The 54442-nt window shown below is 61.0% G+C and carries 61 protein-coding genes, 1 tRNA gene and 1 pseudogene (2 of these 63 only partly in view); 26 read left to right on the plus strand and 37 right to left on the minus strand.

Annotated features, from left to right (window positions below; genetic code table 11):
• Together FZZ85_RS03500 and FZZ85_RS03505 are read left to right on the plus strand one after the other, a co-directional pair.
• Positions 1-422 carry the final stretch of an AI-2E family transporter gene (locus tag FZZ85_RS03500; protein ID WP_226412273.1) on the plus strand. The gene continues 658 nt to the left of window position 1, outside the view, so the window shows 422 of its 1080 coding nt (coding positions 659-1080); its start codon lies beyond the left edge, outside the window; its stop codon occupies positions 420-422.
• A complete protein-coding gene (locus FZZ85_RS03505; RefSeq protein WP_226412275.1) occupies positions 419-1408 on the plus strand; it encodes an AI-2E family transporter in 990 nt (329 codons plus the stop codon). Before FZZ85_RS03500 ends, FZZ85_RS03505 begins: the two co-directional genes overlap by 4 nt.
• A 148-nt stretch (positions 1409-1556) precedes the next feature.
• On the opposite strand, the gene FZZ85_RS03510 is transcribed toward FZZ85_RS03505, so the two are convergent.
• Positions 1557-1736, minus strand: coding sequence for a hypothetical protein (locus FZZ85_RS03510; RefSeq protein ID WP_226400051.1), 180 nt, complete (start codon positions 1734-1736; stop codon positions 1557-1559).
• Positions 1737-1865: 129 nt separating this feature from the next.
• Between FZZ85_RS03510 and FZZ85_RS03515 the strand changes: the two genes are divergently transcribed.
• Positions 1866-2087 carry a hypothetical protein gene (locus FZZ85_RS03515; protein WP_226412277.1) on the plus strand — a complete coding sequence of 74 codons (222 nt, stop codon included), beginning with the start codon at positions 1866-1868 and terminating at the stop codon, positions 2085-2087.
• Here the strand turns inward: FZZ85_RS03515 and FZZ85_RS03520 are convergent.
• From FZZ85_RS03520 to FZZ85_RS03555, 8 genes are all read right to left on the minus strand, one after another.
• Entirely contained in the window at positions 2084-2305 is a 222-nt protein-coding gene (locus FZZ85_RS03520; RefSeq protein WP_226412279.1) for a hypothetical protein, read from the minus strand. The genes FZZ85_RS03515 and FZZ85_RS03520 overlap by 4 nt on opposite strands.
• Positions 2298-3287 (minus strand): protein translocase subunit SecF, encoded by a 990-nt coding sequence (gene secF / locus FZZ85_RS03525; protein WP_226412281.1) that lies wholly within the window; start codon positions 3285-3287, stop codon positions 2298-2300. The genes FZZ85_RS03520 and secF overlap by 8 nt, the downstream gene beginning before the upstream one ends.
• A 3-nt stretch (positions 3288-3290) precedes the next feature.
• A complete protein-coding gene (secD, locus tag FZZ85_RS03530; protein WP_226412283.1) occupies positions 3291-4772 on the minus strand; it encodes a protein translocase subunit SecD in 1482 nt (493 codons plus the stop codon).
• Positions 4773-4777: 5 nt separating this feature from the next.
• Positions 4778-5761, minus strand: coding sequence for a pyruvate dehydrogenase complex E1 component subunit beta (locus FZZ85_RS03535; protein WP_226412285.1), 984 nt, complete (start codon positions 5759-5761; stop codon positions 4778-4780).
• A gap of 182 nt (positions 5762-5943) precedes the next feature.
• Positions 5944-6261, minus strand: a complete 318-nt coding sequence (locus tag FZZ85_RS03540; RefSeq protein ID WP_226412287.1) for a DUF3082 domain-containing protein — start codon at positions 6259-6261, stop codon at positions 5944-5946.
• A complete protein-coding gene (ispE, locus tag FZZ85_RS03545; RefSeq protein WP_226412289.1) occupies positions 6258-7181 on the minus strand; it encodes a 4-(cytidine 5'-diphospho)-2-C-methyl-D-erythritol kinase in 924 nt (307 codons plus the stop codon). Before ispE ends, FZZ85_RS03540 begins: the two co-directional genes overlap by 4 nt.
• Positions 7182-7190: 9 nt before the next feature.
• Entirely contained in the window at positions 7191-8015 is an 825-nt protein-coding gene (rsmA, locus tag FZZ85_RS03550) for a 16S rRNA (adenine(1518)-N(6)/adenine(1519)-N(6))-dimethyltransferase RsmA (RefSeq protein WP_226412291.1), read from the minus strand.
• A 37-nt stretch (positions 8016-8052) separates the two neighbouring features.
• The gene (locus FZZ85_RS03555; RefSeq protein ID WP_255615961.1) at positions 8053-8325 is read right to left on the minus strand and encodes a YraN family protein; all 273 of its coding nucleotides are present in this window, start codon (positions 8323-8325) and stop codon (positions 8053-8055) included.
• 143 nt (positions 8326-8468) lie between these two features.
• On the opposite strand from FZZ85_RS03555, the gene FZZ85_RS03560 reads away from it, so the two are divergent.
• From FZZ85_RS03560 to FZZ85_RS03575, 4 genes are all read left to right on the plus strand, one after another.
• Positions 8469-8954, plus strand: coding sequence for a pentapeptide repeat-containing protein (locus tag FZZ85_RS03560; RefSeq protein ID WP_226400064.1), 486 nt, complete (start codon positions 8469-8471; stop codon positions 8952-8954).
• Positions 8955-8957: 3 nt separating this feature from the next.
• Positions 8958-9386, plus strand: a complete 429-nt coding sequence (locus tag FZZ85_RS03565) for a hypothetical protein (protein ID WP_226412295.1) — start codon at positions 8958-8960, stop codon at positions 9384-9386.
• Positions 9383-9817, plus strand: a complete 435-nt coding sequence (locus FZZ85_RS03570; protein WP_226412297.1) for a 23S rRNA (pseudouridine(1915)-N(3))-methyltransferase RlmH — start codon at positions 9383-9385, stop codon at positions 9815-9817. The genes FZZ85_RS03565 and FZZ85_RS03570 overlap by 4 nt, the downstream gene beginning before the upstream one ends.
• 392 nt (positions 9818-10209) lie before the next feature.
• Positions 10210-10452, plus strand: coding sequence for a 2OG-Fe(II) oxygenase (locus FZZ85_RS03575; protein WP_226412299.1), 243 nt, complete (start codon positions 10210-10212; stop codon positions 10450-10452).
• Here FZZ85_RS03575 and FZZ85_RS03580 read toward each other — a convergent pair.
• Positions 10421-10810 carry a hypothetical protein gene (locus tag FZZ85_RS03580; RefSeq protein ID WP_226412301.1) on the minus strand — a complete coding sequence of 130 codons (390 nt, stop codon included), beginning with the start codon at positions 10808-10810 and terminating at the stop codon, positions 10421-10423. The genes FZZ85_RS03575 and FZZ85_RS03580 overlap by 32 nt on opposite strands.
• A gap of 88 nt (positions 10811-10898) precedes the next feature.
• On the opposite strand from FZZ85_RS03580, the gene FZZ85_RS03585 reads away from it, so the two are divergent.
• The gene (locus FZZ85_RS03585; RefSeq protein WP_226412303.1) at positions 10899-11330 is read left to right on the plus strand and encodes a translesion error-prone DNA polymerase V autoproteolytic subunit; all 432 of its coding nucleotides are present in this window, start codon (positions 10899-10901) and stop codon (positions 11328-11330) included.
• A gap of 12 nt (positions 11331-11342) precedes the next feature.
• Complete coding sequence (locus FZZ85_RS03590; RefSeq protein ID WP_226412305.1) at positions 11343-12617, plus strand: Y-family DNA polymerase; 1275 nt, start codon at positions 11343-11345, stop codon at positions 12615-12617.
• Between the two features lie 21 nt (positions 12618-12638).
• Here FZZ85_RS03590 and FZZ85_RS03595 read toward each other — a convergent pair whose 3' ends face one another.
• From FZZ85_RS03595 to dnaG, 3 genes are read right to left on the minus strand one after another with little or no spacing between them, the layout of a single operon-like run.
• Positions 12639-12935, minus strand: a complete 297-nt coding sequence (locus FZZ85_RS03595; RefSeq protein ID WP_226412307.1) for a hypothetical protein — start codon at positions 12933-12935, stop codon at positions 12639-12641.
• Entirely contained in the window at positions 12935-13192 is a 258-nt protein-coding gene (locus FZZ85_RS03600) for a hypothetical protein (RefSeq protein ID WP_226412309.1), read from the minus strand. The genes FZZ85_RS03595 and FZZ85_RS03600 overlap by 1 nt, the downstream gene beginning before the upstream one ends.
• 55 nt (positions 13193-13247) lie before the next feature.
• A complete protein-coding gene (dnaG, locus tag FZZ85_RS03605) occupies positions 13248-15296 on the minus strand; it encodes a DNA primase (protein ID WP_226412311.1) in 2049 nt (682 codons plus the stop codon).
• Between the two features lie 53 nt (positions 15297-15349).
• On the opposite strand from dnaG, the gene FZZ85_RS03610 reads away from it, so the two are divergent.
• On the plus strand, positions 15350-16240 hold the full coding sequence (locus tag FZZ85_RS03610) for a DMT family transporter (RefSeq protein WP_226412313.1): 891 nt from the start codon (positions 15350-15352) through the stop codon (positions 16238-16240).
• Positions 16241-16243: 3 nt separating this feature from the next.
• Here the strand turns inward: FZZ85_RS03610 and FZZ85_RS03615 are convergent, their stop codons facing one another.
• Complete coding sequence (locus FZZ85_RS03615; RefSeq protein WP_226412315.1) at positions 16244-16705, minus strand: hypothetical protein; 462 nt, start codon at positions 16703-16705, stop codon at positions 16244-16246.
• Positions 16706-16727: 22 nt separating this feature from the next.
• On the opposite strand from FZZ85_RS03615, the gene ruvA reads away from it, so the two are divergent.
• The 3 genes from ruvA to FZZ85_RS03630 are packed head-to-tail and all read left to right on the plus strand — an operon-like array spanning position 16728 to position 18124.
• Positions 16728-17372: a Holliday junction branch migration protein RuvA gene (gene ruvA, locus FZZ85_RS03620; RefSeq protein ID WP_226412491.1), complete on the plus strand. Its 645-nt coding sequence runs from the start codon at positions 16728-16730 to the stop codon at positions 17370-17372.
• Between the two features lie 56 nt (positions 17373-17428).
• Positions 17429-17698, plus strand: coding sequence for a 30S ribosomal protein S15 (gene rpsO / locus FZZ85_RS03625; RefSeq protein ID WP_006851408.1), 270 nt, complete (start codon positions 17429-17431; stop codon positions 17696-17698).
• 12 nt (positions 17699-17710) lie between these two features.
• Positions 17711-18124 (plus strand): PAM68 family protein, encoded by a 414-nt coding sequence (locus tag FZZ85_RS03630; protein ID WP_226412317.1) that lies wholly within the window; start codon positions 17711-17713, stop codon positions 18122-18124.
• Between the two features lie 30 nt (positions 18125-18154).
• Here FZZ85_RS03630 and FZZ85_RS03635 read toward each other — a convergent pair whose 3' ends face one another.
• The 8 genes from FZZ85_RS03635 to trpD form a co-directional block, all read right to left on the minus strand.
• Entirely contained in the window at positions 18155-21673 is a 3519-nt protein-coding gene (locus FZZ85_RS03635) for a DNA polymerase III subunit alpha (RefSeq protein ID WP_226412319.1), read from the minus strand.
• A gap of 70 nt (positions 21674-21743) precedes the next feature.
• Entirely contained in the window at positions 21744-23219 is a 1476-nt protein-coding gene (gene gatA / locus FZZ85_RS03640) for an Asp-tRNA(Asn)/Glu-tRNA(Gln) amidotransferase subunit GatA (protein ID WP_226412321.1), read from the minus strand.
• 28 nt (positions 23220-23247) lie between these two features.
• Positions 23248-23493, minus strand: coding sequence for a DUF1816 domain-containing protein (locus tag FZZ85_RS03645; protein WP_226412323.1), 246 nt, complete (start codon positions 23491-23493; stop codon positions 23248-23250).
• A gap of 57 nt (positions 23494-23550) precedes the next feature.
• A complete protein-coding gene (gene rlmB / locus FZZ85_RS03650) occupies positions 23551-25221 on the minus strand; it encodes a 23S rRNA (guanosine(2251)-2'-O)-methyltransferase RlmB (RefSeq protein ID WP_226412325.1) in 1671 nt (556 codons plus the stop codon).
• A 16-nt stretch (positions 25222-25237) separates the two neighbouring features.
• A complete protein-coding gene (locus tag FZZ85_RS03655) occupies positions 25238-25648 on the minus strand; it encodes a Mini-ribonuclease 3 (protein WP_226412327.1) in 411 nt (136 codons plus the stop codon).
• Complete coding sequence (locus FZZ85_RS03660) at positions 25645-26031, minus strand: STAS domain-containing protein (RefSeq protein ID WP_226412493.1); 387 nt, start codon at positions 26029-26031, stop codon at positions 25645-25647. The genes FZZ85_RS03655 and FZZ85_RS03660 overlap by 4 nt, the downstream gene beginning before the upstream one ends.
• Before the next feature lie 45 nt (positions 26032-26076).
• Entirely contained in the window at positions 26077-27237 is a 1161-nt protein-coding gene (gene carA / locus FZZ85_RS03665) for a glutamine-hydrolyzing carbamoyl-phosphate synthase small subunit (protein WP_226412329.1), read from the minus strand.
• A 7-nt stretch (positions 27238-27244) separates the two neighbouring features.
• Entirely contained in the window at positions 27245-28291 is a 1047-nt protein-coding gene (gene trpD / locus FZZ85_RS03670; protein ID WP_226412331.1) for an anthranilate phosphoribosyltransferase, read from the minus strand.
• A 151-nt stretch (positions 28292-28442) separates the two neighbouring features.
• Between trpD and FZZ85_RS03675 the strand changes: the two genes are divergently transcribed.
• From FZZ85_RS03675 to FZZ85_RS03700, 6 genes are all read left to right on the plus strand, one after another.
• Positions 28443-30206, plus strand: coding sequence for an ABC transporter ATP-binding protein (locus tag FZZ85_RS03675; protein WP_226412333.1), 1764 nt, complete (start codon positions 28443-28445; stop codon positions 30204-30206).
• Between the two features lie 67 nt (positions 30207-30273).
• Entirely contained in the window at positions 30274-30537 is a 264-nt protein-coding gene (locus FZZ85_RS03680; protein ID WP_226400109.1) for a hypothetical protein, read from the plus strand.
• Between the two features lie 548 nt (positions 30538-31085).
• Positions 31086-31799 (plus strand): peptide-methionine (S)-S-oxide reductase MsrA, encoded by a 714-nt coding sequence (msrA, locus tag FZZ85_RS03685; RefSeq protein ID WP_226412335.1) that lies wholly within the window; start codon positions 31086-31088, stop codon positions 31797-31799.
• Positions 31800-31832: 33 nt separating this feature from the next.
• Positions 31833-31997 carry a hypothetical protein gene (locus FZZ85_RS03690; protein ID WP_226412337.1) on the plus strand — a complete coding sequence of 55 codons (165 nt, stop codon included), beginning with the start codon at positions 31833-31835 and terminating at the stop codon, positions 31995-31997.
• Positions 31998-32064: 67 nt separating this feature from the next.
• Entirely contained in the window at positions 32065-32400 is a 336-nt protein-coding gene (locus tag FZZ85_RS03695) for a hypothetical protein (RefSeq protein WP_226412339.1), read from the plus strand.
• Between the two features lie 14 nt (positions 32401-32414).
• A tRNA-Pro gene (locus tag FZZ85_RS03700) sits at positions 32415-32488 on the plus strand.
• An 81-nt stretch (positions 32489-32569) separates the two neighbouring features.
• On the opposite strand, the gene FZZ85_RS03705 is transcribed toward FZZ85_RS03700, so the two are convergent.
• The 5 genes and pseudogenes from FZZ85_RS03705 to FZZ85_RS03725 form a co-directional block, all read right to left on the minus strand.
• Positions 32570-33205, minus strand: a complete 636-nt coding sequence (locus FZZ85_RS03705) for a Crp/Fnr family transcriptional regulator (RefSeq protein WP_226412341.1) — start codon at positions 33203-33205, stop codon at positions 32570-32572.
• A gap of 194 nt (positions 33206-33399) precedes the next feature.
• Positions 33400-34373: pseudogene (gene pstS / locus FZZ85_RS03710) on the minus strand (phosphate ABC transporter substrate-binding protein PstS).
• A 182-nt stretch (positions 34374-34555) separates the two neighbouring features.
• On the minus strand, positions 34556-35560 hold the full coding sequence (gene pstS, locus FZZ85_RS03715) for a phosphate ABC transporter substrate-binding protein PstS (protein ID WP_226412343.1): 1005 nt from the start codon (positions 35558-35560) through the stop codon (positions 34556-34558).
• A 23-nt stretch (positions 35561-35583) separates the two neighbouring features.
• The gene (locus tag FZZ85_RS03720) at positions 35584-35841 is read right to left on the minus strand and encodes a hypothetical protein (protein WP_226412345.1); all 258 of its coding nucleotides are present in this window, start codon (positions 35839-35841) and stop codon (positions 35584-35586) included.
• Between the two features lie 79 nt (positions 35842-35920).
• Complete coding sequence (locus FZZ85_RS03725; RefSeq protein ID WP_226412347.1) at positions 35921-36751, minus strand: 3'-5' exonuclease; 831 nt, start codon at positions 36749-36751, stop codon at positions 35921-35923.
• Positions 36752-36836: 85 nt separating this feature from the next.
• Between FZZ85_RS03725 and FZZ85_RS03730 the strand changes: the two genes are divergently transcribed.
• Positions 36837-37292 carry a peroxiredoxin gene (locus FZZ85_RS03730; RefSeq protein WP_226412349.1) on the plus strand — a complete coding sequence of 152 codons (456 nt, stop codon included), beginning with the start codon at positions 36837-36839 and terminating at the stop codon, positions 37290-37292.
• A gap of 2 nt (positions 37293-37294) precedes the next feature.
• On the plus strand, positions 37295-38023 hold the full coding sequence (locus FZZ85_RS03735; RefSeq protein ID WP_226412495.1) for a DUF1350 family protein: 729 nt from the start codon (positions 37295-37297) through the stop codon (positions 38021-38023).
• On the opposite strand, the gene acs is transcribed toward FZZ85_RS03735, so the two are convergent.
• Complete coding sequence (acs, locus tag FZZ85_RS03740) at positions 38013-39986, minus strand: acetate--CoA ligase (protein WP_226412351.1); 1974 nt, start codon at positions 39984-39986, stop codon at positions 38013-38015. The genes FZZ85_RS03735 and acs overlap by 11 nt on opposite strands.
• 129 nt (positions 39987-40115) lie before the next feature.
• On the opposite strand from acs, the gene FZZ85_RS03745 reads away from it, so the two are divergent.
• On the plus strand, positions 40116-40766 hold the full coding sequence (locus FZZ85_RS03745) for an HAD family phosphatase (RefSeq protein ID WP_226412353.1): 651 nt from the start codon (positions 40116-40118) through the stop codon (positions 40764-40766).
• Positions 40767-40775: 9 nt separating this feature from the next.
• On the opposite strand, the gene sds is transcribed toward FZZ85_RS03745, so the two are convergent.
• Genes sds through FZZ85_RS03770 form a run of 5 tightly spaced genes read right to left on the minus strand, consistent with a single transcriptional unit; the run spans position 40776 to position 45266 of the window.
• Entirely contained in the window at positions 40776-41747 is a 972-nt protein-coding gene (gene sds / locus FZZ85_RS03750) for a solanesyl diphosphate synthase (protein WP_226412355.1), read from the minus strand.
• 37 nt (positions 41748-41784) lie between these two features.
• A complete protein-coding gene (murI, locus tag FZZ85_RS03755; RefSeq protein WP_226412357.1) occupies positions 41785-42582 on the minus strand; it encodes a glutamate racemase in 798 nt (265 codons plus the stop codon).
• Positions 42579-43673: an N-acetylmuramoyl-L-alanine amidase gene (locus FZZ85_RS03760; RefSeq protein WP_226412359.1), complete on the minus strand. Its 1095-nt coding sequence runs from the start codon at positions 43671-43673 to the stop codon at positions 42579-42581. Before FZZ85_RS03760 ends, murI begins: the two co-directional genes overlap by 4 nt.
• 5 nt (positions 43674-43678) lie before the next feature.
• A complete protein-coding gene (locus FZZ85_RS03765; protein WP_226412361.1) occupies positions 43679-44500 on the minus strand; it encodes a carbon-nitrogen hydrolase family protein in 822 nt (273 codons plus the stop codon).
• Between the two features lie 34 nt (positions 44501-44534).
• Positions 44535-45266: a 2-phosphosulfolactate phosphatase family protein gene (locus FZZ85_RS03770; RefSeq protein WP_226412497.1), complete on the minus strand. Its 732-nt coding sequence runs from the start codon at positions 45264-45266 to the stop codon at positions 44535-44537.
• 63 nt (positions 45267-45329) lie between these two features.
• Between FZZ85_RS03770 and FZZ85_RS03775 the strand changes: the two genes are divergently transcribed.
• Genes FZZ85_RS03775 through glmU form a run of 4 tightly spaced genes read left to right on the plus strand, consistent with a single transcriptional unit; the run spans position 45330 to position 50529 of the window.
• Positions 45330-46892 carry a UbiD family decarboxylase gene (locus FZZ85_RS03775; protein ID WP_226412363.1) on the plus strand — a complete coding sequence of 521 codons (1563 nt, stop codon included), beginning with the start codon at positions 45330-45332 and terminating at the stop codon, positions 46890-46892.
• Positions 46893-46916: 24 nt separating this feature from the next.
• Entirely contained in the window at positions 46917-48242 is a 1326-nt protein-coding gene (aroA, locus tag FZZ85_RS03780; protein WP_226412365.1) for a 3-phosphoshikimate 1-carboxyvinyltransferase, read from the plus strand.
• Positions 48223-49140: a tRNA (5-methylaminomethyl-2-thiouridine)(34)-methyltransferase MnmD gene (locus tag FZZ85_RS03785; RefSeq protein WP_226412367.1), complete on the plus strand. Its 918-nt coding sequence runs from the start codon at positions 48223-48225 to the stop codon at positions 49138-49140. The genes aroA and FZZ85_RS03785 overlap by 20 nt, the downstream gene beginning before the upstream one ends.
• A 36-nt stretch (positions 49141-49176) precedes the next feature.
• Positions 49177-50529: a bifunctional UDP-N-acetylglucosamine diphosphorylase/glucosamine-1-phosphate N-acetyltransferase GlmU gene (gene glmU, locus FZZ85_RS03790; RefSeq protein ID WP_226412369.1), complete on the plus strand. Its 1353-nt coding sequence runs from the start codon at positions 49177-49179 to the stop codon at positions 50527-50529.
• Positions 50530-50539: 10 nt separating this feature from the next.
• Here the strand turns inward: glmU and murF are convergent, their stop codons facing one another.
• The 4 genes in view from murF to FZZ85_RS12030 are tightly spaced (at most 59 nt apart) and all read right to left on the minus strand, a layout consistent with a single transcriptional unit that may run on beyond the window.
• Positions 50540-51919 carry a UDP-N-acetylmuramoyl-tripeptide--D-alanyl-D-alanine ligase gene (gene murF, locus FZZ85_RS03795; RefSeq protein WP_226412371.1) on the minus strand — a complete coding sequence of 460 codons (1380 nt, stop codon included), beginning with the start codon at positions 51917-51919 and terminating at the stop codon, positions 50540-50542.
• Positions 51916-52635 carry a hypothetical protein gene (locus FZZ85_RS03800; protein ID WP_226412373.1) on the minus strand — a complete coding sequence of 240 codons (720 nt, stop codon included), beginning with the start codon at positions 52633-52635 and terminating at the stop codon, positions 51916-51918. Before FZZ85_RS03800 ends, murF begins: the two co-directional genes overlap by 4 nt.
• 59 nt (positions 52636-52694) lie before the next feature.
• Entirely contained in the window at positions 52695-54230 is a 1536-nt protein-coding gene (glgA, locus tag FZZ85_RS03805; RefSeq protein ID WP_226412375.1) for a glycogen synthase GlgA, read from the minus strand.
• A gap of 55 nt (positions 54231-54285) precedes the next feature.
• On the minus strand, positions 54286-54442 hold the 3' portion of the coding sequence (locus FZZ85_RS12030) for a L,D-transpeptidase (protein ID WP_255615962.1). 26 nt of this gene lie beyond the right edge of the window; the window shows 157 of its 183 coding nt (coding positions 27-183); its start codon lies off the right edge, out of view; its stop codon occupies positions 54286-54288.

Genomic DNA, 54442 nt, shown 5'->3' on the forward strand with positions numbered 1-54442 from the left:
CCCTAGCCGTGTTTGTGCTGTGCAGCATTGCGTTGACACTTTTGGGCGTGAAGCTCGTTCTGGCCAATGCACTCCTAGCAGGCCTGTTGAACGTGGTTCCCAATCTGGGACCAACGATGAGCACAATCTTCCCGATGGCGGTGGCCCTGTTGGATGCACCCTGGAAAGCAGCTGCGGTGCTGGGTGCCTATGTAGTGATCCAGAACATCGAGAGTTATGTGATCACACCATCGGTGATGCACCACCAGGTGAAGCTGCTCCCAGGATTGACCTTGGCTGCTCAGTTCCTGTTCACACTTCTCTTTGGCCCCCTCGGCCTGCTTATGGCTCTGCCCTTGGCGGTGGTGCTTCAGGTAATCATCCGTGAAGTGCTGATCCACGATGTCTTGGATCGCTGGAAACGTCTGGAGCCGGTTCGATGACATCCGGCACGTTTCTTGTTGCACTCACCTTGGTTGTGCTGGTGCTTTTGCTCTGGCACCTGCGTTGGGTGCTGCTGGTGCTATTCGGCGCCGTGGTTTTAGCCGTCGCCCTGGATGTGCTGATTGTTCAGGCTCAAAAGCGATCCCCACTGGAGCGCCCCCAGGCCCTGGCGGTCGTGCTGGGGATTTTGATCTTGGCCGGAGGACTGATTGGGCAACTGCTGGTTCCGGAACTGTTCAGCCAGTTCCAGCAACTGGGGCAGGATCTGCCGCAGTTGGTCAGCAAGGTGTCCGACCTGCTGAGCAATGAGCCACGTCTGGCGCAACTGAATGACGCTTTGGGTGAGGGCCTCAATCTGAAAGGGCTTCAGCCCTTGCTGGGTTTCGCGGGAGGTGCGGCGAACTCGCTGATTCAACTGTTCCTGATGGTTCTGCTCGCGATCCTGCTGGCCTTGGATCCAAACGCCCATCGGCGCATGGTGGTGGCCATGACGCCCCGACTGGCACGTCAGCAGATGGAGCACCTGCTTGATGAATGCCGGCAAGCTTTGGGGGGTTGGCTCAGTGGCATGACCCTCTCCGCCACCACCGTATTTCTGCTCACCTGGGGTGGCCTATTGCTGCTGAAAGCCCCCCTGGCCCTGTTGAGTGCCCTGGTCTGTGGCCTGCTCACATTCGTACCGACCATCGGCCCTACGGCGGCAACGCTGCTGCCCACGGGATTGGCCCTACTGCAGTCGCCGCAATTGATGGTGTCGGTGCTGGTGTTCCGGCTAGTACTGCAGAACCTGGAGGCCTTTCTGCTAACACCACTGTTGCTGCGCAAAACCGTGAATCTGCTGCCCACCGTGGCCTTAACAGCTCAGCTCAGCCTTGGTGCCCTATTGGGGCTTCCTGGCGTATTGCTGGCCCTTCCCCTGGTGGTGGTACTTCAGGTGCTGATGCAGCGCGTGGTGGTACAGCAGATCATGGATCGCTGGGCGTGAGCCGAGAAGCCAGACATGTATCAAACCGAACACTTTGTAACAAGGGTCACACCTGAGACCAGCTCTGACTAAGTATTTTCACTGGGTCGTGAGAACGACGCGTCGAGCGTTGGGACTCTTGGGAGAGGGTCCCAATTTTTTGTCTCCTTCAGAGCAACTGACGTTTCTTTTTCTCGCTCGAATCGCGCTCTCGCTCAACCGCCTGCCAGTAAGCCGCGGAGACTGCAACCTCTTGCCCCCGCTCAATTTGGGTCAACCGCGCTTTCAGCGCTTCCACCTCGGCACGCAAGCCAAACACCACCTCACTAAGACCCGGATTCAACTCCATGGAACCTGAGCAACCAATCGAGTCGTAGCTCAGGCTTGAAAAACAATGACGTTCACCACGATACCGAAGGAGCCACCTCGACGCCCTTCAATCCAATAGTGTGTCCAATAGGTCTTGAGGCAAACCAGCTTGGACGTCATCTTCAATTTCTCCCGTTATGAGGAACTGAGGCAGGCCGTGATGCAGCTGGTTCGCGAGAATTTGGACCCTGAGTTGCTGCACGAGGAAGCCCACGATCTGTTCGAATCGTGGTGGGCCTCAACCCACAGCCAGGGGCAGTGGAATGCCGACGTGAAACAACGCACCTGGGATTCGATCTGGCGTGAATTTGGCAACAGCCCCAAGCGCTAACCGAAGCGACGCCATAAAGAGCCGGAACCCAGCAAGACCAGCACAGCAAGCTGATGATGCCGAATGGCATAACCAAGCCCCGTCATGGTGAACTGATCACTGAGCAGCAGGACTTCGGTGCGCAGATCACCGAGAGCCAGCAGGATCAACAAAATTGGGAACCAACGGGCTGGAACGGCACGGCGTCTGCATTCTGAATTGCAGTTGGAATTAGTCACGGGAGCGGTCCCAGAGGGTGAGCAGCGACGGTGCCAAGGCGATACTCGACCAGGAACCAACAACAACCCCGAGGGCGAGGGCGATCGCAAACCAATACAGCGTTGCCCCCCCAAAAAACACGAGAGCTAAGAGGGGCAGCAAGGTGGTTCCGCTGGTGTAAAGGGTGCGGGTTAATGTGGCAGAAACCGCTTGATCCACCTGCAGTGAAAGGGGCAAGTCGGCGGCGTCCTTGCTGCGTTCGCGGATGCGATCGAAGACCACCACCGTGTCGTTTACCGAGTAACCAGCAATCGTCAGCAGTGAAACCGCAAACAAGCTGTCCACCTCCAGCTGAAGCAAAACCCCGAGCCAAGCAAAGACACCACAAACGATCGCCACGTCGTGGGCCAGCGCCACAAGGGCAAGGAAGGCGTAGCGGCGGTCATAGCGAAAGCTGATGTAGGCCGCAATACCGCTGAAGGCCACCAGCAGAGAAATCAGGCTGCTGCGAAGCAGTTGCTTGCCCAGGCTGGGCCCGATGGTGTCGACCGATTGACCACCGGTGAGGAACGGCCCTGCGACGGGTTCAACGGCCTCAATGACCGCTTGGCCCTGGGCAGCCGACAACGTCGGCAGGCGCAACAACAACGACTGTCCCCCATCCAGAAGCTGAACCCGGGGTGCGCCCAGATTTGGGAGAGGTTGGCCCTCCTCTTGAGGCAGGTCCAGGTTGCGGATCACATCCGAGACCGCAATCGCCTTGAGCTCAGCGCATGCGTCATCACAACGGCGCTCCAGTTGAACCTGCGTGCCGCCGGTGAAATCCAAGCCCGGACGTAGGGGAGCACGAATCCCAGGATCCAACCAGCTGAGCAACAAGCCCAACAGGCTGATCAAAACCACCAGACCAGAAATCAGCCACACCCTGTGGCGCATGCTGCTGAGGGACCAGCGCAGGCTGAGGACCGTGCCCGCTTGTGCCGATGACGATTCTTCAGTCATGGTTCAGGCGGTGGGGGAAGGAAGTTGCCCAGTGGGCAGGAAATTGCTGGCACGACGCAGACCGGCGTAGCCCATCAGGAAACGAAGCAGGGTGCGGGTGCACGTCAGGGCCGTGAACAAACTCAGCAGAACACCGATGCCCAGGGTCGCTGCAAAGCCCTTGACAAGGCCGGTGCCGAGGAAGAAAAGAGCTGCGCAGCTGATCAACGTGGTTAGGTGACCATCAACGATCGATGAAAAGGCCTCGGAGAAGCCTGTATCAATCGACCGGATCAAGGTGTTACCCCGCCGCAATTCATCTTTGATGCGCTCAAAAATCAGCACATTGGCATCCACTGCCATGCCGATCGAGAGGATGAAACCAGCGATTCCCGGCAAGGTGAGGGTGACCGGAATCAAGGCGTACACAGCCAGGTTGAACAGGGCATAGAGGCTGAGGGCCATAACGGCCACCGCCCCAGGCAGGCGATAGGCCACCACCATGAACAGAGCCACCAAAGCCAGGCCCGAGAGAGCGGCCACCAGGCTGCGGCGGATGTTCTCTGCTCCGAGGGTGGGCCCGATGGTGCGGACCTCGATCACCTCAACGGGCAGGGGCAGGGAGCCGCCCCGGAGCTTCACCTCGAGCTCACGGGCCGTTTCCGCGCTGAAATTGCCGCTGATGGTGGCTGCTCCTCCTGAGATTCCAGCACTTTTGAACTGGGGGCCAACACTGGCAGCACTAATCAGCTGATCATCCAATGTGATGGCCAGCAACCGATCGGTACCGGCAATCGATTTGGTGAGGTCAGCGAAAGCCTCAGCACCCTCACCATCGAAATTCAGGGTCACCTCCCAGCTGTTGGGGTTGTTCTGGAGCGGTTGTCGGCCTGCTGTCACCAACTGCTTGCCCGTCAGCGCTGCCGGCTCGAGCATCATGAGCAGATCGGAATCAACCTTTTTCAGAAGCTCGCGGAGCTGCTCCTCCTCCGAGCTTGCCTGACCATCGAGACCCAGAGTCTCCTGGGTTGACTTCAGCTGATCAAGATCCAGAGGCTCAGGGATTTCACCGCGGCGGATCTGATCCTCACGCAACCTGAGGATCGCTTCCACCTGAGAACGGAGCTGCCTCAAACCACGGAACTCAGCTTCGGAATCGGGCTTTTGGGCACGAAATTCCAGCAGAGCCGTATCACCAAGAACCCGCGCGGCGGCGGTGGGATCCTGTTCGCCGGGTAGCTGCAACACAAGCTGCGACTCACCGACCGTCTGCAGGGTGGACTCGGCCACGCCAAGGCCATTGACCCGACGATCTAGAACGGCTTTCACGGCTTCCATCTCTTCGGCGCCGACCCGGGTAATGTCCCCAGCTGGCTTCACTTCAACCGTGAGCTGACTGCCGCCCCGTAGATCGAGGCCCAGTTCCAGCGGCGTACGAACTAAAAACATCCCGGCGGCGATAGCCAGGGCCAGAACAAGGGCAAACCAACCCTGATAACGCGCCATCAACTTCAGATGCCTTTGTTGACCAATGCCTGCGCTGCCTCAACGATCTGATGCGGCTGAATGATCGTGAGGTTCTCCAGGGAACCGTTGTAGGGGGTGGGGATGTCCTGACTGGAGAGACGCACAGGTCGAGCGTCCAGGTCGTCGAAACACTGCTCGGTGATCAGCGCAATCAACTCGGCTCCGATGCCGCCGGTCTTCATGCATTCCTCCACAACGATCACCTTGTTGGTCTTGCGGATGGAGCGACTGATCGTCTCCATGTCGAAGGGCTTGAGGCTGATGAGATCGATTAGTTCAACGCTTACCCCCTCAGCCTCCAGTTGCTCCACGGCCTTGAGGCAGTGATGACGCATCCGGGAGTAAGTGAGGATCGTCACATCGGTGCCTTCCTGCACCAGATCAGCCTGATCGAGGGCACAGGTGTAGTCGCCTTCGGGGAGCTCCTCAGTGAGGTTGTAGAGCAAAACGTGCTCGAAGAAGAGCACAGGATTGTTGTCGCGAATCGCGGCCTTCATCAGGCCTTTGGCATTGGTGGGCGTGCTGCAGGCCACGATCTTGATGCCGGGGACAGCATGGAAGTAGGCCTCAAGCCGTTGGCTGTGCTCGGCGCCAAGCTGACGACCCACACCACCAGGGCCGCGAACCACGGTGGGAATGGTGAAGTTGCCGCCGCTGGTGTAGCGGAGCATTCCCATGTTGTTAGAGATCTGGTTGAAGGCCAGGAGCAGGAAGCCCATGTTCATACCCTCAACAATCGGCCGGAGGCCGGTCATCGCGGCACCAACCGCCATTCCGGTGAAGCCGTTCTCAGCAATTGGAGTGTCGAGCACTCTGAGATCGCCGTACTTCTCGGCCAGATCCTTGGTGACCTTGTAACTGCCGCCGTAATGGCCGACGTCTTCCCCCATCACACAGACGTGGGGGTCTCTCCCCATCTCCTCGTCGATGGCTTCCCGGAGGGCGTTGAAGAGAAGTGTTCCTGCCACAGCGTCACAGTGATTCCGGCCAATCCGGGTGGTGAAGCCAAGCTATCTCAGTCAGCGCAGGGTCAACCGCCCGCCGCGAAGGTGAACAACAACAAAACGGAGAGCAGCATGGCCGGAGACAGCAGCAACGCCAGCTGGCCGAGGTCGTGGGGCGTCATCCAAACCCTGGCAATGAGCGGACGCTAGGCAGGGTTCTGATCGCGAGCCGTAAAGAGACTGCGAAGAAACACCAGGGTCAGGCCTAGGGCCACAAACCCTGAGCTAAAGGTGGCCAAGAAGGACAAACCCACCAGCAGGGTCTTGAGGGTGACGGCGATGTTTTGGGCAATCGGCGAGCTGTAATGCGGGGGGTGAACGGCGAAATACACCACCATCCGCCGACTCATGCCCAGGGCCAGCCAGGCCAAAAGCCCAGCCGTAAGCGCTCCGGAGAGAAAGCTCAGCGGACCTTTGCGCGGATCCCTTGGTTCGGGGCTCTCTGGTGTGGGGGCATCAGTCATTCCTCGATCCTCACGCCATCGCTGCGTAGGGCGCAAGACCAAGCCTTCAAGCCGGCGCGCTCCAGCTGGGGGGTGAGCTGATCCTGCGCCTGGCGGCATGACACCAGATCGGAGAACAGCGCGAAACAACTGGGCCCAGAACCGCTCATAGCCACTGCCAAGCTGTGCGGAACGCTCTTCAACAAATCGAGCGCCGAACGCACTGCAGCTGTTTCAGGAGCAACCACCTCCTGCAGGTCATTGCGCAAGGGAGGTGGCAGATCGCTGCGCAAAGGGTGGAGCCAATTAACGCTTCGCAAGGCTTGCCGGCGTTTTTCAAAAGCCGCCTCATCAGCGAGGTAGTGGGATTGATTGACCTCACGGCAACGCTTGTAGGCCCAGGGCGTTGAGACGCTCACCGTGGGGTCTTTGACCAAAAGCACTGCCAGGGGTTGGGGCGTTGGCGGCACGGCTTCCAGTTGTTCGCCTCGCCCGAAACAGAGCTGACATCCTCCGGCCACACAGAAGGGCATGTCTGAACCGAGCTCAGCGGCCATTCGCTCCAGCGCCGCCGGGCTATGGCCCAACCCCCACAGGGCATTCAGTCCCACCAATGCTGCGGCGCCGTCGCTGGAGCCACCAGCCAGGCCAGCTCCAATGGGGATGCGCTTCTCCAGATAAATCGACGCTCCCAGTTCCCTGAAACCGGAACGGTCCCGGAGCAGTTGGGCCGCCTTGATGATCAGGTTGTCGTCGCCGACACCGAGGGTGGCGTCATCGCAAGTGAGGCTGAGTTGAGCATCGGCGGTGTTCTGAAAGCTCAGGCGATCGGCCAAGTCGATGCTCTGCATCACCATGGCCAGCTCGTGGAAACCGTCCGACCGCAGCCCCAGGACCTCAAGGTGCAGATTGACTTTGGCCGGGGCCGTCACCGTGATCATGGTGGTTGTTCAGTCGCCCCGATTCAAACCCCTGGCCAGGGCGACCCAGGTGTCGGGAGCGAGTTCCTGAGGGCGTTGCTGCAGGCTGAAACCTGAAGAGGCAGCCAGATCCTGTAAGCGCTCTGGCTCAGCCACGCCCGCCAGGGTGTTGCGCAACATCTTTCGCCGCGCCAAAAACGCCTGCTTCAGCAGCGATTCCACTCGGACGGCCAAAGCTGGCTCCACCCGCTCCGAAGCCGGCAAGGGATCCAGGCAGATCACTTCTGATTGCACCTTTGGTGGAGGCTGGAAACATCGCGGTGGCACCGGACACACCGAACGGCACCGGGCCAGCAACTGCATGCGCACGCTCAGAGCGCTGAAACCGCTTTGGCCGGGCCGGGCGTGAATCCGCTCCGCCACTTCCTTCTGCACCAGCAACACAAGCCGTTGGTAGGACGGATCCACCGGCCGATCCAGTCGGCCCACCAACCGCTCCAGTAGCGGACCTGTGATGTTGTACGGGATGTTGGCCACCACCTTGTCAGCGATATGGCCATCGCTCAATTCAAGTGGAGCTTCGAGAACATCGCCTTGATGGAGGCTGAACCCAGGCTGAGCCCCAAAACGCTCCTGAAGACCGTCCACCAGATCGCGGTCGAGCTCAATCGCATGAACCGCCTTCACCCCCTCGGCCAGCAGACGCTCAGTTAACGCACCCCGACCTGGCCCCACCTCAAGCACCCGATCGGAGGACTGCAGATCAGCAGCCTCGATAATTCGTTGCAGTATGGAGTCATCCCGCAACCAGTGCTGACCGAAACGCTTGCGGGCGTGATGTCCGGAGAAACCCATGGGTCAACTGTGCATCAGCACAGCCGTTCCACATCATTCAGCGAATCGTTCGGCGGGATGTCATCAAGGGAACAAGGGCCAGCTTGACCCGGAGCAGCTGCTCAGCTGACGCCGGATACACAGCTCTCCAACAACTGATTGCGCGAGCCATGTGGCGCTGTTTGACGGGGTGAATGGCATCAAGGCCATGGCGGTCCCGACATCCAGTGCGACGGCCCTTCACCTCCACCACCAACAGCTGCTGCTGCCTCTCCAGCACCAAATCGATCTCACCCCAGCGGCAGTGCCAGTGCGGTCCAGCAACCGCCATCCCTGCGCTTCCAGCTGCTGCAAGACCTGCTGCTCTGCCCAGCCACCGCTGCCTTGAGACTCCACCTGCATGAACCATCACGTCTTGGTTCAAACCATTCCCCCCAGGAACGGTTCTAGGGTTTAGCGGTGATGGTTCCGATCATGCGAAGACGATTCACGGCCGTATTGATCTCTCTGGTGGTGTTCACATGCCAGTGGCTGTTGGCGGCTCCGGCCCACGCAGCGATGGATGTGGCCAAACAGGTGTTGATCGGTGCCGACTACTCAAACAAGGACCTGCGCGGGGCCACCTTCAACCTCAGCAACCTGCGCGAAGCCAATCTCTCCGGATCGGACCTGCGGGGAGCCAGCCTCTACGGCGCCAAGCTTCAGGACGCCGACCTCAGCGGCACCGATCTGCGTGAAGCCACCCTGGACGCCGCTGTGATGACAGGCACCAACCTTGAGGATGCCGTGCTGGAGGGGGCTTTTGCCTTCAACACCCGCTTTAGCGATGTGTTGATCACGGGAGCCGACTTCACCGACGTTCCCATGCGCGGTGACCAACTCAAAAGCCTCTGCGCCGTTGCCGACGGAACAAATTCCGTCACGGGCCGCAGCACCCGCGAGAGTCTCGGTTGCGCTTGAACCATGAGTTTTGATCCCCGCAGCCTCGAGCGCCTGCGTGAGTTGGGGCGTCAACTCCCCGCACGCCTGCCGGAACCGGAGAGGCCTTCAGCAGCTCCAAAAGCCAGCCAGGTGCGCCATCGCGTTGAAACCGAGAAGAACCCGGAGGAGCTCTTCCGAGAACTGATGAAGGCCAGCCAGGACGGCACCGTTCCTGAGCATCTGATGGCCCGCCTCAAACAGTTGGAGGCCCAAAGCAAACCATCGGCTCAACCGTCGCCGTTCAACAGCAACGACGACACACCAGCCCTTGGCCCACCAGCGCGCAGCCAGCCCGGACCAGGAAAAAACACCCAGCCGAAACGGCCGAAGGTTGACCCGGGCAGCGAGGAGGAAAGCCTGTATGTGGCTTTCGGGCAGCTGCTGCTCGAGGGCGAGGGAGACGACGTTTGAATCCGGCCCGTTGCCGGATTCTTGCGGTGGGCAAAATTCGTCGTGGCTGGATTCAAGACGGCATTGACCTGTACCTCAAACGACTGCCTGGATTAGCCATCAGCGAACTTCGCGACAGCAACCCAGACAAGGAAGCCGATGCCATCAGAGCGGCCCTACGACCTGATGAAACCCTGATTGCGCTGATGGAGCAGGGCGACACCTTGGCGTCGGTGCCTTTCGCGCAACGACTCGAACAATTCGGCAACCAGCGGCTGGCCTTTGTGATTGGTGGAGCCGACGGTCTCACAGCTGAGCTCAAGGCGCAGGCCCAATGGCGTCTGAGCCTCTCCCCGATGACCTTCCCCCACGAACTGGCACGGCTGATGCTTGTGGAACAACTGTTCCGGGCTCAGGCGATTGTCCAAGGCAGCCCTTATCACCGCGCCTAGGATTCAGCGATGGCCGCTGACCTCTCAGCCTCGACCATGCTGCACGTCATCGACAACCTTCTGCCCGACAGCGCCCTCCAGGACCTACGCGACCTCTGTGACATCCATGGGCGGCTTAAGTAGCAACACGACGGCGATGGCCAGTTCAGCTGGCGACCCGAGACGGGTGCCCCCCGGACCATCCACGCACCCGCTCAGCAAGCCCTCGTCGATCGCTACCTCGATCAGGCCCTCCTCCTGATAGCAACACCGTTCGCCCCCCAGCGGGCTGGAGTCGAGTGGTGGTTCAACACCAACAACGATTTCGACTGGCACATCGACAAGGACGAGTTCGAAGGCCAACGCAGCGGCCGTTTTGTGCTGCCGTTGCTGTCCACCGTCTTCTACCCCACGTGAGCTGCGCTGGCGGCGAACTGCTGGTGGCCGACAACCCTCCGATCGAGAACGGATACCAAGGGCCGTTGCCCACGTTCCGCTCGGTGATCTCGATCCCACCGGTGGTGAACCGCCTGGTGCTCTTCTCCCCCTGCATCCTGCATCGGATCAACCAGTTCGAAGGCGAGCGCTATTCCGTGGCCGTGAACATCTGGGAGCAAGCACCCCTCACCACAACGGCTGCAGAGCCGCCGGCTTGAATTTTTCGATCGAAACCGTCCAGGCCCGTGGGGAGAAAGCCTGCAATCCCGCTTTGAACGCGGCCGTATCTCCCGTGTTCAACCAGTCCGCCTTGAGCCTGGGCACGTCCTCCGGCAGCCGTTCCATCGGCAGCTCCACCAGCAGCAGGCTGTCAGCTCCAGCCGCACGCTGCAGAACACCCTGATCACTGCGCTGCCACACCCGCAGCAGCAGCTCCAGCACCAGGACATGGCCCAACACCTCCGGAGCCTCACCCTGGGGAGCCACATCTTTCTGAGACCGTCCCCCCAGGGGCAAAGCGCGCTGGCCCTGCTGATCGATCAGCGCCATGGCCACGAGGTAAGGGGAGTCAGCCAACACCAGATTTCGAAGGACACCATCCTCACCGAATCCCCCCCACAGCAATCAGTACATGCGTACTATTTAGCCAGCTGTTGCTGCTGCCGTGGAGTTCCAACACAGACCGCTGCCCCTACAGCCCAAGCGCAGTCGGCTCACCCTGCCCCTGGCTGGGGAACACATCGCCGCTGGTTTCCCATCCCCCGCTGATGACTACGTCGACGTGGGGATCGACCTCAATGAACAGCTGATCCGGCATCCCACCAGCACCTTTTTTCTGCATGTGAGCGGCGAATCGATGACCGACGCCGGCATCCACGATGGCGATCTTCTAGTGGTCGATCGCAGCCTCGACCCGCGCCCGGGCCAGGTGGTTGTGGCCGTGCTTGACGGTGCCTTCACCCTCAAACGCCTGATGCGCCATCGCGGCCGGTTGCGCCTGGAAGCCGCCCATACGGACTATCCGCCGCTGGAGCTTCACCGCTGCGGCGAGGTGCAGATCTGGGGCGTCGCCATCCACGTCATCCATCCGCTCTGAAGCGACATCGCCATGCCTCAGGCCACGGCCCTGATCGATGGAAACAATTTCTATGCCTCCTGCGAACAGAGCCTGGACCCGGCTCTGATCGGCCACCCCGTAGTGGTGCTGTCCAACAACGACGGCTGCATCGTGGCGCGCAGTGCCGAAGCGCGTGCCCTGGGCATCCGCATGGGGACGCCGTACTTCAAGGCGCGCCGGGAGCTAGAGCAGCACAACGTTGTGGTGCGCAGTTCGAACTACGCCCTCTATGCCGATATGAGCCAGCGCATGATGAGCCTGCTGGAGGCCCACTGTGAAGAGCTGGAGGTGTATTCAATTGACGAGGCCTTCGGAAGGGTTTGTCGTCCCCGCAATGGCGACCTGCAGGGTTGGGCCCGTCAGCTGCGGGCACGGGCACGGCAGAACCTCGGCCTTCCGATCGCCATCGGCTTAGGGGCCAGCAAGGCACAGGCCAAGCTGGCCAATCGCCTGGCCAAACAGACCCCAGACCATGCCGGGATGTTCGACCTCGGCCAGTGCGACAACCCCGATCGCTGGCTGGAAACCATTGCGATCGAAGATGTGTGGGGAATCGGTCGCCAATTGGCCCATTGGTGTCGCCTGCGGGGCATCAGCAACGCACGACACCTCCGGGACATGCCGAGCGGTGAACTACGCGCCAAATGCGGCGTGGTGGGTCTGCGGCTGCAATGGGAGCTGCGAGGCCATGCCTGCCTGCCGCTGGAGCTTGCACCGGCACCGAAGCAAGAAACCTGCGTGAGCCGCAGTTTCAGCCGACCCATCACCAGCCAGGAGGAGCTGCACCAGGCCATCGCCACCTATGTGGTGCGCGCCGCCGAGAAATTGCGCAAGCAACGGCAACGGGCAGCAGCGCTCACCATTTACACCCGCACCAGCCCGTTCGCTCCTGGGTTTTACAGCCAAGCCGCCAGCACGCAGCTGGACCTACCAAGCAATGACACAGCCGTGCTGCTGAAGGCGGCACGACCCTTGGTGGCACGGATCTTTCGCCCGCACCGTCCACTGGCCAAGGCCGGCGTGCTGATGCAGCACCTGCAGAGCCACGACATCCTGCAAACCCATCTGATGGTGCCGATGAGTGAGGAGCAGCAGCAGAAACGGGAGTGCCTGATGCAGACCATCGACCGGATCAATCGGCGTTACGGGAGTGGAACCCTGCAATGGGCCGGTTGCGGACTGCAGCCCAGCTGGTTGATGCGGCGTGAGCAACTCAGCCGCGCCGCCACCACTCGTCTGCAGGATCTGCCGGTGGTGAGGGCCTGATCAACGCAATCCAGGAACGCCTCAGACCTCCTGCAGCAACTGAATGACCTGTTCACGGGTGCTGAGCAGCAACACCATCCGCTCACCGTGGGCGTTGAGGCCCGTCTGCTCCCGCACCAGATCGGTGCTGGCCAAAGCCAATCCTCCGGTTTCGGTGAACAGCACCGGCAGGGTGCCCTGGTGCCCGCGCATGCCCTGCAGATCCAGCGCCTGACGAACAGCCCGCTGGGCTTTGTCGGACCCCAGACGCTCCACGAAGGCCGGCCAGAGGTGGTTGACCGGATCGAGCGCGGCGAAATCAAGCTGCGAATCAGTCATCAGGACGGCAACAACGCAAGGGCTTCGCTGATCATCTGCGGGGTGACGGCAATCCGCTCAAGCGGATCGGCATTGTCGAGATAGGCCTCAAACGACGCGAAGCGCTCGATCACAGGGTCGGCCCCCTGGGCGGCGCAAGCCTCGACCCAATCCCCCTCCTCCGGCTTTACCGCGACGTAGGCCTGCAGAGCTTCCTCCAGATCGCCGCCGTCGCCGACGCCCTCGCCGTGCCAGATCGCTTCGAAGAATTCAGACATCTTCAGCTCGAGGAACAGATCCTGATGCAGTTTGCCCAGACCACCTGCTCATGAATCAGGCGGCAGGAGGAACGGTGTAACTGGCGCAACGTTGCTGATCCAGATGGCCGATGTGTTTTCTCTCGGTGTAATAAAGCTCCTGGTAGCGCAGCGCATCACGGTTGAGGTCATCGAAAAGGGCCTGAATCCGCACCTCCATATCCACAGAGGCCTGATCTGACGAAGCCTCCTGATCAATCAATACAGCGATGCAGGATTCCAGGGTTTGCAGACGCTGGCCGCCCCAGGCCTCCAACAGGTGCCGGCAACGCTTCAAGCTTTTCTGCCGCTCCAGCAGGGCAGCAATACCCCGCAGCTGCTCCAGCGGCTCCGCCAGGGCGACACGCTGCAATTCACCAGGCTCCAGCAGAGGCGTCAAGCGGGACACCAGCGCACTGCTCTCTAAGAGGAGTTGATCGGTGAGCAATCGGGGCAGATCGATGAGATCCAGACCCTCGCCGTCGTCATCGCATCGGCTGATCGACTCCAAGCGCCCCTCACCCAGGTTGGTCTCCTCCAAATCCGTAATGGCCGCCCAAAGATGGCGGTGATGGGGGATGGCGAAATCCTCCAACTCGCGTTCGCGCAGCTCCTGGCGAATCGTGGCCCGATGCCGAGGGCAGTGCAGATACAGCCGCAGCAGATCGGCCTCACAGCGCTCCCGCTGACCAGATTCACCAGGCTGCTCGTGACGGCTGGAGCGCCCATGCCAACGCTGGCCCTTCACCTGTTGGCGCAGGTCGTCCTCGAGCTGAAGCGCTAGACGACCTTGGCCACCACTGAGGCGCTCTGCCACCCGTTGGAGGTAGTGAGTGCGCACGGCGGACTGGGGCAGTTTGCCCAGCAGCCCCACCAGGGCGGTCACCGCCTGTTGGAACTGGTCGGCCCTGCTGAGATCGCGCTCCTCCAGCACCTGCTCGATCTGCCAATCCAGCCAGAGGGGGGCCTGATCCAGCAGAGCGCGGTAATCGCCGGCTCCGTTCTGTTTGAGGAACTCATCGGGGTCCTTCCCGGACGGCAGGTGCAGAACCCGCAGCTCCAGCTGGCCCTGCATCGCTAGCTGTTCCACCTCGCCGATGGCCCGATTGGCCGCACGAACACCGGCGCCGTCGGCGTCAAAATTGAGAACGATCCGCTTGCTGTCGCTGACGCGGCACAACTGGGTGATCTGCTGACTGCTCAGGGCCGTGCCGAGGGAGGCCACAGCGTTGGTGATGCCAGCGGCATGCAGGGCAATCACATCGAAATAACCCTCCACCACCACGGCCCTATCGTCCTTGCGGATGGCATTGGAGGCCTTATCGAGGCCAAACAGATGCTTCCCCTTCTCGAACACTTCGGTCTCGGGAGAGTTGAGGTATTTCGGTTCGCTGCCATCAAGGCTGCGTCCCCCGAAACCGATCACCCGACCCTGACGGTCATGGATCGGCACTATGACCCGATGGCGGAAGCGGTCATAAAACCCGTTGCCGCCCTTGCGGGGAACCACCAGCCCAGCAGCCTCGAGAAGCTCCGGGGCCAGCCCTTCTACCTGTTGAAGATGCTTCAGCAGACCATCCCACTGGTCCGGCGCATAGCCAAGCTGGAAGATCTCCTGTGTGGCGGGGCTCAGCCCTCTGGCCTCACTGAGGTACTCGAGGGCCTGTGCGCCCGTGGGTGCCATCAACTGGCTGCGAAACCAACCGGCAGCCAGGGCCAGGGCCCGTTGCAGCTTTTCCCTGCGGGACAACTGTTGCCGCAGCCGTTCCTGCTGCGGACCATCGACCGTCTCGATCGGCAACTGATATCGCCGCGCAAGATCCAGCACCACATCGCTGAAACTCTGGCGCTGGAACTCCATTAGGAACTTGATGGAGTTGCCGCCGGCACCACAGGAGAAGCAGTAGTAGAACTGCTTGGCGGGCGACACCGTCATCGACGGTTTGCTGTCGTCATGGAAAGGACAGATCCCGACGAATTCCCGCCCCTTCTTCTTGAGCACCACGTGCTCGCCCACCACATCAACGATGTCGGCCCGTTCCTTCACGGCCTCGATCGTTCTTGGGTGCAGGCGGGCGTTCACCATCGGTCCATTCTGCGAAGTCGCAGGGTTCCGTGCACCCCGTCATCAGAACAGCCATGGCCGAACCGCAGAACCCACAACTCTGGTGGAACCAGGAATCGGTGCGGGGCAGCCGAGCCCTGATTCTCAGCTCCCTGGCCTTCAGCCTGATGACGGTCTGCGTCAAGCAACTGAACAGTCGGCTTCCAGTAGCGGAAATCGTGCTCTGCCGGGCCCTAATCAGCATCGTTCTGACGGCTGTGGGCCTGCGCCTGGCTGGGGTCTCCCCCTGGGGCCATCGACGGGGGCTGCTGGTGGCACGGGGGGTGCTGGGCAGCTTGGCCCTGATGTGCTTCTTCGAAGCAATTGACCAGCTGCCGCTCGCTTCAGCGACGGTGCTCCAGTACACCTACCCCACCTTTACGGCGGTGGCAGCGCTATTGCTTCTAGGGGAGCCCCTGCGCCGACGCATTAGTGCAGCGGTTCTGCTGGGCTGGATCGGCGTCACACTGGTGGTGCAACCGCAGTGGCTCACGGGCACAGCGCAACCTGCACAACTGATCCCTGCCCTGATCGGCATTGGTGGCGCTCTGATGACTGCCCTGGCCTACGTCAGTGTGCGGAGGCTGTCTCAAACCGAGCACCCGTTGGTGATCATCCTCTATTTCCCGATGATCTCTGTTCCCCTGACCCTGCCCTGGGTACTGCACCAAGGGGTCTGGCCCCAGGGGATCGAATGGTTTTGGCTCCTGGGGGTCGGGGTGATGACCCAGCTGGGCCAGATCTGGGTGACCGAGGGCCTGCGCTGTCTGCCCGCCGCCCGAGCAACATCGATTAATTACGTGCAGGTGGTCTTTGCCGCTGGCTGGGGCTGGCTTTGGTTTGCAGAATCGATCAATTCCTGGCAAGTGGGTGGCGGGATGCTGGTGCTGGCCGCCACCCTGATCAGCCTGTCGGCGCGACGTTAGAGCTCAGGCTTTCTCCAACCCCAAGGGGTAGGTGAGCCAAGCCTGTCGGTCGTCGGATCCGCCCTTGGGCCTGGCCAGGCGCCAACTCTGACCACGGGAGCCCCGCTGCAGAAACAGCTCAAACGGGCTATCCACCTGCACACGGTCTCCGGGCAGTTGCCAATCAAAGCGGCCTGAAATCCTCAGGCCCTGCTCGTCACCCAAGGCAAAGCTTTCCTGGTCCTCCACCCGCACACGGCTCACGCTGGGGGCGACGGGCATCGTAGTGAGATCCAGGGAGCTGGCAATGGCCGACTGGGTGAGCTGAATCTGCAGTGCCAGCGCTTCATTCAAAAGAGCGCGTGGCGGCTGAGATCCATTGCATGCCGTCAACGGAACCACGATCGATAGAACGCAAAGCGCCTGAAGCAAGCGGCGCAAAACGCGCTTGAAAGCAGAGACAGGCAATGACAGCTGCGGCAACATGACCTGGTTGAAACCTCTCCCCATGATCGGCTGGCTGCAGGGACGACCGATGGAGTGCTGGACCCAAGGCAACCGTAGCGGCGTCCTGCTGCTCTGCGGTGGAGTCGGTTATGAGGTGCACCTCACTGAGCGTCATCAGCACGACCTTCCGGCTGATGACGATTTGAACCTATGGATTCATCAAGTGCAGCGGGAGGACGGCAGCAGCCTCTATGGCTTTCCCTTACGCCAGGAGCGGGATTTGTTCCGGCTGTTGATCAGCGTCAGCGGTGTAGGTCCCCAGGCGGGTCTGGCGCTAATGCAGGAATGCAAGCCCCAGGACCTGGTGGAAGCGATCAGCAGTGGTGATCTACGCCGACTCTGCAAGGCGCAGGGCATCGGCAAACGCACCGCTGAGCGCCTGGCGGTGGAACTCAGGGCCTCGATTGCGGCTTTCGCGGGCGTGGATCCCGCCCCATCGCTAGCGGAAGGCGTCAGCTCGGAGCAGATGCCGGCAAGCGGTGCCGACGTCGAAGCCACCCTCTCGATGCTGGGTTACGACGATCTGGAAATCCGTCGCGCCATCCGTGCCATCGCCGAGGGGGCAGATGGCCAACCACCTGCTGGAGACGACCAGAACGCCTGGCTGCGGGGCTGCCTGCAATGGCTGAGCCGTGAATCGGCCTGAGCCGTCCCACGCGAAGGTAAGGTGGTTGTTTGCACTGACAGGGCCGCCCCCCGCGCATGTCGCTTGATACCACCGAAAAGCAGCAGCTGATCAACACCCACCAGACACACGGCACCGACACCGGTTCGGCCGAGGTCCAGGTGGCCATGCTGAGTGAGCGGATCAACCGTCTCAGCAGCCACCTGCAGAACAACATCCACGACTTCTCCTCACGCCAGGGGCTGCTCAAGATGATTGGCCGCCGCAAGCGCTTGCTGAGCTACATGCGGAGCAAGAGCGAGCAACGCTACGCCGACACGATCGCCAAACTGGGCATCCGCGGCTGATCGACCTGCCCCATGCCTGAGCAACGCAATGCCCTCCCCTTTGAGCCGAAAGGGTCTGGGAAGGTGAACAAGCCTGCTTCAGGTACGCCTCGGCAGGAAGCCATCCCTCGCTACGTGGCCGATCGGATGGCCCGTCGCGTTGCTGTTTATGCAGGGCTCCCGTCCCTAGCTGGGATGGGAGTTTTTGTTGGCAGCTATTTCTTGGTCACACGGGGCATTGCTGATATCGCTCCTGGACTAACGCTGACGGGCTCCGGTTTGTTTTTCCTCTTGGGCCTGGTGGGCCTCAGCGTTGGCGTGTTGACCTCCAGCTGGGACCCCGAACCGGGTTCTCTCCTCGGCTTCGAGAATTTCAAGCCGAACGTTCAGCGGATGAAAGAGTCGATTCGGGCCCAGAAGCAACAGCAAAAGCAAGAAAAGTCCTGACCGACTGATCAGAACCTCCTGATCAGACGGTCAGGAGAGCACCAGACGGTCGCTGCTACGGGCCTCAAACGATTGGGTGCGAAGCGATGCGATTGCTGCATCAACATCTTTCACGCAGAACTGCGAGCCAAGTCGCACATAGCGAACGCTGTCGCCATGGCACACCTCGGCGACAACAGGCACCTTCACGCCCAGCTCATCCCGCTCGGGGCGATGTTGGTTCAGGCATTCCCTCAACTTGTGCTGAATGGCGATGTCACTGGCCTGATCGGAGGGGAGGTGAACCAGCAACAGATTGAGCTCATCAACGGCGCGACAGTCATCAATGATCAGCTGCACTCGCTCGTCACGGCGATCAACTCCAGCCCACACCAAGAGGCGTGCTTCAGCCACTAGATGGTCCGCGAGGCGGGCGTAGCTCTTGGGGAACACCACGGCTTCGCAACTTCCCGTGAGATCCTCGAGTTGCAGGATCGCCATGCGATCACCCTTACGGGTGGTGACCTGGCGCATTTCAGCCACCATCGCAATGGCACTCACTTTGGCTTTATCCGGCTGCTCTTCCAGGGAGCCCAGACCGATGGGCGCCAACAACTTCGACGAGGGAGTGAGTTGTTTAAGCGGGTGATCTGAAAGGTAGAAGCCCACCAGATCTTTTTCGAGACGAAGCTTTTCAGTTGGGGGATAGTCCGGCACCGGTGAAGCCTTAGGTGCATGACTGAGATCCGCCGGCCCATCGGTATCGGCGACAGGAGCCATCAGATCAAAGAGGTTCCCCTGGCCGCTGTCTCGGTCTTTGGCCCGTGAGGAGGCCCAATCGAGCAGAAGATCAAGATCAGCCATCAACTGAGCACGGTTGGCCTCCGGATGCATTGCATCCAGGGCACCGCAGTGAATCAACGACTCCAGACCACGGCGGTTAAGCACCGAAGACGGGATTCTGTCGCACAGATCAGCCAGGGAACGGAAGGGTCCGTCGCTATCGCGGGCGGCGATCAATCGACGGATCGCACCATCACCAAGGTTGCGAACGGCGGAGAGTCCAAACAGGATCCGATCGCCGTTGGGGGTGAAATCAATGAGCGAGGCATTCACATCCGGAGGCATCACCTCAATCCCCATTGCATTGCAATTGGAGATGTAGCGCTGCACCTTGTCAGCGGCTCCGGCATTCACCGTGAGCAAGGCCGCCATGTAGGCGACCGGGTAGTGCGCTTTCAAGTAAGCCGTCTGATATGTGACGGCGCCATAGGCCGTGGAATGGCTCTTGTTGAAACAGTATTCAGCGAAGAGAACCATCTGATCGAACAATTCATCAGCGACCTTTTCATCAACGCCACGCTCTTCAGCACCCTGGACAAAGATGCCGCGGTGCTTCTGCATCTCGGACACTTTTTTCTTGCCCATCGCCCGCCTGAGCAGATCTGCCTGACCCAGGGAGTAACCAGCCAGATCCTGCGCGATGCGCATGATCTGTTCCTGATACACCATGATCCCGTAGGTCTCTGAAAGGATCGGCTCCAAAATCGCGTGAGCGAAATCGATCGCCTCCCGGCCGTGCTTGCGGTTGATGAATTTGGGAATCAACCCGGCGTCGAGGGGCCCCGGCCTGTAAAGGGCAAGGATTGAGGAGATGTCTTCCAGCGATGACGGCTTGAGATCACGCACGATCTGCCGCATTCCGCTGGATTCCAACTGGAAGATCCCCTCCAGATCACCTCTCGCCAGAAGGGCAAAAGTCTCTTCATCCTGAGGCGGCAGTTTGTCGGGGTCGACACGGGTGCCACTGCTCACCTCCACCAACTCGAGGGTCTTTTCGATCATCGTGAGGTTCTTCAACCCCAGGAAATCCATCTTCAACAGACCCATGGATTCCACGTCTTCCATGAAGTACTGCGTGATCACCTGACCGTCGTTGTTGCGCTGCAACGGCACCAGTTCATCGAGGGGGTCAGCGGCGATGACCACACCTGCTGCGTGAACACCGAAGGTTTTGTTGGTGCCTTCAATCCGCATCGCCATGTCCACCCAACGCTTCACCGTTGGATCCGCCTCGTACTTCTCGCGGAACTCGGGGTTGGGGGATTCCTCGCCGATCATTGCCTTGAGCTTGGCGGGCTTGCCGCGAACCACTGGGATCAACTTGGCCAGACGGTCGGCATCGCCGTAGGGAATGTCAAGCACACGGGCCACATCCTTTAAAACCGCCTTGGAAGTCATCCGGTTGAAGGTGATGATCTGCGCCACCTTGTCCTCGCCGTAGCGCTCGGTGACGTAGTCGATCACCTCACCACGACGCTCGATGCAGAAGTCGGTGTCGATATCAGGCATCGACTTGCGTTCCGGATTGAGGAAGCGCTCGAACAGGAGGCAGTTGGTGATTGGATCAATGTTGGTGATCCCGAGGCAGTACGCGACGAGCGATCCTGCGGCGGAGCCACGACCCGGACCGACAGGAATATGCTGTTCCCGGGCAAAACGGATGTAATCCCAGACCACCAGGAAGTAGGTGGGAAATCCCATCTGCTCCATGATCTTGAGCTCATGGACCATGCGCTCGGCGTAGTCAACGGGCAAGGCAGCATCCGGGCTGAGCTCGAGCCGATCCCGCAATCCCTGCTCCGTCACCTCCCTCAGGTAGCTGACGGGGGTATGGCCCTCAGGAATCGGGAAGCGGGGCATTTGATAGCGCCCGAGGATGTCGTAGGGCTCCACCTTCTCGGCCACCTTGACGGTATTGGTGATCGCTTCGGCAACCACCTCAGGCTCGAGGTGATCCCCAAAGAGAAGTCCCATCTCCTCTTCGGTTTTGATGTACTCAGTACCGGTGTAACGCAGCCGCTTCTCATCTGTGATCAGCTTGCCGGTGAGCACGCAGAGCAAGGCGTCGTGGGCTTCAACGTCCTGCTTGCTCAAGTAGTGGGCATCGTTGGTCGCAACGATCTGGATGCCGAGTTCCTTGGCAATTTTTACGATCTCAACGTTGACGATCCGATCCTCAGGGGATCCGTGGTCCTGGATCTCGAGGTAGTAGTCGTTGCCGAAGACCTCCTGGTACCAAGCTGCCACCTTGCGAGCCACATCGGGGCGACCACGCAAAATCGCCTGGGCGATCTCGCCACCGAGGCAGGCCGTCGCGATGATCAGGCCTTCGCTGTGTCGCTTCAGCAGCTCCTTGTCGATGCAGGCACGGGAAAAGATCCCGCGTCCACGCATCCCCCGCAAGTGACTAATGCTGGTGAGCTTCACCAGATTGCGGTAGCCGGTGGCGTTTTTTGCCAACACCACCAGGTGGTATCGCTTTTCCTTCTTGGGTTGCGGGTCGTCGATGGACCCGTTGATCACGTACATCTCATTGCCGATGATCGGCTTGAGATCTGAACCCTGACAGAGCTTCAGCAGCTCAATCGCGCCGTACATCACGCCGTGATCGGTCAAGGCGATGGCTGGCATGCCCAGCTGCTTCGCCCGCTCCACCATGGCCGGCAACTGCGACGCACCATCAAGAAGGCTGTAGTCGCTGTGGTTATGGAGAGGAACGAAAGCCATGAGGTCAGCCTAGGACCCTACGCAAGATCCAGCGTTTAGGGGGCAGAGCCTCCCCCACATGTGGCGCAACTCAGGGGACCAGCGCGGCTTCCGGACGTGACGCAAACACCTGCGCAGCCTGCTCGTACTGGTGAGCCACCTGGAGAAGACGCGGTTCATCCAACACATTGCCGATTAGTTGCATCCCGATCGGCAGACCCGCAGCGCTGAATCCACATGGAACACTGATGGCTGGAAGTCCAGCCAAGTTGACAGGAATCGTCAGCAGGTCTGCCAAATACATCGCTAGAGGGTCATCAGCGTGAGCGCCAGCCTTGAAGGCCGTTGACGGCGCTGTTGGCGTGAGCAAGACATCCACGCTCTGGAAGGCCGCATCAAAGTCTCGCCGGATCAGGGTGCGCACCTGCTGCGCTTTTTTGTAGTAAGCGTCGACATACCCAGCAGAAAGTGCATAGGTGCCGATCAGGATTCTCCGTTGCACCTCAGCGCCAAAACCTTCAGCACGGCTTCGCGCCGTCATCGCAGCAAGACTCTCGGCGTCTTCTGCACGGAAGCCGTATTTGACCCCGTCATATCGCGCCAAATTGGCCGAGGCCTCCGATGGTGCGATCACGTAGTAAGTGGCGATGCCGTCGTTGAACCGGGGGCAGCTCACCTCCACCAGTTCAGCACCAAGAGCCTCCAGTTGAGCAGCAGAGGCCTGAACCGATGCCTTCACTTCTGCATCGAGGCCTTCGGCGTCGAAGCACTCCTTGATCACCCCCACCTTGAGGCCCTTGATGGGCTGGTTGAGGCCGGCGCTGAAGTCTGGAACCGACGCATCAAGACAGGTGGAATCGCGAGGGTCGGGCCCGGCGATCACCTGAAGCAGTTCAGCCACATCAGCAACGCTGCCGGCGAAAGGACCCACTTGATCCAGAGAACTGGCGAAGGCCACCAGGCCCCAACGGCTGACGCGACCGTAGGTGGGTTTGAGGCCCACCACGCCACAGAACGACGCCGGTTGGCGGATAGATCCACCGGTGTCAGAACCAAGCGAAGCGACGCAACTGCCGGCAGCGACGGCCGCTGCACTGCCACCGGAGCTCCCACCCGGCACATAGGCGGTGTTCCAGGGATTCTGTGTGGCACCAAACGCGGACGTTTCGGTTGAGCCGCCCATGGCGAACTCATCCAGGTTTGTCTTGCCAACCAACACACCTCCGGCCTGCCAAAGCCGCTCGGTGACCGTGGATTCGTAGGGGGGTACAAACTGCTCGAGCATGCGGCTGGAGCAGGTGGTGCGAACACCCTTGGTGCAGAGGTTGTCCTTGATCGCCAGTGGCACTCCCCCCAGGGGGCCAAGCTCCTTGCCGGCGGCCCTGGCCTCATCGATGCGCAGAGCCTCAGCACGGGCCTTCTCAGCCGTGACTTCAACAAAAGCGTTCAACGAAGGCTCGGAACTTTCGAGCCGTTTGAGGTGCTGATCAACGAGCTCGCGGGAGGAAACCTCGCCGCTCTGCAGTTGCTGACGCCACGCGCTGATCGTCATGTCCCTGCGATCCATTGCAGGGAGGACGCTATCAGCCGCAGGATCAGCCCTCAGCGGTGATGGTGAGGGGCTCAGAGCGCCGAGTCCGCAGCAGGGAGTGACTGATCGACTGGGGTTGCTCCGACTTGACGTCGGCTAGGAAGGAACTGAGCTCGCTCTCCAGCCCCTTGCGCGTGATGAAGGGACCGAACCAATAGGTCACATCAGGGCCTGAGGTCTGAACACGAGCCCACCAAGCGACTCCAAAGCCATTGGCAAGGCTGCGCAGCGGCCGAATCAGGGGACTCATGGAAGAAAAGGGACCTTGGAGCATTGTGCCCCGAGATCTTGGAAAACCATGCTGTTTTCAGGGAGATAGCTGGATGTTCTGATCGAACGGCAAGACAGCATCCGACTGAGATGGATTCAGATCCAGATCAATCCGCTGTTCCGGTGCTTTATCCGCAGGAGCTTCAGGCTGCTCAGGCAGAGCAGCCGTCTCAGAGGCCTCTGCCATCTCAACGGGCGATTCAGAACCAGCAAGCTTGGGCCGTCGAATCGGCGGGGACGGCGCTTGGCCGTGAATATCCTTCATCCAGTTGCGCCGTGCCACTTCGTACACGCAAAGGGCTGTGGCGACGGAGGCATTGAGACTTGGTGTGATGCCCCGCAGCGGAATGCGAACCAACTGATCGCAATGACGCCGGGTCATCAGCGACAAGCCTTGGTCCTCGGATCCGGTGACCAGCACCATCGGCCCAGTGAGGTCGACATCGGTGAGGGTCACATCCCCTTCAGCGGCAAGGCCCACCACCCTGTAGCCGGCGTCTTTGAGCTTTTCCAGGGAGCGGTTGAGGTTCACCACGCGCGCCACCGGAAGGTGTTCCAGGGCTCCTGCGGCCACCTTGGCGGCGGAACCGGTCAAGCCAGCGCTGCGGCGCTGGGGGATCACCACTCCGTGGGCTCCCATGGCCTCAGCGGAGCGAACAACCGCCCCGAGGTTGTGGGGGTCGGTGACACTGTCCAAGGCAACCAACAAAGGGGGTTCCCCCAGATCAGAGCAGCCCTCGATAAGGGTCTCGAGATCGAGGGTTTCCGCCGCCGCCGTCTGCAGGGCAATGCCCTGATGAACGGACCCACCTGTGATCTGTCCCAGCCGAGCCCAGGTCACCTCTTCCACGAGAACGCCCGAAGCCTTGGCGTCTCGCAGCAGCTGGAGAAATTTGGAGGCGCTGCGCATCTCGGCAGTGCACCAGATGCGATGGATGGGTCGTCCGGCCTCCAACGCGGCCTGGGTGGCATGACGTCCCCAAATCAAATCGTCCGCTGGGGGTGTGGCCGCTGCAGCCTCCGATGCTGCATCCGTGCGCTGAGAACGACCCTCGTCGTACCGGGATCTGGAGCGCTGGGACGGTTGGCGCCGTTCATCCCCCGAGCGACGGCGGTCGCCGTAGCGGTCGTTGCGATCACGAAAACGTCCAGGTCCTGAGCGATCGTTTTGAAAGTCCGAACGGGAGGCGTTCTGATCTCGGTCGAAGGAACGGGAGCGATTGCCGAACCGCTCTTTCGGGCGATCACCGAAGCGTTCTCCAGATCGATCACCAAAACGATCACCAGAGCGCTCACCAAATCGATTATCGGGTCGATCACCAGAGCGCTCACCAAACCGATTATTGGGTCGATCACCAGAGCGCTCACCAAACCGATTATTGGGTCGATCACCAGAGCGCTCACCAAACCGATTATTGGGTCGATCACCGCCTCGCGACTGTTCCCAGCCTCCATCCCGTGGCGCGCGTCGTTCGCGATACCCGCCACCGTCACGTCCAGGCTTGGCATAGGGGGAACGACCGCCATCGAAACGGCGGTTGCTGGGCATGGGGCGACCGTTATCCGAGCGCCCCATCGAGGAGCGGCCAGCGGAAGCGCGTCCACTGGGCGGCCTGCCTCCTGGTGGTCGAGCACCCCCACTCCCGCCTGGCCCCGAACGGCCGTCGCGGGATGGGCCGCTTGAGCGGCGTTCAAAGCGAGGGCTCATGGTGTGCGAGGCAACGTTATGGGTTGGATCCGGCTTGCTCCAGGTGATCGAAGAGCTCCGCAAGCCGGGCTGGATTGTTCAGAAACAGCCAGCCCACCATTGTCTCAAACCCTGTGGCCCTTCCATAAACAGCAGCGTCCGCGCGCCTTGGACCCCTACCGGCACTGTTGCGGCCCCGACGAACCAGATCGAGTTCCTCTGAACTGAGGAGTTCGCGGTCTTCCAGCCAGCTCAGTAAGCGGGACTGGGCGTCAGCACGGACATCGGCCACAACGGCTCGATGCAATTGATCAGAGCGTCCAGGCCTCGCGCCATGGCGCAACCGTTGATGCAGCTCCCACACGGCATCTCCAATCCAAGCCAGTTGCAATGGCCCCAGCTGTTCATTGATTTCGCTGGGAGACTGGCTTTTAATCCAGTTGCTCAAGCGGCCAACTGATTCAGGGCTGTGGGCAGATCCTCCACCAGATGAAGGAACTGCTCAAGACGTACCAACTTGATCGTCTGCGTCACCCTGGTGTTGGCCACAAGCAGAAACGACCGCTTGGCATCCGTGCATTGCTTGGCCAGCTGCACCAGCGCCCCAAGGCCGGATGAATCGAGGAAATCGATGTTGCTGAGATCGAGAACGGAAGGAAGTTTGTTGGTCTTCAGAACATCGGCTACGTACTCCATGAATTGCTTCTCTGAGTACGCATCCAGCTGACCGGTGAAATGAAACACCAGACAGCCATCTTTCTGTTCGAATCCGCCGCGGAGAGAGACGGTCAGTCGCTGCAGTTCGCTGATGGGATCAAGCCCCCCAGGCATCGTCGGCACGAAGTGTAGTGATGCTGAGCGTTGGCTACCACCTCATCAACGGCGATCGGCCATCAGCGTCACAAAGCGGGCGAAATGATGGTCGGCGTCATGGGGGCCCGGACTGGCTTCCGGGTGGTACTGCACCCCGAAGACAGGCTTTTGACGATGGGCAATCGCTGCCACGGTTCGGTCGTTCAGATTGAAGTGGGTGACGTCAATCACGTTTGAATCCAGGGAATCGGCGGAGAGGGCAAAGCCATGGTTCTGACTGGTGATTTCAACCTGGCCTGTGGTGCCACAGGGATGGTTCAAGCCGCGGTGGCCATAGGACAGCTTGAACGTCTCTCCGCCCAGGGCCAGACCAAGGATCTGATGTCCCAGACAGATGCCAAACAGGGGTAGATCGGATTCCTCCAGCAACATCTTGGCCAGGGCAATCCCATGGGTCACCGCAGCTGGATCGCCAGGCCCGTTGGACAGAAAGACACCATCCGGGCGATGAGAGCGAACCGTGGCCAGATCCGTGCCTGCCGGCAGAACCGTGACGTCACAGCCATGGGCGACCAGTCGATCGAGAATGGCGCGCTTGATGCCGAAATCGATGGCGACAACGCGGAAAGGCGCGTCGCTGCGGCGCTGCAAACGCTGATCGAAGCCAACACTGCAGGCTTTATTCCACTGGTAGGGCTCACGGGTGGTGACGCGGTCCGCCAGGTTCAGCCCCTGCATCGACGGGGCCTGCTTCAGCAGCTCCAGCAACTGCGCCGGGGACTGGCCGTCACTGCTGATCACGCCATTCATGGCCCCCACCTCACGCAGGTGACGCACCAAGGCACGGGTGTCCAAACCGCTGATGCCCACCAGCTGATGGGTCTGCATCCAGCTTTCAAGAGGCTGTTCAGAGCGCCAGTTGCTGGGCAATGGAGCCAGCTGGCGGGCAATCACGCCACGGGCGTGGGGGCGATCAGCTTCTTGATCGTCAGCATTCACCCCGGTATTGCCGAGTTCGGGATAGGTGAAGCTCACCAACTGTCCGGCATAGGAGGGGTCTGTCAGCACCTCCTGGTAACCGGTCATGCCGGTGTTAAACACCACCTCACCGATGGTGGTGCCGCGATGGCCGAAGGCGACACCGGTGAGGACCGTGCCATCGGCAAGGACGAGATAAGCCTTGTCTGATGGGGAATCGGGCATCGAAGGGCCGCCGCAGGTCATCAGTCACTCATTCTCCATCCCGGTCGGACAGGGCATCCCGCAGAGCGACAAGCTTGTCCCAGGCCTTGCCCTCATTGAGAACAGTCAGAGCCTGAGCAACAGCAGCCGGCAGATCGCTTTGCAGCCCGGCAGCCCAGAGCACCAGCGCTGTGTTGAAGGCCACCACCTCGGTCTGGGCTAGCGATCCCTGCCCCTGCAGAACGTTTTCAAGAATCTGCTGGTTCACCGCGCAGTCACCACCGCGTAGCAGATCGAGACCGGCACGGGTCAGACCCAGGTCTTCAGGAGCAACCTCTTTCGTGGTGATGCCCCCGGATTCGATCAAACGCAAAGAATTGGGACCCGCCAACGAAGCCTCATCGATGCCTCCAGCACCGTGAACCACGACGGCACGGCTCAAGCCCAATTGCTGCAAAGCTCCCGCCATGGGGTCGAGAAGCTCTGGACGCGCCACACCAAGGACCTGCGACTGGGGCTGAAGTGGATTGACCAGCGGGCCGAGCAGGTTGAACACCGTGCGAACCCCCAGGGTGCGTCGCAGCGGCGCCAGATTCACCAGAGCTGGATGCCAGGCGGGAGCGAACAAGAAGGTGACACCGGTTCCCGGCAAAGCCTCCACCACCTTGTTCAACGGTGACTTGAGATTGAGACCAAGCCCCTCGAGCACATCGGCTGAACCCACTTTGCCGCTAGCACTGCGGTTGCCGTGCTTGGCCACATTGACCCCGCAAGCCGCGGCGGTGAAGGCGACCGCCGTGGAGATGTTGAAGGTGTCTGCACCGTCACCACCGGTGCCGCAGGTGTCGACCATGGCCAGATCGGGTCGGGCACAGGGAAGGGGGCAGGCCTCGCGCAGGACAGCCGCCATGGCCGCCAGCTCATCGGCCACCATCCCTTTGGCCCTCAGTCCAGCCAGGAACGCCCCGGTCTGCACGGGCTCGAGCTCTTCAGCTAGCCAGGCACGCATCAGGGCAGTGGCCCCATCGGAGCTGAGGTTGTTGCCATTTAGCAGTTGGTCCAAGCAACCGGACCAGGAACGCGGGTCTGAGGACATGGAAGGGAAGCTTGCAGTAAAAAACCCGGGGTGCGAGGCACGCCGGGCCAGGTGATGGGGATACCCCCACTATCCCTCAGATCAACGGCGAACGACCAGCCGTTGCAGCCGGATGCCTAGGTTGGCCTGCCAACGGGACCAACGAGCTCGCATGGCCGCCCTTCGTCTCGACCTGATCGGCCGCTACCTGCGTCCCCACCGCCGCACGGTGCTGCTGGGAGCCATTGCCTTGGTGGTGGTCAACGTTTTACGGGTCACGATCCCGTGGGAAGTGCGCAGCGTTGTGGACGAGCTGCAGGAGGGATTCAGTTACGCCGGAGTCCTGCGCCAAGCGGGATGGGTTGTGCTGCTTGCGAGCACCATGGGCGTGATCCGGCTGACCTCGCGCCAACTCATCTTTGGAGTGGGTCGGCAGGTGGAAGTGGATCTGCGACAGCGCCTGTTCGAACACATGCTCCGCCAGGAACCCGATTGGATTCAGAGCAAGGGCAGCGGTGAAGTAATCAGTCGGGCCACCAGCGATGTGGAAAACATCCGGCGCTTGCTCGGATTCGCGATTCTCAGCCTGACCAACACGCTGCTGGCCTATGCCCTGACGCTGCCCGCGATGTTGGCCATCGATCCGTGGTTGACCCTGGCCGCCGTCGGGCTCTATCCCGTGATGCTGAGCACAGTGCGCCTGTTCGGAGGTCGCATGATGCGTCAAAAGCGCGCTCAGCAGGAAGAACTCTCCGCCCTAAGCAACCTGATTCAGGAGGATCTCTCGGGGATCGGGGCCATCAAGATCTACGGCCAAGAGGGTGCGGAACAGGAGGCCTTTGCCACACGCAACCGCCGATATCGCGACAGCGCCATTCGGCTGGCGAGAACACAAAGCACCCTGTTCCCGCTGCTTCAGGGCATTTCCTCACTCTCTGTTCTTTTGCTATTGGCTATCGGCAGCGGGCAACTCGAAGCCGGTCGTCTGAGCATTGGAGGACTGGTTGCCCTGATCCTTTATGTGGAGCAGCTCGTCTTCCCAACTGCATTACTGGGATTCACGCTCAACACCTTCCAGACCGGCCAGGTGAGCCTCGAGCGGGTGGAGGAATTGCTGAAACGGGAGCCAGAGATTAAAGACCCTGATCCCTCTGATGTTCAGCCCCATCCAACGACCGAACGCCGGGGGCGTTTTGAAGCCCGCGGCCTAACGGTCCAATATCAAGGTGCTGAGCAGAACACACTCAATGGCCTGCAGTTCTGCATCGAGCCAGGGGAGTTGGTGGCCGTTGTAGGGGCCGTGGGCTGCGGCAAAACCACCCTGGCTCGGGCGTTCGGTCGCATGGTTCCACTCGAACCAGGACAACTGTTCCTGGATGGCGTGGATGTCACCCAGATGCCTCTGAAGACTTTGCGCCGTGACGTGGCGATCGTTCCCCAGGAGGGCTTTCTGTTCACCAGCACCCTGGCGGACAACCTCCGCTACGGCGAGCCTGAAGCCAGTGATCAGCGGGTTGAGTTGGCGGCAGAACAAGCCCGTCTGGCTGATGATGTGAAGGGCTTTCCTGATGGTTTCGGAACCATCGTTGGGGAACGCGGCATCACGTTGAGTGGTGGTCAACGTCAACGCACAGCCCTGGGGCGGGCTCTTCTGATGTCGGCGCCGGTGTTGGTCCTGGACGACGCCTTGGCAAGCGTCGATAACAACACGGCAGCGGCGATTTTGGATTCGATCCGAGCCCAGGATGATCGGACCATCGTGATGATCAGCCATCAACTTTCAGCCGCAGCGGCCTGTGATCGCATCCTGGTGATGGAGAACGGACGCATCGTTCAACAGGGACACCACAACGCCTTGATCCAACAGCCGGGTATATACAAACGTCTTTGGGAGCGTCAGCAGGCATCTCAACAACTGGATGCGTTGGCTTCCTGAAGAATCTCCGGGCGGTTTCTGACAACTCCAACGTCCGTGGCTTAGCTGTGAAGGCGACTCCTTGCCTATGACCAGCGGATCCCCCTTTGCGGTGCGCTGCACGCTCACCTTCGGCGATATTTACGGACAGGTGCTTGCCTGGATGGCCGTCATTTTTGTGAGCCTGGCTGCTGGGCTTGCCTTGATGGGCTCCTCGCGACCCTTGTTTGCACTGGTGGGAGTGGGGCTGATTTTGGTGCTCAGCCTGCCGTTTCTGCTCTTCGCCTTCGTCACAACTCTGCTAAATCACATCCAGCTCAACCCGGTTGAGGGTGAAGCCAAAGTGTCCTAAGCACCCAAGGCAACACGAAGCGAAGGCATATGACCACCGCCGGAACGGCTACCCCCTAGACCTCGGGAGCAAGCTTTCTTCTAATTAAAATTCGAATGAAGGAGGTTCCGCAGGACGAGACCACCGTTCCTTGATCGGCCATCACCAGAAGCTAATCCCATCAAGCCCGGCGATCAACAACAGACATAGCTGACGTAGGTGGGATGTCCCATTCACCAGAATGAACAGCCTGTTTTTTTATCAAAAATACCTTTTTGAATCGACAAGCAATCAATTAATTGCAATGGGTTGATCCATCAGATTCGTCTTTCCTTCTGGCCATTTGCCAGTCATCAGCAAGATTCAGATTGAAAGATGCCAACAAAAGAATTAACAACGTGCTGCAGAACATTGTTCAAAGAAGAGCCACTCTTCAATAGAACCTTTGATTGTTCCTTTTCATCTCTTACTTGGAGGGACAATCGCTGAGACTTCACTGATTGCCCTCGAGGCGGCAGCATCAAAGCGTTGAATCAACTTCCTAAGCTCTCCACACTGACGCAATCAACATGCTTCCTTCCTGGCTGTCTCCCCGCGGCGACGCCGAACCATCTGCACCGGCAACGCACGCTGTGTTGGGAACACCGCTGAAGGCCCCACTGATGGCCGACCAGGAAGAAGCAATCTTTGCCTGTGGCTGCTTCTGGGGCGCTGAGAAAGGTTTTTGGCGACTCCCAGGGGTGGTGAGCACTGCCGTGGGCTACGCAGGAGGCCAAATCGAGCAACCGACCTACAACCAGGTTTGTTCCGGCAAAACCGGGCACACGGAAGTAGTGCGCGTGGTTTGGAGCAGGCCCGCTCTGGATTTCAGCGACCTGTTGAAACTGTTCTGGGAGTGTCACGACCCCACCCAGGGCAACCGGCAGGGCAACGACACCGGCAGCCAATACCGATCAGCCATCTACACGTTCAATCCGGAGCATCTGCAACTGGCCCTGGCCAGCCGGGACGCCTATCAAGCCGCCCTCTCGGCCAAGGGTTATGGCGCCATCACTACCGAAATCCTGGCAGACCAAACCTTCTATTTCGCCGAGGACTATCACCAGCAGTACCTCGCCAAACCGGGAAGCCGCCCCTACTGCTCTGCGATGCCAACACAGACGCTGCTTGGTGAGTTCAAAGGATCGAACTACAAACTCCCGAAGCAGGTCTGGGACAAGTACGACTGGTCTATCAGCCACTGCGTGCTTCGATCCGATAACAGCCCAATCGCTATGGGCTGATTCGGCCAGGATGGGGATTATCCCACCCATGCCATGCCTGAGCCCTGGTCTGATCGACAATTGATCCTAGCCATTGGCCTCACCTTGATTTTGGTTCTGGGCCTGATCTTTGGCAGTGTGTCCCTCAACCGAGAGCAGCAGGCTCCAATGCTTTGGCGGGAAACACCCCAGCCCAAGGCAACACCATTGGCAATCTGACCACCAACCCACAGACACGCGGCCACTTGGTGCGATCGTGGGTGGAGAAGGACCCCTCCGTTCTGCAGTGAGTGAACGGCCTGATCCATCCGAGCAGCGTCAACTGCATCCTCTGCCGAGGGGGCTGGTGGAGCTCTATGGCTTGATTGCCGTTCTGGTAGTGCTCATCCCCGAATGGCTGGCGGATGGAACCCTGAATCTGGGCCAGGCCAAAGGCCCTGACTCACTCCCGATGCGCTCGAGAGCCTGGCGCACCCTGCCCGAGCTGCGACTAGCTGCGATGACCCTGGCTCAGCTACGTCAGGCCGCTGCAGAAATGCGGCTATACCAGTATGGATCGGCAACGAGAGACCAGCTCACCACTCGGTTGCTTAGGCGACTCAGACGCCGGGATGCACTGTGATAACTTAAATCTGACGGGGCGTGGCGCAGCTTGGTAGCGCACCACTTTGGGGTAGTGGGGGTCGTGGGTTCAAATCCCGCCGCTCCGATTCAACCGTCTTGTTTCCCCACCTGAACATCAACACTTCAGGGTTTGAGCCGGCTTTTTCGCCGGCTCTTTTTTTATGCCTTCAGCGGCGGCCAGTGCCGGTCACCACCAGATGCCTGGAGGCATCAATCTGAAGCCAACCTTCATCCCGCAACTGACCCAACACGCGGGTCACGGTCACCCGTGTGGTGCTGAGGGCGCTGGCGATCTCCTGATGGGTCAAGCGAAGGTTGAGCCGCTGCCCAGCCTCACAGGGTTCGCCGAAGTCCTTGGCGAGCAGTTCCAGGAAGCCCCGGACCCGTTCTTCAACGCGCCGCAGCCCCAGCAGGGCCAGGAGCGACTCCGCCTGGCGGTAGCGGGCGGCCATGGCCTTGGCGAAGCCAAGTGCCAACTGAGGAAAATGCTCCAGCTCCGCCAGATTGCAGCAGAGCAGATCGCAATCGGTGAGCGCTACAGCCTCGTAGGCCTCCACATTTGTGAATGCCGCACCAAAGGGTTTATTGGGACCCACAAGGCCAAGCACCAGTTCATCGCCATGCACCGACAGCGCACCCAGTTTCACCATGCCGCGAACCACAAACCAAACGCTGTTCTTCAGCAGAGGAACGAAACTTCCCGAGGTGAAATGAAAAACATTTTTATTGTCGTAGCTGCTTTCAAGAAACGCCTTGAAACCCAGAGCTGTTGAACTCAGATCAGCGGACGGAGTGGCAAGCATTTGGAATTCCATGAATCCAGAAAAACTGTATTGAGGACAACATCGATTCCCAACAAAGAGCTGGGAGAGATTTGGGGGAGATTGGGTTAAGAAGGCTCTAACGTTGATCGCAATTTGAATCATTCAACACATAAAAAAAGGGCCTCGAGGGGCCCCCTTGGATGTTTGGTGTCTAAAACCAATTCAAACCAAGATCACTGACCGATCTTTTTCACAGCGGCCTTGGATTTGGTCAGGATGTCGCCCTTGAGGGGAACGAAGCCCAGAAGAGGAGCTTTGTTCTGAGCAGCGTCGCTCAGCATGTAGTTAAAGGCATCCTGCACCACCTTGGTGTCCTTACCGTTGCCTGTTTTGTAGGCCAGCACCCAGGTGAGGGTTGCAATGGGGTAAGCAACCTTGGCAGTGGGGTTGGGGTTCTTGCCAGCCAGGTCCTCGTCCAGGCTGATGCCGTTGAGGGCCTTCGCACCTGCAGCCACAGAGGGCTTGAGGAACTCACCGGACTTGTTCTGAAGCGCAGCGGCAACCACCTTGCCTTTGATGAACGACTGGTTCACATAACCAATTGCGCCTTCACGGCTCTTGATCAGGCCAGCCACACCGGAGTTACCTTTGGCGCCCACTCCAGCGGGCCACTTGACGGATTTGCCGGTGCCGAGGGTCCAGGTCTTGGAGAAGGCCTCCATGGAGTTAGTGAAGGCCTGGTGGTACCCGAGCCATCAGAACGGTGCACCCAGGTGATGGTGCCGGGCGTGCAGCCGAGATCCTTCCAGTTCTTGATCATGCCCATGGCTACCTTCACGGCCTGCTCCTGGGTGAGCTTCAGGTCGCAACCGGGCTTGTTGTAACCGAAGGCAATGGTGCCACCCACCATCGGGATCTGGACATGGCCACGGGTGACCTTGGCCATGTCCTTCTTCTTCATCGGATCATCCGATGCACCGAAGTTCACGGTCTGGTCGATGAAAGCTTTTCTACCGGAACCTGAACCAACGGCCTGGTAGTTGACCTGAGGACCGCCTGCCTTGGCCAGGTCAGCAAACCAACGCTGATAGATCTTGGCCGGGAACGAGGCGCCAGCTCCGTTCAGCTTGGGAGCTGCCGAAGCCGACACACCTGCCCCGAAGACAAGCAGGGACGAGGCGAGAAGGGCCTTTTGTGCAATGCGCATCACGACAACCGAGAGAGGAAAGAGGCTGTAGCAACCAAGACCTAATCGGGACGCAAACCATCTGTCGTTATGCACCCCTTAACGATGGTTAAGGATCTATGAAACCCTCTTTAAACCATCAAAAAACCCCGGTTTGGCCATCCAAACCGGGGCGTTAAGTTCACCAAATCAAGGGGTCGCATTCAAGGCTGAATGCCTGGCACCGCACTGCGGGATTTTTCAAGGATGCTGCCCCGGAGGGGCACAAAGCCCAGGGCCGCAGCACCATCCTGGGTGGAATCGTCCAGCATGTAGTTCAAGACATCTTGAACGGCTTCAGCTTTGGCGCCATTGCCCTCGGCGTAGGCCAACACCCAGGTGAGCGTTGCGATGGGGTATGCACCAGCGGCCGACGGGTTGGGGTTGCTGCCCGCCAGATGCTGATCAAGCTCAATGCCGTTAAGGGCTTTGGCACCAGCTTCCACGGAGGGTTTGAGGAATTCACCGGATTTGTTCTGCACTGCAGCAGCCTGAACATTCCCCTTGATGTACGACTGATTCACGTAGCCGATTGCGCCAACCCGGTTGTCGATCACCCCGGCCACGCCGGAATTGCCCTTGGCACCCACGCCAACCGGCCACTTCACCGATTTGCCGCTACCGAGGGTCCAATCCGGTGAAAAGGTCTGCATCGAGTTGGTGAAGGCCTTGGTAGTGCCGGATCCATCCGAGCGATGCACCCAGGTGATCGTGCCCGCCTCACAACCGAGCTGCTTCCAATCGCTGATCGTGCCGATGGCCACGCCCACCGCCTGCTGCTGGGTGAGCTGAAGCTCGCAACCCGGCTTGTTGTATCCGAAAGCGATCGTTCCCCCCACCATGGGGATCTGGACCACCCCTCGGCTCACCTGCTTGCGGTCGGCCTCTTTGATCGGGTCATCCGAAGCGGCAAAATCCACGGTGCCATCGATGAAGGCTTTGCGGCCGGAACCGGAACCCACCGCCTGATAGTTCACCTTGAGTCCGCCGGAGCCGGCGAGGTCGGCGAACCAGCTCTGGTAAACCTTGGCGGGGAAGGACGCTCCGGCTGCATTAAGGCTGGACACACTCGAACTACCACCACAGGCGGCGAGGCCAACAGCGAGAACGCTCAGGCTAGAAACAACCAGGGAACGATGTGCCAAAACCGTTTGTTTGATTTGGTCCATCCTCCCGCGTCGTGAATCCAGGCTCAGGCGGTGTGCGCAACGGTGAGCCGCGTCGCTACTGAATAGCAGCGCAGCCAGCGGTTCACCCGTTTGCGGTGGGGGGCGGGGACCTCCCCAATCAACTGGCTGAGTTCATCAGCTCCCATGCGTCGCAGGGCGCGCACGTCAACATGCCAGAGCGCTTCGGCTTCACGAATCAACCGCGCCCAGGTGCGCACCTGCTGCCACTGGCGCAGGCGGGAGCGAATCGGACGTTGATGGGGATGCAGAAATGCCGTCATGACTTCAGCCTGCTGCGCTCAGCGGCGCTCTCTGCAAAACCACCCAGACACTTCGGAGTGCTGAAGCAAATGCGCAGGCTCAGGCGCTGAGGCGATCGGCCTCGAGCTCAACGGGGGCGACAGGAAAACCAAGTTCCGCAACCTCGCGATCGCTCAAACGACGGGTCCAGGCCCCCTTGATCGGATCGTTCCAACGGAAACCCGCTGCTTTGGCCAGATGGCGTTCTTCGAAGGACACCCGGGCACGCATCAACTGGCGCGGTTCCAGGCCCCGCTCCAACAGCTGCTCAAGGTCGTCACAACGTGCGAACACCTCGGCGATATAAATGCAATCGCTGAGTGCGCGGTGGGCCGCCCAGACCGGGACGCCGTAGGCCAAGGCCAGGTCCCGCACCGATGGCCGCGAACGCAACTGACGCTCCCCCGGCCAACGGATGTCTTCCATGGTGCAAAGCCAAGGTGTTGCGGTGGCCGGCACGACACCAAGACCAAACCACTGGCGATCAAAGGCCGCGTTATGAGCCACCAGCAGATCGGCAGCACTTAGCAGATGCTCAAACCACACCAGCGCCTCCTGCCAGGGCTGGGGCCGACGGGTAACGGCGGCGGGGATCCGGTTGATCGCCTCTGCCGCGTTGGAATCCACGGGCAGAAGAAACGATTGCTGCGCCAGCACTGAACGACTCGGCACATCAAACAAAATGCAGCCCACCTCAAGGCAATGGTCCTGCTGCGGATCCAACCCGGAGGTTTCGGTGTCGATGATCAGCAGAGTGGTCGGGGAGGCCTCTAACGCGTGCTCTGGCCGATCAGCCTTGGCCTCGGGCGATGAAAGCAACAGGGTTGGCGCTGTTTGGGTCTCCGCCTGAGGTTTTGAAAACCCCGCAAGCAAATCGAGCTGTTCAGGCATGGCGCAGTGACTCCTCCCAGCACTGATTCTCACGCCCCGGGCAAGGTGCCTGCTGCCTAGGGTTCAGCCTCTTCATTTCAATCCAATGTCCCTCGGGATCGGCGACCGGCTCCCCTCCTTCAGTCTGGAGGATCAGAACGGTGACCTTCGCACTCCCGCCTCGGTTCAGGGCCGCTGGCTCGTGCTGTTCTTCTATCCCAAGGACGACACGCCAGGGTGCACGGCTGAAGCCTGCAGCTTCCGCGACAACGCGGAGAACTTTGCTGCCCTCGATGCAGAGGTTTGGGGCATCAGCGGTGATGACGCCGTCAGCCACCGCCGTTTCGCCACCCGCCACAACCTCACATTTCCTCTGCTGTGTGACCGCAATAACGCCCTGCGCCGCGAGATGGGAGTACCCAAAGCCCTTGGTTTGCTGCCCGGTCGCGTCACCTACATCGTTGACGGGGAGGGAGTGATCCGTCACACCTTCAGCAACCTCTTGGATGGTCCGGCCCACGTGCGTGAAGCACAGCAGGTGCTGAATCAGCTGCGCGGTTGAGCATGGCCAACTGGCGTCAGCTGGGCTCGATCTGGCAGCTGCGGCCTGCCGAACCCGCGGGATTGATCGAATTCATTGGTGGCAGCTATCTGGCGGCAACACCCCAGATCAGCTACCGCAGGCTGCTGGAAGACCTGGCAGCGGACGGGTTGGCCGTGCATGCCTGGGCCTATGTGCCTGGGTTCGATCATCAACGCCAGGCACGCGATGCCTGGAGTGACTTCCGCTCAGCGCGTCGCCAACTTGAGGAGCGCTGCGGATCCCTTTCAGCTCCGCTGCGGCTTGGCCACAGCCTGGGATGCAAGCTTCACCTGCTGGCCCCCGATGGAGGTCGCGGCAGCAGGGCCCTGGTGGCCCTGAGCTTCAACAACTTCAACGCCGACCGTTCGATTCCTCTGTTGGGCGAACTGGCACCCCGGCTCGGGGTGGAAACCGAGTTCAGCCCCAGTCCAGCCGAAACGCTTCGCTTGATCAGACGCCATTACCAGCAGGAGCGGAATCTGGTGGTGCGCTTCGGCCGCGATGAGCTGGATCAAAGCGGTGATCTGATCGAGGCCCTGCGAGAACGTCCCTCCGACGCCAGCTCAACCCTGGAACTTCCCGGCGATCACCTCACGCCGGCCAGTGCCGGGCTGCGACGCAGCTTTCTCGGAGACTGGGCGGACGACCCAAAGCGGGTGGCGGTCATCCGTCAGCTGAGCCAAACCATCGGCAAGGCGATCAGGCCCTGAGGCGATCCAAAACGGAGCGATCCTCCAGGGTGCTGGTGTCGCCACTCACCTCCTGACCCGCCGCCAGGGCCCGCAGGATCCGGCGCATGATCTTGCCGCTGCGGGTCTTGGGCAGAGCATCACTGCAACGGATCTCATCCGGCCGGGCGATAGGACCGATCTCCTTGCCGACATGGATCCGCAATTCCTTCACCAGGGCGTCATCGCCCTCACGGCCTGCCTCGAGGGTGACGAAGGCCACAATGCCTTCGCCCTTGAGGTCATCAGGACGACCCACAACGGCCGCCTCCGCCACCGCGGGGTGACTGACCAAAGCTGATTCGATCTCCATCGTGCCGAGACGGTGGCCGGAGACGTTGATCACGTCATCGACGCGACCCATGACCCAGAAGTAGCCATCGGCATCACGCCGGGCGCCATCCCCCGCGAAATAGAGGTAGGAACCATTGGCAGGCCGGATGTGCTCCCAATAGCTCTCGCGGAAGCGTTGGGGGTTGCCATGCACAGTGCGCATCATTCCGGGCCAAGGGGCACGCACCGCCAGATACCCGCCTTCATCGGCACCACAGCTGTTGCCTTCCGCATCGATGATGTCGGCCTGAATGCCAGGCAGGGGCAGGGTGGCAGAGCCGGGCTTGGTGGGCGTTGCACCAGGCAGGGGGCTGATCATTACCCCACCGGTTTCCGTCTGCCACCAGGTATCGACGATCGGGCACCGGTTGCCTCCAATCACGTCGCGGTACCACATCCAGGCCTCCGGATTGATTGGTTCGCCAACGGTGCCGAGCAGGCGGAGGCTGCTCATGTCGAACTGATCCGGAACGGAGCGGCCGCTCTTCATAAATGCCCGGATTGCGGTGGGAGCCGTGTAAAAGATCGTGATTCCGTGCTTCTGAATCAACTCCCAGAAGGCACCGGGCTTGGACGGGCGCGGTGCTCCCTCGTACATCACCGTCGTTGCACCATTCGATAACGGGCCATAGACGATGTAGCTGTGGCCGGTGATCCAACCCACATCGGCGGTACACCAGAAGACATCCTCATCCCGGATGTCGAAAATCCACTGGAAGGTGAGATGGGCCCAGAGGTTGTAACCGGCGGTGGTATGAACCACGCCCTTGGGTTTGCCGGTGGAGCCGGATGTATAGAGAACGAAGAGGCGGTCCTCGCTAGCCATCGGCGCAGCGGGGCAGTCGGCACTCTGAACCTCCACCAGGTCATGCCACCACTGATCGCGACCGGCAACCATCTCCACGTCCTGCTTGGTGCGCTGCACCACAAGCACACCGGTCACCGAGGGGCAGGCGCCATTGGCCAGCGCCGCATCCACCGCGGGCTTGAGAGACACCGGCTTGTCCTTGCGGAAGCCGCCATCAGCGGTGATCACCGCTTTCACTTCGCCGTCATTGAGACGGTCCCTCAGGGCTTCTGCGGAAAAGCCACCGAACACCACCGAATGGGGAGCACCAATGCGCGCGCAAGCGAGCATGGCGATCGCCGCCTCAGGCACCATCGGCATATAGAGAGCCACAAGATCACCCTTGCCAATGCCCATGGACTTGAGGCCATTGGCGGCTTTGCAGACCTCGGCATGCAGTTCCTGGTAGGTGAACCGGCGCACATCCCCCGGCTCTCCTTCCCAGATCAACGCTGTTTTCTGAGCCTTTGGCCCATCGAGATGACGGTCCAGGCAGTTGTAGGAGAGGTTCGTCGTACCACCCTCAAACCAGCGCGCAAACGGAGGATTGGACCAATCGAGCACGGTGTGGAAGGGCTCGAACCAATGCAGTTCTCGGCGGGCGGCCTCACCCCAGAACGCATCTGGATCGTTTTTCGCGGCATCGGCCATGGCCCGGTACGCCTCGAGGCTGCCGATGCGAGCTTTGGCGGAAGTGTCTGCTGGCGGCTCGAACACCCGCTGCTCCTGCAGCACGCTTTCGATGGTGGTGTTGGCGTCGGTCACAGCAGACTGCGCAGTGCATCTCCTCGAAGGGTAAGAAGCAGGACCCCGGTTGATCCAGGTCCCGTATCAATCCGTCGGACGATGATGCAGTCGATGCGAAAGGATTGAGCTGGGCATCACCGTTCCAGGATGAAACTGCCACCTGCCGCTTGCCTTTTCGATCTGGATGGGCTTCTGCTCGACACCGAGCCGCTGCATGGCCGGGGCTGGTGGGAAGCCGCAGCTCACTTCGGCACCCAGCTGAGCGAAGTCCAGTTGATGCAGCTGAAAGGCCGTCGCCGACTCGACTGTGCGGCCCAAGTGGATGCATGGCTGGCCAAACCGGTGGGCGCGGATGCCTTGTTGGCGGTGCAGCAACCGATTGTTCGTGCCCTGCTCCCGGATGCTGCCCCGATGCCCGCAGCGCAGGAGCTGGTGACGCACTGCCACAACCGGGGCATCCCCATGGCGCTGGTCACCAGCAGCAGCCGCGACGCCGTTGAATTCAAAGCAGCCCCCCATCCCTGGCTCGAGCAGATCCATGAACGGGTTTACGGCGACGATCCCGACCTTGAGGCGGGCAAACCAGACCCGGCTCCCTTTCGGCTTGCAGCCCAGCGCCTGGGGCTCCACCCCAAAGACTGCTGGGCCCTTGAGGATTCCATGGCCGGTAGCCAATCAGCCCATGGCGCCGGTTGTCAGGTCTGGCTGGTGAGCACCACAGGCTCTAAGCATCCAAACTTGAACTCCAACCCCTGTGGAATCAACAGCCTGGCTGTTGTGTTGAGTCTGTTGTCTTGAGATTCCAGCTCAGTACAGACGGCTGAGGACAAAGTCCGGCAGTTCCATTAAGGCGCGTTGCGCTGCGGACTCCGGCAGCCAGGCGATCGATTCACGGGATTCGCGGGCAAAGGTTTCTGCCAGCTCACGGGTGCGTTCAATCGCCTTGGATGCCCGAACCATTTCCAGCGCCTTGACCAGGTCACCGGACTCAGAGAACTGGCGATCAATCAACGACTGCAGCGATGGATGCTCCTCAAGGGCATAGAAAGTGGGGGCGGTGAGATAGCCACTGGCGAGATCACTGGCCGCAGGCTTGCCGAGCTGCTGGTCGTTTCCGGTGAAATCGAGAATGTCATCAACCACCTGGAAGGCCAAGCCCAACTGACGGCCGAATTGGTAGAGGCTGTCGAGCTGAGAGGGCGAGCAGCCGGTGAGCACACCCGCGGCTCGGGAACTGTTGGCAATTAGTGATGCCGTCTTGCAGTAGCTCTTTTCGAGGTAGGTCTCAAAGGTTTGGGCTGTATCGAAGCGGTAAAGACCCTGTTTAACCTCACCATCGGCGAGATCCATAATCACGCGGCTCAGCAGCTTCACCACATCGAGGTCATCGAGGTTGGCGAGGTGCCAGCTGGCCTGCGCGAAAAGAAAGTCGCCGGCAAGAACCGCAACGCGGGCATCAAAACGGCTGTGGACCGTGTCCACACCACGCCGGGTCGAAGCCTCATCCACCACATCGTCGTGAACAAGCGAGGCGGTATGGATCATTTCCGTGATCTCAGCCAAGCGGCGATGGCGCGGGGAAAGATCTCCTTTCTCCGAAAGGGCGCGTGACAGGAGCAAAACAATGCCCGGGCGCAAACGCTTGCCACCGGCGCTGAACAGGTGTTCCGCAGCGGCCTGGAGGATGGGGTGACCTGCCCCGATCAGGCTGCGTAGGTCTCCGAGCAGGGTTTCAAGATCTGTCTCTACCGGTTGGAGTAGCTCGGTAACGGTGCTCATGACTCCCCTCGGCGCCGCGATCCTAGTGGCCCCACGCTCAGTCCTGCAGCAGCTGAAGGCTGACGGCAGGCCGCTGGCCCAGCCAGGGGGTGGCGCGCATCGCGAAGGCATCGGGTTCAGCGGTGACGCAGAAGCGGCAGCTCTCCAATGAAAACGGCCTTGGAGTCGGCGAAATCCGCTCCGGTGGCCCCAAAACGGCATCCAGTTGACGGGCCACGCCGATGGCCGGGTCAATGATCTGGACCGACTCCGGCAGCAGCTGACGCAAAAGGGGCACCAGCAGCGGGTAATGGGTGCAACCAAGCACGATCGACTCAACTGAAGCCGCCAGCAAGGGTTCGAGATAGGTCTGGGCCGCACGGCGCAGGTCCTCGCTGTTCATCTCGCCTGCTTCGATCAGGGGAACAAGAGCAGGACAGGCCTGCTCAATCACCACCGACCCTGGGTGAAGTGCTTCGATGCTGACCCGATAGGCCGAGGAGGCCACGGTGGCTGGTGTGGCCAACACACCAACACGGCGCGTTTCAACCATCGCTGCGGCAGCGCCGATGAGGCCGATGACTGGCACCCCGGCCTGGCCCTCGGCTACATCCCTTGCCAAGGCATTGGTGGTGTTGCAGGCCATCACCACCGTGGACACCTGTTGGTCGCGTAACCAACCCACCACTTCAGCAGCGATGCGCCGGATGTCATCCGGTTGCCGGTTGCCGTAGGGGACCCGGGCCGTGTCGCCGAGGTAAACGCAATGAACAGACCCATGACGTTCGAGCACCCGGCGCAGAACCGTCAAGCCACCAAGTCCGCTGTCGAAAAACCCCAGCAGTTGGTGCGTCATCGCACCTCCTGCTTGAGGTAGTTGAGAATGCCGGCGGCCAGGGCCAAGGCCAACCGGCGGCGATGGTCGGCATTGGCCAGACGCGGTGCGTCAATCGCCCCGGTGACAAATCCCATCTCCACCAGGGCAGAAGGCATGGTGCTGCGCCGGATCACGAAGAAGCGACCGCGTCTGACACCGCGATTCGGTGTTCCGGATGACACGTCCATCATCTGCTGCTGCAGATACGAGGCCAGGCGCCCAGAACGGGGATCCGAAAAGAAGAAGGTCTCGATCCCATTCACATCCGCACGGTTCATGCTCAGGGCATTGGCATGGATGCTCACGAAAGCAGTGGCCCCGCTGCGATTCGCCAGGGAAACCCGCGGCGGCAAGTCCATATCCACTTCACGGGTGCGGGTCAAGCGCACATCCACGCCCCTTGCCCGCAGCAAGTCGGCCAGCTGCAGCGACACATCCAAAACCACATCGGTCTCGCGCAGACCACCAATGCCGATAGCCCCAGGATCTGGGCCGCCATGGCCGGGATCAATCACGATGCGGTAGCGGTTGCGGGCCACCGTGGGCAGCCCGGAAGGGTCGACCGGCGTGCGGGTGGGACGGAATCCACCCGGTGGGAGCCAGGCCGTGGCACGACCGGTCAGGTCGCCTTCACCGAAATCATCCAAACCGCGGGTCGGCAAGCCGGTGAACACCAGTTCCCAGCGATCCGGCGCGGTTCCACGCAGGCGCAGATCGTTGGGGTTGAGATCCACATCAGGGCGGAATTCCACCACGAGACGGGTGGCACCCGCGCGGGGCTTGCCCAGCCGGATCTCACGGACAGCACCACGTCCGGCCAAGCGCCGCGGAAATCTCAGCTCACCAGGAATATCAATCCAGACCCTGGTGCCGCGACCATCGCTGGCGGCCTGAAAAAACGCCTCCAATCGAGCGTTCCGGCTGGTGCGCAGCTTGAGAACCCCCTCCTCGGTGAAGGCCCAGGCGGCCAAGGCACTGGCGGCTCGGGCAGGCAAAGACTGGGTGAAAGCAGTGCACTGCAGGGCCGCAGCCAGAAGCCAGGCCAGCCGTCGGGACGACGCCGGAGCCATGGCGCTCAGAACAGAGCGGGTTGGCGGTGCCGAAGGCTCGGCATCTGACCCCGAACATGACCGAGGTGATTGGTATTCACCGGAGCAATGGCTGCTCCTGCCTGCACACCCGCATCGGCGAGGACTGTTCCCCAGGGATCAATCACCAGAGAGTGTCCATGGCTCTGACGCCGACCGTGATGAACACCTGTCTGCGCCGGAGCCAGCACGTAGGCCGTGTTCTCAATGGCCCTGGCCTGCAGAAGCACCTGCCAGTGATCTTTTCCGGTGAAGGCTGTAAACGCCGCAGGAATCATCAACAGATCTGCGCCGGCACCGACGAGATGGCGATAGAGCTCAGGAAACCGCACGTCGTAGCAAATGGACAGCCCCACCTTGCAGAGACCAGGAATCTCAACGACTGGAGGCAAATCCCTGCCTGGGTTCACTGTTGCCGACTCGCGATAGGTGTTGCCGTCCGGTAGGTCGACATCGAAGAGGTGAATCTTGTCGTAACGGCCCAGGAGCATGCCGTCACGGTCGACGAGCTCAGCGCGGTTCAGGGTTCGCGATCCATCACCGACCGGCACAGGAAAGCCACCGCCAAGAAGCGCCACCTGGTAACGACGCGCCATGGTCACCAAGAAGCGACTGCTCTGCTCAGCAAGGTCGGGAGCCAGACCAAGGCGACGGCTGTCCTCACCCATGAATGCGAAATTTTCGGGCAGACCAATAAGTTCCGCCCCTCGGCGGGCAGCCAGATCTATCTGCTCTTCAGCCGCATTGAAGTTGAGCTCCGGATCCTGACCGCTCGTCAGCTGGACAGCAGCCGCCAGGAAGTCGCTCACATGCACTGATCAGATAGGCGGATTTTAATGAGGGTCAGGCCGCTCGAAGCACCCCGGGCTCGACCTGTGTCGGAACGACACTGAGTTGGTCGAGGCCAGCACAGCAGCGGAAATCGGCGTCGTGATCGCCCAGGCGAATCAACCGCTGCCCATGGGTCGCCGTGCGAAGGCACTCCTCTGGATCGGATTGCCACTGACGCCAGAGGGAAACGGCTGCAGTGAGTTCGTCGTTGGCGGCGCTGCTCCCGGTGGGATCCAGCTCCAGCAACCGATGGCCCAAGGCGCCAGCGGCCAGTGAATCCTCCAGGGAATAGGCCCCCTCCCAACCGCTGCCAACAATCGCCACATGGCTGGGTTGTTTCGCCAGCAAACGCTGAGCCACGGCATCGCGGTTCGGCAACGCCGCCGTCAACAGCAGGGGAACCTGGCGCACACGATCAAGAGCACGGGTGCCATTGGTGGTGCTCATGAACAGACGCTTGCCAGCCACCCGCTCCGGATTCACGGCAACAGGTGAGTTGCCCAGGTCAAAGCCCTCGAGCATCTGGCCGCCGCGCTCGCCCAGCAGCAGACGCGCATCAGCCGGCCACGCCGCTGCCGCACTGCGCAGATCGTCGAGGCTGGCGAAAGCCTGCACCGCCTGTGCACCGTTGTGCAACGCCCAGGCAATGGTGGTGGTGGCCCGCAGCACATCAATAACCACCGCCGCATCGGGGCGTAGATCCTGCGGCATCTCTGCCGGCACATGGAAGTAGGAGATCTGCATGGCCACGCTGTACACCGGCGTGCGACACAGTACCGAGACAGCTTGCGCCGAGACCGTCATCCCATGGCCCTGTTCCAATCCGGTCCGGCCACCCGAGATCTGAGGGGCTTCCTCAAGCTCCTCGAAGAGCGCGGCCAGCTGCGACGGATCACGGCGCCGGTGGACCCCGACCTCGAACTGGCGGCCATTGCCGACCGAGTGCTGAATCAAGGAGGGCCAGCCCTGCTGTTCGAGAACGTGATCGGCTCCTCGATGCCGGTGGCCGTCAACACCCTCGGCACCGTGGAACGGGTGGTGTGGAGCATGGGCCTCGAACGGGCGGAGCAGCTGGAGGAGCTGGGGTCACGTCTGGCCCTGCTTCAGCAACCCCGACCGCCCAAGGGGCTGGAGGAAACCAAACAATTCGCCCGCGTCTTCTGGGACCTGGTCAAAGCCAAGCCCGACCGCGACCTCACACCCCCCTGCCGTCAGCAGGTGTTCCGCGGCGATGAGGTCGATCTCAACAACATCCCCCTAATCCGGCCCTGGCCCGGTGATGCCGGGGGCGTGATCACGCTTGGACTGGTGATCACCAAAGACCCAGAAACCGGGGTCCCAAATGTGGGCGTCTACCGGCTTCAGAGGCAGTCGGTGAACACGATGACCGTGCACTGGTTAAGCGTGCGCGGCGGCGCCCGCCACCTGCGCAAGGCCGCCGCCATGGGCAAAAAGCTGGAGGTGGCGGTGGCCATTGGCGTGCACCCGCTGCTGGTGATGGCCGCCGCCACACCGATCCCGGTGCAGCTCAGTGAATGGCTGTTCGCAGGCATCTATGCCGGAGAAGGGGTGCGTCTGGCCCCCTGCAAAACCATCGACCTTCAGGTGCCCAGCCACAGCGAAGTGGTGCTGGAGGGAACGATCACTCCAGGGGAAGTGCTGCCGGATGGCCCCTTCGGAGATCACATGGGCTTCTACGGCGGTGTGGAGGACTCACCTCTGGTGCGCTTCCACTGCATGACCCAACGGCGGGATCCGGTGTTTCTCACCACCTTCAGCGGCCGTCCTCCCAAGGAAGAAGCGATGCTGGCCATCGCGCTGAACCGGATCTACACACCGATCCTGCGACAGCAGATTCCGGAGATCACCGACTTCTTCCTGCCGATGGAAGCGCTCAGCTACAAGCTGGCGGTGATCTCGATTGATAAGGCCTATCCAGGGCAGGCCAAGCGTGCTGCCATGGCCTTCTGGAGTGCCTTGCCGCAGTTCACCTACACAAAATTCGTGGTGGTGGTCGACAGTCACATCAACGTGCGCGACCCGCGCCAGGTGGTCTGGGCCATCGCGGCCCAGGTGGATCCCCAACGCGACCTGTTCACCCTGGAGAACACCCCTTTCGACACCCTGGACTTCGCCAGCGAGCAGTTGGGCCTTGGGGGACGCCTGGCCATTGATGCCACCACCAAAGTGGGACCTGAGAAAAATCATGAATGGGGTGAACCCCTCAGCCGTCCTGCAGATCTGGAACAACGGGTCAGCGACCGCTGGGCCGAGCTGGGTCTGGAAGACCTCGGCAACGACGACCCCGACCCCAGCCTGTTCGGCTATGCCCTTGACCGCCTGATTCAGGGTCTGAAGACCGGCCAATAGGATCAGCCCAACGACGTTGCGACCTTGATCGGCACAGGCCAATCCGACGACCCCCGTGAGCTCAAGGCCGGAGGCAGCCTCCATGGACGGGTAAAGGTTCCGGGAGATAAATCGATCTCGCACCGATCACTGCTGTTTGGCGCCGTCGCGGAGGGCACGACGACGATTGACGGCCTGCTCCCCGCTGAAGACCCCCTGAGCACGGCCGCCTGCCTGCGGGCCATGGGCGTCAGCATCAGCCCAATCACCGACGGCGGCATCGTCACCATTGAGGGCGTGGGTCTGGATGGATTACAGGAGCCAGCAGAAGTGCTCGACTGCGGCAACTCCGGCACCACGATGCGATTGATGATGGGCCTGCTGGCGGGCCGCGACGGTCGCCATTTCGTGCTGGATGGCGATGCGTCCCTGCGCCGCCGCCCCATGCTTCGGGTGGGTCAACCGTTGGCCTCGATGGGAGCAGATGTGCGCGGCCGTGATGGAGGCAACCTGGCACCGCTGGCAGTGCAAGGGCGTCAGCTGAAAGGAACGGTGATCGGCACGCCCGTGGCCAGTGCTCAGGTGAAATCGGCACTGCTGCTGGCTGCGCTCACGGCCGAGAGCCCGACCACAGTGATCGAACCAGCCCAGTCCCGCGATCACAGCGAGCGGATGCTCAAGGCGTTCGGCGCCGATATCAGAGTGGGAGGTGAAATGGGACGGCACATCAGCGTGCGTCCCGGCGCCACCCTGAATGGCCAGAACGTAGTGGTCCCTGGCGACATCAGCTCAGCGGCCTTCTGGCTTGTGGCTGGAGCCCTGATTCCAGGCGCCGATCTCACCATCGAAAACGTGGGGCTGAACCCAACACGCACCGGGATCCTGGAGGTGTTGGAACAGATGGGTGCCCAGATCGACGTGCTCAACCCCCGCGATGTTGCGGGTGAACCGGTAGGCGATCTCCGGGTGACCCACGGCCCCTTGAAACCCTTCCATTTCGGCGAGGAGATCATGCCCCGCCTCGTGGATGAAGTGCCGATCCTCAGCGTTGCCGCCTGTTTCTGCGAGGGCGAAAGTCGGATCAGTGGAGCGTCTGAACTGCGGGTGAAGGAAACCGATCGGCTGGCGGTGATGGCCCGTCAGCTCAAGGCCATGGGGGCCAATATTGATGAACATGAGGACGGCATGATCATCCGTGGCGGTCGTCCACTCAAGGGAGCTGTGCTGGACAGCGAAACAGATCACCGGGTGGCGATGAGCCTCGGCGTCGCAGCCATGCTCGCCGACGGCCACTCCAGCCTGGCGAGAAGCGAAGCCGCAGCCGTGTCGTACCCCTCGTTCTGGGACGAACTTGAACGGCTCCGCTGCTGAGCTCGGCGCGCTCCGCGTCTACCCGACGGCGGATGGCAGCTTCAGCCTGCACAGCGATCACTTCGGGGAGGCCTTTCACAACTCGGCGGGGGCCCTGAATGAGGCCCGGGCCAAGTTCGTCCAACCCGCGGAGCTGCAGCGCTTCAGCAGCGGATCTGAATTAAGGATCCTGGATGTGTGCCTGGGGCTCGGTTACAACACGGCCGCCGTCATGGAGGCCTTGCCGTCGGCTGGGCCGCAGGTGCAGTGGTGGGGGCTTGAGCTGGACCGCCGCCCCTTGGAACAAGCCTTGGAACAGGCAAGCTTCCAATGCCTCTGGTCAGCCCCTGTGCTGGCGAAGCTTCAAGCCATCCGCGACCACGGCGGCTGGCAGGAGCACAACAGCCAAGGGATCCAGCTCTGGGGAGACGCCCGATTGATGCTCCAACAGATTCCTGAGCCCGTTCGCTTCGATCTGATTCTGTTGGATGCCTTCTCGCCCAGGCGCTGCCCGGAACTATGGAGCGAGGAATTCCTGGGAGCGCTGGCGCAATGCCTGGCGCCGCTGGGACGGTTGCTGACCTACAGCCGTTCCGCTGCAGTGCGCGCCAGCCTGAAACGAGCGGGCTTGAACCTGTTTTCACTGCTGCCAGCCCCGGGCGAACGGGTGGGGTGGAGCAGCGGCACGTTGGCCACACCCGCAGACGCCGGCTGTCCTCTTGAAGGCCCCGGTTGGCAGCCCCTCTCGGCCATGGAATGGGAACACCTGCAGACGCGAGCGGCTGTGCCGTTTCGCGATCCCCGGGGCAACGCCACGGCTGAAGTCATCCGTGAGCGCCGCCGCCTTGAACAGGAGCATTGCGGGCAGGAACCCACCAATGCCTGGCAAAGGCGCTGGCGGAGGGACAGTCCGTACTGAGCCCGGTAGATTCCGCCCGTCTTCCCCTCGCTCCGCATGCTCGCCGTAGCCGTTCTGGCCGCTGGAAAAGGCACCCGCATGAAGAGCGCACTTCCGAAAGTGCTCCAACCCCTGGCGGGAGCAACCCTGGTGGAACGGGTGCTCGCCAGTGCCGGCAACCTGCAACCGGAACGGCGGCTGTTGATCGTGGGTCATCAGGCGGAACGGGTGGAGCAGCAGCTGGCTCCGCTCGGAGGCCTGGAATTTGTTCTGCAGCAGCCCCAGAACGGCACGGGCCATGCCGTGCAACAGCTGATCCCGTCGCTGCAGGGCTTTGAAGGCGAACTGCTCGTGCTCAACGGTGATGTACCGCTGCTGAGGGGGGAAACGGTCGAAGCGTTGGTGCAACAGCACCGGGCCAGCGCTGCCGATGTCACCCTGCTGACAGCACGGCTCGCAGATCCCTCCGGTTACGGGCGTGTGTTCGCCGATGTCGACGGCCAGGTGAGCAGCATCATTGAGCATCGCGATTGCACCGACGAGCAACTCAGCAACAACCTCACCAACGCCGGGATCTACTGCTTCAACTGGACGGCCCTGGCCAACGTTCTGCCGAAGCTCAGCACCGACAACGATCAGGGAGAGCTTTATCTCACCGACACGGTGGCGATGCTGGCCAAGGCCATGCACCTGGAGGTGCCCGATGCCGATGAGGTGAACGGCATCAACAATCGGCGGCAACTGGCCCAGTGCGAAGCCCTATTGCAGCGGAGATTGCGCCACCACTGGATGGATGAAGGGGTCACCTTCATTGATCCCGACAGTTGCACCTTGAGCGAAGGCAGCAGCTTCGGCCGTGATGTGGTGGTCGAACCGCAAACCCATTTTCGTGGCCGCTGCGTGATTGGCGACAACTGCCGAATCGGCCCCGGCAGCCTGATCGAGGACGCATCTCTAGGGGCCAATGTCAGTGCGGTTCACTCCGTGGTGCGTGAGGCCAAGGTGGGCAACGACGTTGCCATCGGTCCCTTTGCGCACCTCCGGCCGGCCGCAGACATCGGCGACGGCTGCCGCATCGGCAACTTTGTTGAGGTGAAGAAAAGCCAGCTGGGGTCTGGCACCAAGGTGAACCACCTCAGCTACATCGGCGACGCCCAACTCGGGGAAAAAGTCAACGTGGGGGCCGGAACAATCACCGCCAATTACGACGGGGTGAACAAGCACCGCACCGTGATCGGTAGCAACAGCAAAACGGGTGCCAATTCCGTGCTGGTTGCCCCAATCAACATCGGCGAACGCGCCACGATTGGTGCCGGGTCAACGATCACCAAGAATGTGGCCGATGGCGCCCTGGCGATCGGTCGCGCCCGTCAGATCAGCAAGGGCGGATGGGCAGAACGAAAGGTTTAATGCAGCCTTTTTAAGGGCATGGCAACAGCGGTATCAACCGTTCCAGAGCGACACCACGGCTGGCCTTGAGCAGCACAACATCGCCTGACTCCAGCCATGCTGCCAAGGGCGCTGCGGCGTCTTCTGGATTTGACACCAGCTGCAAGTGGGGCAGGGATGACGCCACTTCAGCCATCGCCTTGCCCTCCGCACCACCATCCACCAGCACCAGGCCATCCAGGCCGAGCTGCACTGCGCGGGCGGCGATCTGTTGATGCAGCTCCAGGCTGCGATCCCCGAGCTCCAACATCGTGCCCAGCACGGCAAAACGTCGCCCCGGTTGCGCAGCCAGCAGTTCAAGAGCCGCCAACACTGCCTCGGGGGAGGCGTTATAGGTCTCATCGAGGAGCGTCAAACCACCCTGCTGCAGGCGGCGGTTGCGTCCGCCCGGCACCGTCACCTGCATGCCTCGTAACGCCTTACGAGACACGCCCAATTGATCAGCGACAGCAACGGCCAAGAGCAGATTGCGGGCGTTATGGCGCCCCTCCAACTGAAGCGGGAGACGATCCGCATCGATCAGCAACTGGTCGCCCTTGATTTCACCTACTAGATCAGCTCCGATCAGATCACTACCCATCAGATCGGATTCGGCCTCGGGATCGTCAGCCAGGCGCACGCGCAGCACGCGGCCGGACCAGACCGCCGCCAACGCCGACTCCAGCAAGGGATCACCGGCGGGAATCACCACAGTTCCCTTGGCTTGCAGCCCAGCAGTGATCTCACATTTGGCCGCTGCAATCGCCTCACGGCTGCCGAGGCGGCCAATGTGGGCCATTCCGATGTTGGTAATCACCACCAGATCAGGCTCGGTGCAGCGGGAGAGACGCTCGATCTCCCCAGGCCCCCGCATGCCCATCTCGATCACCAGGGCCGCATCAGCTGCGGTGGCGCCCAGCACGGTGAGGGGAACTCCGACGTCGTTGTTGTTGTTGCCTTCGCTGGCCTGAATCTCTCCCAGCGGAGCCAATACCGCTCGAATCAACTCCCGTGTTGTGGTTTTGCCGGCAGAGCCCGTCACCGCCACCAGAGGCTTGCCCAGGGCACGGCGATGCAGCAAGGCCAGCTGTTGATAGGCCAGCAGTGTGTCGTCCACCCGCCAATGCAGCAGGTCCGGCGGTAGCTGTTCAGCCCAGCTGCAGCTCGCAACAGCAGCCTGGACCTTGTATTCAGGCAATTGGTCGAGGAAGTGATGACCATCGAAGCGCTCGCCCACCAGGGGAACAAAAAAATCACCTGGCTGAAGCTTGCGGCTGTCGGTGCACACCCGTCCCACAAGGGCATCGGATTCAAACCTGCCGCCCTGGGGGGTTCCCCAGACATCGATGAGCTGACGCAGCGTCAGGGTCATCCCACCAACCCGAGGTCAAACAGGATCATGCCGCCGCCAACCCGAGCTGACCGCCCCAGCAGATCGCCCTGTCCATTGATCAACTGAAGACTGGCGTAATCCAGCTCGAACGCCGCCTGAAGCCAACGGGAGGCAAGGGCCTGGCGCTGATCGAGCTGCAACTGCTCCCAAACGTCAACAGACAACTCCAACAGCAAGCGGTCCTGCTCCGGAACGGGCTTGACTGAACGGAGCAGTCCGTCGGGGACTGCGGTGTCCTGAAACAGAGAAAAGAGAGGATCGAAACTGAGTTGGGGTTGGAGGGGCTCCTCCAGATCCAATGGCTCCAAGTCCGGCTCAGCATTTACAGCTGCCGGCATGGGTGATGGATCCTCCGCCAGGGGCTGTAGTGCATGGATCAGCTCCGGCACGGGAAGGTCAAGGGGAGAAGTCCGCTGCACTTCGACCAGTTCATTAGGCGGGGCAGGGCTGGCATGGTCCTGCCAGAATCGAACCCCAGCCAGCGGCAGCAGGAGCAGCAACACCAGCAAAAGCGGCCAGAAGCTGGGGGCCAGATCCCGGGGCCAGAAGCCTGGAAACGAAAGCTCGCCCTCACGATTGCGGCGCCAAAGTTCCTGGCCCCTGAGCCGAACATCAGCAGCCATCGCCTGCAGGTTGCGGCCGAACTCCTGCCAAGGGCTGACGTAGGGAGCCGGAAGATTGCCCGATGGCTCCACTCTCTGAGACTCTGATCGAGCCTCAGTGGGGGAGTCGGATCGGGCGGGCTCGCTCAAACTCAACTGGATCGACGACCGAAGAGACGATTCAGGGGATTCCGACTGGCGGAGTTCACCTCAGCAGGAACCCTGGCCTCTTCAGTCTGCCCCTCGGAACGAGAGGGATCAGCAGCCTGACCTTGAGAGAATTGTTCTACCAGGGCAGCATCAGGCGTGGGTTCCTTGATGCCGCAAACGTCCTTGTACATGAGGTCGTAATCGACCGCAGAACGATCCCAGCTGTAGTCCTGATTCATGCCGCGTTTCTGCAGCTCGACCCAGCTGTCACGGTGGCGGAAGGCTTCCCAAGCCCGCACCAGGGATGTGTAGAAGTCGACCGGCTCAAACCGATCGAAGCAGAACCCAGTGCCGCTGTTGGCAGCGGGGATGTGGGGCGGAACCGTGTCGACGAGCCCGCCAACCTTGCGAACCACAGGAACTGAGCCGTAACGCATGGCATAAAGCTGGCTGATGCCACAGGGCTCAAACCGGCTCGGCATTAGGAAGGCATCGCTGCCGCCGTAGATCAACCGCGACAGCTCATCGTCGTAGGTGAGGAAGACAGCGCATTTGCCTGGATGACGCGATGCGAGTTGCCAGAGTCCGGATTCCAGGCCACGGTCCCCGGTTCCCAGCACAACGATCTGGGTATCGGTGTAAGCCAACAGGCGATCAGCAACCTGAAGCAGCAGATCGACTCCCTTCTGGTCGACCAGGCGACTCACCATACCCAGAACGAAGGCGTCCTCCCGCACCTCCAGGCCCATCCGCTCCTGAAGAACCTTCTTGCAAACCGCCTTGCCGGAGAGATTTTCGGAGCTGAAGTTCGCCGGCAGGGAGCGATCGGTGGCTGGATCCCAAGCATCCAGATCGATGCCGTTGAGGATGCCGCGCAGCTTGCCCGAGACGAAGTTGAGCAGACCCTCCAGCTTTTCGCCGTATTCCGCCGTGCGGATCTCCTGGGCGTAAGTGGGCGACACCGCATTGACGCGGTCGGCATACAGCAGCGCGGCGGCCATGGTGTGATCCCCCTGCATGTACCAGGGGCACCAGGTCATCCGGTCGAGCTTCCAGCGCCATGGGCCCTGGTACTTGAGGTTGTGGATGGTGAACACCGTGCTGATGTCAGGGTCCTGATGCATCCAGACCGGAATCATTCCGGTGTGCCAATCGTGGCAGTGCAGCACCTGGGGCTTCCAAACGTTCCAAGAGAACTCGGCAGCAGCACTGGCGAAGAAGGTGAAGCGCCAGTCCTCGTCTTCACCGCCGTAGATGCGCTCCGGATCAAACACCGGGTGACCCACCAGGTAGATCGTCATCCCATTAGTGGGGTGCTTCGTTTCGTAGACAGCGAATTCGTTGCCCATCGTCTGGGCCCGCCAGATCGGCTCAGCCGGCACGTTGAGGCGGCTCCAGAGCTTGGCGTAGCCCGGCATGATCAGGCGCACGTCGTGGCCGAGCTTGCCCAATGCTGGCGGCAAAGAGCCAACAACATCGCCCATCCCTCCAACCTTGATCATCGGGGCGCATTCCGCAGCAGCGAAGAGGATGCGCATGTCTCAGATCGGCGTTGGCGCAGCGACTTTAAGGGGAATTTTTGAATCTGCTCCGTCAGGGGAGAACCGTCACCTGAGTTCCAAGCGACACCTGGCGATACAAGGCACTCACATCTTCGTTGTAAAGCCGCACGCAGCCATGGGAGACGGCCCGTCCCACCGTCCAGCGGTGGGGGCTGCCAAAGAACCCTGTGCTGGTGCATCCCTTGCGT

The organism is Synechococcus sp. MU1642 (assembly GCF_020514115.1).
Lineage (GTDB): Bacteria > Cyanobacteriota > Cyanobacteriia > PCC-6307 > Cyanobiaceae > Parasynechococcus.

What these genes read in the sequence shown, in the direction of transcription:
- FZZ85_RS03540 (WP_226412287.1), bottom strand. Translation starts at nt 6,261, where the DNA reads ATGACTGATGCCCCCACACCAGAGAGCCCCGAACCAAGGGATCCGCGC.
- FZZ85_RS03505 (WP_226412275.1), top strand. Translation starts at nt 419, where the DNA reads ATGACATCCGGCACGTTTCTTGTTGCACTCACCTTGGTTGTGCTGGTG.
- FZZ85_RS03760 (WP_226412359.1), bottom strand. Translation starts at nt 43,673, where the DNA reads ATGGCTCCGGCGTCGTCCCGACGGCTGGCCTGGCTTCTGGCTGCGGCC.
- FZZ85_RS03730 (WP_226412349.1), top strand. Translation starts at nt 36,837, where the DNA reads ATGTCCCTCGGGATCGGCGACCGGCTCCCCTCCTTCAGTCTGGAGGAT.
- FZZ85_RS03595 (WP_226412307.1), bottom strand. Translation starts at nt 12,935, where the DNA reads ATGACTGATTCGCAGCTTGATTTCGCCGCGCTCGATCCGGTCAACCAC.
- ruvA (WP_226412491.1), top strand. Translation starts at nt 16,728, where the DNA reads ATGATCGGCTGGCTGCAGGGACGACCGATGGAGTGCTGGACCCAAGGC.
- FZZ85_RS03610 (WP_226412313.1), top strand. Translation starts at nt 15,350, where the DNA reads ATGGCCGAACCGCAGAACCCACAACTCTGGTGGAACCAGGAATCGGTG.
- FZZ85_RS03680 (WP_226400109.1), top strand. Translation starts at nt 30,274, where the DNA reads ATGACCAGCGGATCCCCCTTTGCGGTGCGCTGCACGCTCACCTTCGGC.
- glgA (WP_226412375.1), bottom strand. Translation starts at nt 54,230, where the DNA reads ATGCGCATCCTCTTCGCTGCTGCGGAATGCGCCCCGATGATCAAGGTT.
- FZZ85_RS03735 (WP_226412495.1), top strand. Translation starts at nt 37,295, where the DNA reads ATGGCCAACTGGCGTCAGCTGGGCTCGATCTGGCAGCTGCGGCCTGCC.
- FZZ85_RS03775 (WP_226412363.1), top strand. Translation starts at nt 45,330, where the DNA reads ATGGCCCTGTTCCAATCCGGTCCGGCCACCCGAGATCTGAGGGGCTTC.
- pstS (WP_226412343.1), bottom strand. Translation starts at nt 35,560, where the DNA reads ATGGACCAAATCAAACAAACGGTTTTGGCACATCGTTCCCTGGTTGTT.
- murF (WP_226412371.1), bottom strand. Translation starts at nt 51,919, where the DNA reads ATGACCCTGACGCTGCGTCAGCTCATCGATGTCTGGGGAACCCCCCAG.
- dnaG (WP_226412311.1), bottom strand. Translation starts at nt 15,296, where the DNA reads ATGGTGAACGCCCGCCTGCACCCAAGAACGATCGAGGCCGTGAAGGAA.
- sds (WP_226412355.1), bottom strand. Translation starts at nt 41,747, where the DNA reads ATGAGCACCGTTACCGAGCTACTCCAACCGGTAGAGACAGATCTTGAA.
- FZZ85_RS03600 (WP_226412309.1), bottom strand. Translation starts at nt 13,192, where the DNA reads ATGTCTGAATTCTTCGAAGCGATCTGGCACGGCGAGGGCGTCGGCGAC.
- FZZ85_RS03645 (WP_226412323.1), bottom strand. Translation starts at nt 23,493, where the DNA reads ATGAGTCCCCTGATTCGGCCGCTGCGCAGCCTTGCCAATGGCTTTGGA.
- glmU (WP_226412369.1), top strand. Translation starts at nt 49,177, where the DNA reads ATGCTCGCCGTAGCCGTTCTGGCCGCTGGAAAAGGCACCCGCATGAAG.
- carA (WP_226412329.1), bottom strand. Translation starts at nt 27,237, where the DNA reads ATGACCTGCGGCGGCCCTTCGATGCCCGATTCCCCATCAGACAAGGCT.
- FZZ85_RS03560 (WP_226400064.1), top strand. Translation starts at nt 8,469, where the DNA reads ATGCGAAGACGATTCACGGCCGTATTGATCTCTCTGGTGGTGTTCACA.
- FZZ85_RS03745 (WP_226412353.1), top strand. Translation starts at nt 40,116, where the DNA reads ATGAAACTGCCACCTGCCGCTTGCCTTTTCGATCTGGATGGGCTTCTG.
- FZZ85_RS03630 (WP_226412317.1), top strand. Translation starts at nt 17,711, where the DNA reads ATGCCTGAGCAACGCAATGCCCTCCCCTTTGAGCCGAAAGGGTCTGGG.
- FZZ85_RS03555 (WP_255615961.1), bottom strand. Translation starts at nt 8,325, where the DNA reads ATGGCGGTTGCTGGACCGCACTGGCACTGCCGCTGGGGTGAGATCGAT.
- msrA (WP_226412335.1), top strand. Translation starts at nt 31,086, where the DNA reads ATGCTTCCTTCCTGGCTGTCTCCCCGCGGCGACGCCGAACCATCTGCA.
- rpsO (WP_006851408.1), top strand. Translation starts at nt 17,429, where the DNA reads ATGTCGCTTGATACCACCGAAAAGCAGCAGCTGATCAACACCCACCAG.
- trpD (WP_226412331.1), bottom strand. Translation starts at nt 28,291, where the DNA reads ATGTCCTCAGACCCGCGTTCCTGGTCCGGTTGCTTGGACCAACTGCTA.
- rlmB (WP_226412325.1), bottom strand. Translation starts at nt 25,221, where the DNA reads ATGAGCCCTCGCTTTGAACGCCGCTCAAGCGGCCCATCCCGCGACGGC.
- FZZ85_RS03510 (WP_226400051.1), bottom strand. Translation starts at nt 1,736, where the DNA reads ATGGAGTTGAATCCGGGTCTTAGTGAGGTGGTGTTTGGCTTGCGTGCC.
- ispE (WP_226412289.1), bottom strand. Translation starts at nt 7,181, where the DNA reads ATGATCACGGTGACGGCCCCGGCCAAAGTCAATCTGCACCTTGAGGTC.
- gatA (WP_226412321.1), bottom strand. Translation starts at nt 23,219, where the DNA reads ATGGATCGCAGGGACATGACGATCAGCGCGTGGCGTCAGCAACTGCAG.
- FZZ85_RS03590 (WP_226412305.1), top strand. Translation starts at nt 11,343, where the DNA reads ATGCCTCAGGCCACGGCCCTGATCGATGGAAACAATTTCTATGCCTCC.
- FZZ85_RS03660 (WP_226412493.1), bottom strand. Translation starts at nt 26,031, where the DNA reads ATGCCTGGGGGGCTTGATCCCATCAGCGAACTGCAGCGACTGACCGTC.
- rsmA (WP_226412291.1), bottom strand. Translation starts at nt 8,015, where the DNA reads ATGGGTTTCTCCGGACATCACGCCCGCAAGCGTTTCGGTCAGCACTGG.
- FZZ85_RS03690 (WP_226412337.1), top strand. Translation starts at nt 31,833, where the DNA reads ATGCCTGAGCCCTGGTCTGATCGACAATTGATCCTAGCCATTGGCCTC.
- secD (WP_226412283.1), bottom strand. Translation starts at nt 4,772, where the DNA reads ATGGCGCGTTATCAGGGTTGGTTTGCCCTTGTTCTGGCCCTGGCTATC.
- FZZ85_RS03770 (WP_226412497.1), bottom strand. Translation starts at nt 45,266, where the DNA reads ATGCAGATCTCCTACTTCCATGTGCCGGCAGAGATGCCGCAGGATCTA.
- secF (WP_226412281.1), bottom strand. Translation starts at nt 3,287, where the DNA reads ATGACTGAAGAATCGTCATCGGCACAAGCGGGCACGGTCCTCAGCCTG.
- FZZ85_RS03720 (WP_226412345.1), bottom strand. Translation starts at nt 35,841, where the DNA reads ATGACGGCATTTCTGCATCCCCATCAACGTCCGATTCGCTCCCGCCTG.
- FZZ85_RS03675 (WP_226412333.1), top strand. Translation starts at nt 28,443, where the DNA reads ATGGCCGCCCTTCGTCTCGACCTGATCGGCCGCTACCTGCGTCCCCAC.
- FZZ85_RS03635 (WP_226412319.1), bottom strand. Translation starts at nt 21,673, where the DNA reads ATGGCTTTCGTTCCTCTCCATAACCACAGCGACTACAGCCTTCTTGAT.
- murI (WP_226412357.1), bottom strand. Translation starts at nt 42,582, where the DNA reads ATGACGCACCAACTGCTGGGGTTTTTCGACAGCGGACTTGGTGGCTTG.
- FZZ85_RS03725 (WP_226412347.1), bottom strand. Translation starts at nt 36,751, where the DNA reads ATGCCTGAACAGCTCGATTTGCTTGCGGGGTTTTCAAAACCTCAGGCG.
- FZZ85_RS03565 (WP_226412295.1), top strand. Translation starts at nt 8,958, where the DNA reads ATGAGTTTTGATCCCCGCAGCCTCGAGCGCCTGCGTGAGTTGGGGCGT.
- FZZ85_RS03705 (WP_226412341.1), bottom strand. Translation starts at nt 33,205, where the DNA reads ATGCTTGCCACTCCGTCCGCTGATCTGAGTTCAACAGCTCTGGGTTTC.
- FZZ85_RS03615 (WP_226412315.1), bottom strand. Translation starts at nt 16,705, where the DNA reads ATGTTGCCGCAGCTGTCATTGCCTGTCTCTGCTTTCAAGCGCGTTTTG.